General features: G+C 66.4%; 50 protein-coding genes and 1 tRNA gene (1 of these 51 only partly in view). 23 read left to right on the forward strand and 28 right to left on the reverse strand.

Going from position 1 to position 57,198, the window contains the following annotated elements:
- Positions 1–323 precede the first annotated feature (323 nt).
- Positions 324–1,322, forward strand: a complete 999-nt coding sequence (locus tag HNR60_RS18660; protein ID WP_184260709.1) for an esterase-like activity of phytase family protein — start codon at positions 324–326, stop codon at positions 1,320–1,322.
- Between the two features lie 27 nt (positions 1,323–1,349).
- Here the strand turns inward: HNR60_RS18660 and HNR60_RS18665 are convergent, their stop codons facing one another.
- The gene (locus HNR60_RS18665; RefSeq protein WP_184260545.1) at positions 1,350–4,508 is read right to left on the reverse strand and encodes a PAS domain S-box protein; all 3,159 of its coding nucleotides are present in this window, start codon (positions 4,506–4,508) and stop codon (positions 1,350–1,352) included.
- A 254-nt stretch (positions 4,509–4,762) separates the two neighbouring features.
- A complete protein-coding gene (rpmB, locus tag HNR60_RS18670) occupies positions 4,763–5,068 on the reverse strand; it encodes a 50S ribosomal protein L28 (RefSeq protein WP_184260549.1) in 306 nt (101 codons plus the stop codon).
- A gap of 340 nt (positions 5,069–5,408) precedes the next feature.
- Here rpmB and HNR60_RS18675 point away from each other — a divergent pair, with 340 nt between their 5' ends.
- From HNR60_RS18675 to fdxA, 4 genes are all read left to right on the forward strand, one after another.
- Positions 5,409–6,299, forward strand: a complete 891-nt coding sequence (locus HNR60_RS18675) for a DUF3108 domain-containing protein (protein WP_430694993.1) — start codon at positions 5,409–5,411, stop codon at positions 6,297–6,299.
- Between the two features lie 379 nt (positions 6,300–6,678).
- Positions 6,679–10,212 (forward strand): helicase-related protein, encoded by a 3,534-nt coding sequence (locus HNR60_RS18680; RefSeq protein ID WP_184260552.1) that lies wholly within the window; start codon positions 6,679–6,681, stop codon positions 10,210–10,212.
- A 62-nt stretch (positions 10,213–10,274) separates the two neighbouring features.
- Entirely contained in the window at positions 10,275–10,544 is a 270-nt protein-coding gene (locus HNR60_RS18685) for an RNA-binding S4 domain-containing protein (protein WP_184260555.1), read from the forward strand.
- A gap of 72 nt (positions 10,545–10,616) precedes the next feature.
- Entirely contained in the window at positions 10,617–10,955 is a 339-nt protein-coding gene (fdxA, locus tag HNR60_RS18690; protein ID WP_184260558.1) for a ferredoxin FdxA, read from the forward strand.
- Positions 10,956–11,144: 189 nt separating this feature from the next.
- Here the strand turns inward: fdxA and HNR60_RS24245 are convergent, their stop codons facing one another.
- Complete coding sequence (locus tag HNR60_RS24245; RefSeq protein WP_246433010.1) at positions 11,145–11,357, reverse strand: hypothetical protein; 213 nt, start codon at positions 11,355–11,357, stop codon at positions 11,145–11,147.
- Positions 11,358–11,412: 55 nt separating this feature from the next.
- On the opposite strand from HNR60_RS24245, the gene HNR60_RS18695 reads away from it, so the two are divergent.
- Together HNR60_RS18695 and HNR60_RS18700 are read left to right on the forward strand one after the other, a co-directional pair.
- Entirely contained in the window at positions 11,413–12,186 is a 774-nt protein-coding gene (locus HNR60_RS18695) for a CarD family transcriptional regulator (RefSeq protein WP_246433011.1), read from the forward strand.
- A gap of 216 nt (positions 12,187–12,402) precedes the next feature.
- The gene (locus tag HNR60_RS18700) at positions 12,403–13,017 is read left to right on the forward strand and encodes an NIPSNAP family protein (RefSeq protein ID WP_184260564.1); all 615 of its coding nucleotides are present in this window, start codon (positions 12,403–12,405) and stop codon (positions 13,015–13,017) included.
- 17 nt (positions 13,018–13,034) lie between these two features.
- Here the strand turns inward: HNR60_RS18700 and HNR60_RS18705 are convergent, their stop codons facing one another.
- From HNR60_RS18705 to HNR60_RS18715, 3 genes are all read right to left on the reverse strand, one after another.
- A complete protein-coding gene (locus HNR60_RS18705; RefSeq protein ID WP_210313680.1) occupies positions 13,035–14,492 on the reverse strand; it encodes a M48 family metalloprotease in 1,458 nt (485 codons plus the stop codon).
- A gap of 184 nt (positions 14,493–14,676) precedes the next feature.
- Complete coding sequence (locus tag HNR60_RS18710; RefSeq protein ID WP_246433012.1) at positions 14,677–15,531, reverse strand: thermonuclease family protein; 855 nt, start codon at positions 15,529–15,531, stop codon at positions 14,677–14,679.
- Positions 15,532–15,564: 33 nt separating this feature from the next.
- Positions 15,565–16,368, reverse strand: a complete 804-nt coding sequence (locus HNR60_RS18715) for an enoyl-CoA hydratase/isomerase family protein (RefSeq protein WP_184260572.1) — start codon at positions 16,366–16,368, stop codon at positions 15,565–15,567.
- A 10-nt stretch (positions 16,369–16,378) separates the two neighbouring features.
- On the opposite strand from HNR60_RS18715, the gene HNR60_RS23995 reads away from it, so the two are divergent.
- Together HNR60_RS23995 and HNR60_RS18725 are read left to right on the forward strand one after the other, a co-directional pair.
- Positions 16,379–16,582, forward strand: coding sequence for a hypothetical protein (locus HNR60_RS23995; RefSeq protein WP_210313681.1), 204 nt, complete (start codon positions 16,379–16,381; stop codon positions 16,580–16,582).
- 112 nt (positions 16,583–16,694) lie between these two features.
- Positions 16,695–17,477 (forward strand): SDR family NAD(P)-dependent oxidoreductase, encoded by a 783-nt coding sequence (locus tag HNR60_RS18725; protein WP_184260578.1) that lies wholly within the window; start codon positions 16,695–16,697, stop codon positions 17,475–17,477.
- A 317-nt stretch (positions 17,478–17,794) separates the two neighbouring features.
- Here HNR60_RS18725 and HNR60_RS18730 read toward each other — a convergent pair whose 3' ends face one another.
- From HNR60_RS18730 to HNR60_RS18740, 3 genes are all read right to left on the reverse strand, one after another.
- Positions 17,795–18,073, reverse strand: a complete 279-nt coding sequence (locus HNR60_RS18730) for a GlsB/YeaQ/YmgE family stress response membrane protein (RefSeq protein ID WP_184260581.1) — start codon at positions 18,071–18,073, stop codon at positions 17,795–17,797.
- A 114-nt stretch (positions 18,074–18,187) separates the two neighbouring features.
- Positions 18,188–18,766, reverse strand: a complete 579-nt coding sequence (locus HNR60_RS18735) for a YidB family protein (protein ID WP_184260584.1) — start codon at positions 18,764–18,766, stop codon at positions 18,188–18,190.
- Positions 18,767–18,927: 161 nt separating this feature from the next.
- Entirely contained in the window at positions 18,928–20,268 is a 1,341-nt protein-coding gene (locus HNR60_RS18740) for a pilus assembly protein TadG-related protein (protein ID WP_184260587.1), read from the reverse strand.
- 182 nt (positions 20,269–20,450) lie between these two features.
- On the opposite strand from HNR60_RS18740, the gene HNR60_RS18745 reads away from it, so the two are divergent.
- The 3 genes from HNR60_RS18745 to bchO all read left to right on the forward strand — a co-directional run bounded on the left by HNR60_RS18745 (position 20,451) and on the right by bchO (position 24,434).
- Positions 20,451–20,527, forward strand: a tRNA-Arg gene (locus HNR60_RS18745).
- Between the two features lie 921 nt (positions 20,528–21,448).
- A complete protein-coding gene (locus tag HNR60_RS18750; RefSeq protein ID WP_347339358.1) occupies positions 21,449–23,410 on the forward strand; it encodes a c-type cytochrome in 1,962 nt (653 codons plus the stop codon).
- Positions 23,411–23,474: 64 nt separating this feature from the next.
- Positions 23,475–24,434: an alpha/beta fold hydrolase BchO gene (bchO, locus tag HNR60_RS18755; RefSeq protein ID WP_184260593.1), complete on the forward strand. Its 960-nt coding sequence runs from the start codon at positions 23,475–23,477 to the stop codon at positions 24,432–24,434.
- Between the two features lie 190 nt (positions 24,435–24,624).
- Here bchO and HNR60_RS18760 read toward each other — a convergent pair whose 3' ends face one another.
- Positions 24,625–27,396: a PAS domain-containing hybrid sensor histidine kinase/response regulator gene (locus HNR60_RS18760; RefSeq protein ID WP_246433014.1), complete on the reverse strand. Its 2,772-nt coding sequence runs from the start codon at positions 27,394–27,396 to the stop codon at positions 24,625–24,627.
- 250 nt (positions 27,397–27,646) lie between these two features.
- Complete coding sequence (locus HNR60_RS18765; protein ID WP_184260596.1) at positions 27,647–28,597, reverse strand: ATP-grasp domain-containing protein; 951 nt, start codon at positions 28,595–28,597, stop codon at positions 27,647–27,649.
- Positions 28,598–29,103: 506 nt separating this feature from the next.
- On the opposite strand from HNR60_RS18765, the gene HNR60_RS18770 reads away from it, so the two are divergent.
- On the forward strand, positions 29,104–30,729 hold the full coding sequence (locus HNR60_RS18770) for an FMN-binding glutamate synthase family protein (protein ID WP_184260599.1): 1,626 nt from the start codon (positions 29,104–29,106) through the stop codon (positions 30,727–30,729).
- A 56-nt stretch (positions 30,730–30,785) separates the two neighbouring features.
- Here HNR60_RS18770 and HNR60_RS18775 read toward each other — a convergent pair whose 3' ends face one another.
- Positions 30,786–31,055, reverse strand: coding sequence for a hypothetical protein (locus HNR60_RS18775; protein ID WP_184260602.1), 270 nt, complete (start codon positions 31,053–31,055; stop codon positions 30,786–30,788).
- Between the two features lie 103 nt (positions 31,056–31,158).
- Positions 31,159–31,974 (reverse strand): creatininase family protein, encoded by an 816-nt coding sequence (locus HNR60_RS18780; RefSeq protein ID WP_184260606.1) that lies wholly within the window; start codon positions 31,972–31,974, stop codon positions 31,159–31,161.
- Positions 31,975–32,114: 140 nt separating this feature from the next.
- On the opposite strand from HNR60_RS18780, the gene HNR60_RS18785 reads away from it, so the two are divergent.
- From HNR60_RS18785 to HNR60_RS18805, 5 genes are read left to right on the forward strand one after another with little or no spacing between them, the layout of a single operon-like run.
- Positions 32,115–33,134 (forward strand): ABC transporter substrate-binding protein, encoded by a 1,020-nt coding sequence (locus tag HNR60_RS18785; RefSeq protein WP_184260609.1) that lies wholly within the window; start codon positions 32,115–32,117, stop codon positions 33,132–33,134.
- An 8-nt stretch (positions 33,135–33,142) separates the two neighbouring features.
- A complete protein-coding gene (locus HNR60_RS18790) occupies positions 33,143–33,961 on the forward strand; it encodes an ABC transporter ATP-binding protein (protein WP_184260611.1) in 819 nt (272 codons plus the stop codon).
- On the forward strand, positions 33,958–34,782 hold the full coding sequence (locus HNR60_RS18795; RefSeq protein WP_184260614.1) for an ABC transporter permease: 825 nt from the start codon (positions 33,958–33,960) through the stop codon (positions 34,780–34,782). Before HNR60_RS18790 ends, HNR60_RS18795 begins: the two co-directional genes overlap by 4 nt.
- A complete protein-coding gene (locus tag HNR60_RS18800; protein WP_184260617.1) occupies positions 34,782–35,762 on the forward strand; it encodes a 2-hydroxyacid dehydrogenase in 981 nt (326 codons plus the stop codon). Before HNR60_RS18795 ends, HNR60_RS18800 begins: the two co-directional genes overlap by 1 nt.
- Positions 35,763–35,764: 2 nt before the next feature.
- Entirely contained in the window at positions 35,765–36,481 is a 717-nt protein-coding gene (locus HNR60_RS18805; protein WP_184260620.1) for an AprI/Inh family metalloprotease inhibitor, read from the forward strand.
- A gap of 101 nt (positions 36,482–36,582) precedes the next feature.
- On the opposite strand, the gene radC is transcribed toward HNR60_RS18805, so the two are convergent.
- Together radC and HNR60_RS18815 are read right to left on the reverse strand one after the other, a co-directional pair.
- The gene (radC, locus tag HNR60_RS18810) at positions 36,583–37,311 is read right to left on the reverse strand and encodes a RadC family protein (protein ID WP_184260623.1); all 729 of its coding nucleotides are present in this window, start codon (positions 37,309–37,311) and stop codon (positions 36,583–36,585) included.
- Positions 37,312–37,619: 308 nt separating this feature from the next.
- Positions 37,620–37,850, reverse strand: coding sequence for a hypothetical protein (locus tag HNR60_RS18815; protein WP_184260627.1), 231 nt, complete (start codon positions 37,848–37,850; stop codon positions 37,620–37,622).
- A 137-nt stretch (positions 37,851–37,987) separates the two neighbouring features.
- Here HNR60_RS18815 and ku point away from each other — a divergent pair, with 137 nt between their 5' ends.
- On the forward strand, positions 37,988–39,031 hold the full coding sequence (gene ku, locus HNR60_RS18820) for a non-homologous end joining protein Ku (protein ID WP_184260642.1): 1,044 nt from the start codon (positions 37,988–37,990) through the stop codon (positions 39,029–39,031).
- A 325-nt stretch (positions 39,032–39,356) separates the two neighbouring features.
- On the opposite strand, the gene map is transcribed toward ku, so the two are convergent.
- Together map and HNR60_RS18830 are read right to left on the reverse strand one after the other, a co-directional pair.
- Positions 39,357–40,178 carry a type I methionyl aminopeptidase gene (gene map, locus HNR60_RS18825; protein ID WP_184260645.1) on the reverse strand — a complete coding sequence of 274 codons (822 nt, stop codon included), beginning with the start codon at positions 40,176–40,178 and terminating at the stop codon, positions 39,357–39,359.
- Between the two features lie 115 nt (positions 40,179–40,293).
- Positions 40,294–41,610, reverse strand: a complete 1,317-nt coding sequence (locus HNR60_RS18830) for a mechanosensitive ion channel family protein (RefSeq protein WP_184260720.1) — start codon at positions 41,608–41,610, stop codon at positions 40,294–40,296.
- Between the two features lie 227 nt (positions 41,611–41,837).
- Between HNR60_RS18830 and HNR60_RS18835 the strand changes: the two genes are divergently transcribed.
- The gene (locus HNR60_RS18835) at positions 41,838–43,634 is read left to right on the forward strand and encodes a potassium/proton antiporter (protein ID WP_184260647.1); all 1,797 of its coding nucleotides are present in this window, start codon (positions 41,838–41,840) and stop codon (positions 43,632–43,634) included.
- A 268-nt stretch (positions 43,635–43,902) separates the two neighbouring features.
- Here HNR60_RS18835 and mepA read toward each other — a convergent pair whose 3' ends face one another.
- Positions 43,903–44,841, reverse strand: a complete 939-nt coding sequence (gene mepA / locus HNR60_RS18840) for a penicillin-insensitive murein endopeptidase (RefSeq protein WP_184260650.1) — start codon at positions 44,839–44,841, stop codon at positions 43,903–43,905.
- A 377-nt stretch (positions 44,842–45,218) separates the two neighbouring features.
- Between mepA and HNR60_RS18845 the strand changes: the two genes are divergently transcribed.
- Positions 45,219–47,441, forward strand: coding sequence for a putative bifunctional diguanylate cyclase/phosphodiesterase (locus HNR60_RS18845; RefSeq protein WP_184260654.1), 2,223 nt, complete (start codon positions 45,219–45,221; stop codon positions 47,439–47,441).
- Positions 47,442–47,470: 29 nt separating this feature from the next.
- Here HNR60_RS18845 and HNR60_RS18850 read toward each other — a convergent pair whose 3' ends face one another.
- Positions 47,471–47,815, reverse strand: a complete 345-nt coding sequence (locus HNR60_RS18850) for a type II toxin-antitoxin system PemK/MazF family toxin (protein WP_184260658.1) — start codon at positions 47,813–47,815, stop codon at positions 47,471–47,473.
- Positions 47,797–48,033 carry an antitoxin MazE family protein gene (locus HNR60_RS18855; RefSeq protein WP_184260661.1) on the reverse strand — a complete coding sequence of 79 codons (237 nt, stop codon included), beginning with the start codon at positions 48,031–48,033 and terminating at the stop codon, positions 47,797–47,799. The genes HNR60_RS18850 and HNR60_RS18855 overlap by 19 nt, the downstream gene beginning before the upstream one ends.
- 223 nt (positions 48,034–48,256) lie before the next feature.
- Between HNR60_RS18855 and HNR60_RS18860 the strand changes: the two genes are divergently transcribed.
- Positions 48,257–49,498 (forward strand): alpha/beta hydrolase family protein, encoded by a 1,242-nt coding sequence (locus HNR60_RS18860; protein WP_184260664.1) that lies wholly within the window; start codon positions 48,257–48,259, stop codon positions 49,496–49,498.
- 7 nt (positions 49,499–49,505) lie between these two features.
- On the opposite strand, the gene HNR60_RS18865 is transcribed toward HNR60_RS18860, so the two are convergent.
- The 4 genes from HNR60_RS18865 to lepA all read right to left on the reverse strand — a co-directional run bounded on the left by HNR60_RS18865 (position 49,506) and on the right by lepA (position 53,059).
- Positions 49,506–50,369: an alpha/beta fold hydrolase gene (locus HNR60_RS18865; protein WP_184260667.1), complete on the reverse strand. Its 864-nt coding sequence runs from the start codon at positions 50,367–50,369 to the stop codon at positions 49,506–49,508.
- Positions 50,370–50,762: 393 nt separating this feature from the next.
- Entirely contained in the window at positions 50,763–50,957 is a 195-nt protein-coding gene (locus HNR60_RS18870; RefSeq protein ID WP_184260669.1) for a DUF2283 domain-containing protein, read from the reverse strand.
- On the reverse strand, positions 50,954–51,217 hold the full coding sequence (locus tag HNR60_RS24505; RefSeq protein WP_184260672.1) for a DUF4258 domain-containing protein: 264 nt from the start codon (positions 51,215–51,217) through the stop codon (positions 50,954–50,956). The genes HNR60_RS18870 and HNR60_RS24505 overlap by 4 nt, the downstream gene beginning before the upstream one ends.
- Positions 51,218–51,253: 36 nt before the next feature.
- Positions 51,254–53,059, reverse strand: a complete 1,806-nt coding sequence (gene lepA, locus HNR60_RS18880) for a translation elongation factor 4 (protein WP_184260674.1) — start codon at positions 53,057–53,059, stop codon at positions 51,254–51,256.
- 155 nt (positions 53,060–53,214) lie between these two features.
- Between lepA and HNR60_RS18885 the strand changes: the two genes are divergently transcribed.
- Positions 53,215–54,759, forward strand: a complete 1,545-nt coding sequence (locus HNR60_RS18885; protein ID WP_184260723.1) for a glycosyltransferase family 39 protein — start codon at positions 53,215–53,217, stop codon at positions 54,757–54,759.
- Between the two features lie 229 nt (positions 54,760–54,988).
- On the opposite strand, the gene HNR60_RS18890 is transcribed toward HNR60_RS18885, so the two are convergent.
- The 4 genes from HNR60_RS18890 to HNR60_RS18905 all read right to left on the reverse strand — a co-directional run.
- Positions 54,989–55,327, reverse strand: coding sequence for an HPr family phosphocarrier protein (locus HNR60_RS18890; RefSeq protein ID WP_184260677.1), 339 nt, complete (start codon positions 55,325–55,327; stop codon positions 54,989–54,991).
- Positions 55,324–55,725, reverse strand: coding sequence for a PTS sugar transporter subunit IIA (locus HNR60_RS18895; protein ID WP_011471077.1), 402 nt, complete (start codon positions 55,723–55,725; stop codon positions 55,324–55,326). The genes HNR60_RS18890 and HNR60_RS18895 overlap by 4 nt, the downstream gene beginning before the upstream one ends.
- 127 nt (positions 55,726–55,852) lie before the next feature.
- Entirely contained in the window at positions 55,853–56,377 is a 525-nt protein-coding gene (locus tag HNR60_RS18900; RefSeq protein WP_184260679.1) for an HPr kinase/phosphorylase, read from the reverse strand.
- Positions 56,374–57,198, reverse strand: the end of a protein-coding gene (locus HNR60_RS18905; protein ID WP_184260682.1) for a stimulus-sensing domain-containing protein. 993 nt of this gene lie beyond the right edge of the window; 825 of the gene's 1,818 nt are visible here — the last part of the coding sequence; its start codon lies beyond the right edge, outside the window; it ends in the stop codon at positions 56,374–56,376. The genes HNR60_RS18900 and HNR60_RS18905 overlap by 4 nt, the downstream gene beginning before the upstream one ends.

Below are 57,198 nucleotides of genomic sequence, written 5' to 3' on the forward strand. Positions count from 1 at the left end.
CGGGCGTCATCGCCGCGCGCGTTGGCCGGTGGCCACCGGCCAACGCGCTAAGCCGCTTCCATCGCACATTTTGCTCAATGGGCAGATACAAGGGGCGAGGCACGGCGCCCGCCGCGGGCATGCACGCCCGCCGGCCGGCAATAGCCCCTCACCCCACCCCTCTCCCCGCAAGAGCGGGGCGAGGGAGCGCTCTGCCGTTGCCGCGGCGCCCGACTCCCATGGCGGCTTAGGTGGGAAAGCTCTCGGATCGACATCCCGTCATCACCCGTCGCGATGTTCTGGAAGGCGTCGCAGCGGGTTTGTCGCTCGCCGCCATTCCGGCGATGGCTCGGGCGCAGCCAGTAACAACCACCTCCCCCAAGCAACGCCCCGCCGGCGACTATGCCGCCGACGCGCCGATCTCGATCGAGGTCAACGCCCGGCCGTTGGCGTCGTTCGACACCCGCGACCGCTCGCATGTGCGGTTCGGCGCGCTGGAGTTTCGCAGCGGGCTGATCCTCACCTCGCCGTTCCGCGGCTTCGGCGGCTTGTCGGCGCTGCGGCTCGACAAGGCCGGCGAGCGTTTCGTCGCGATCAGCGACAAGGCGACCTGGTTCACCGGGCGCATCGTCTATGACGGCCGGCAGATGGCGCGGCTCGCCGAGGTCGAGGCCGCGCCGATGCTCGGCGCCGACGGCCGGCCGATCACCGCACGCGGCTGGTACGACAGCGAGTCGCTGGCGCTCGATAACGGCATCGGCTATGTCGGCCTCGAGCGCGTGCATCAGATCCTGAAATTCGATTTTGGCCGCGATGGGCTCCGCGCCAAGGGCGAACTGCTGCCGACGCCGGCGGGCTTGCGCAAGCTACCGAGCAACAAGGGCGTGGAGTCCTTGGTCCTTGTCCCGAAGGGCCAGCCGCTCGCCGGCACGCTGATCGCGATTTCGGAGCGCGGGCTCGACGCCGACGGCCACATCATTGGCTTCTTGATCGGCGGCAAAACCCCCGGGACGTTCGCGGTGCGCCGCCGCGACGATTTCGACATCAGCGACGCGACGCTGCTGCCCTCCGGCGAATTGCTGCTGCTGGAGCGGAAGTTTTCGCTGCTGAACGGGGTCGGCATCCGCGTCCGGCGCGTCGATCTCACCGGGCTCGCGCCCGGCGCGGTGATCGATGGCCCGTCGATTTTCGACGCCGATCTCGGCCACGAGATCGACAATATGGAAGGGCTCGACCTGCATCGCGACGCCGCCGGCGATCTGGTGCTGACCATGGTGTCGGACGACAATTTCTCGATGATCCAACGCACGCTGCTGCTGCAGTTCACGCTGCTCGACGAATAGCCGTCGCCTCGCCGCCCACCGCTGACGTTACGCCTGCTTGCGGTCGAGCTCGGCGGTTGCGCTCAGCGCCAGCCGGACCATGCGGGCGAGCTCGGTGCGGCGATACGGCTTGGTGAGCAGCAGAATGTCCGGGTCGAGCCGGTTGTTGTGGATCACGGCATTTTCCGAATAGCCCGAGGTGTACAGCACCTTGAGCTGCGGATGCCGCTTCGCCATCTCGACCGCGAGCTGCACGCCGTTCATCTTGCCGGGCATCACGATGTCGGTGAACAAGAGATCGAACGACGCGCCCTCGGCGCTGAGCGCCAGCGCCGCCGCGGCGTTCGGCGCCGACAAGGTGGTGTAGCCGAGCCTCTTCAGTTGGGCGATCACGTAGTTGCGCACCATGGCGTCGTCTTCGACGATCAGGATGGTCTCGTCGCCGCCGAGCTCCTCGACGACGTCGACGGCCGGCGTCGCGACCTGCTGCGGCTCGGACTTGGCGCGCGGCAGGTAGATGCGGAACGTGGTGCCGTGGCCGACCTCGCTGTACAGCGTGATGTGGCCGCCGGACTGCTTGATGAAGCCGTACACCATGCTCAGCCCGAGGCCGGTGCCCTTGCCGACCTCCTTGGTGGTGAAGAACGGATCGAACACCCGGCCGCGAATCGTCTCCGGAATGCCGCAGCCGGAATCGCTCACCGTGATCATCACATAGGGCCCCGGCTCGCCCTCGGCGTAGCGCCGGACGTAGTCCTCGTCGAGCACCACATTGGTGGTCTCCAGCGTCAGGGTCCCGCCGTCCGGCATCGCGTCGCGGGCGTTGACCGCCAGATTGACCAGCGCTGCGTCGAGCTGGCCGCGATCGATGAAGATCGGCCACAGCCCCTCTTGCAGCACTTCGCGGATTTCGATCTGTTCGCCGAGCGTCGGCCGCAACAGGTTCTGCAACTCGGTGAGCAGCGCATTGGCGTCGGTTTCGCACGGCTGCAGCGGCTGCTTGCGCGCGAACGCCAGCAGATGCCGCGTCAGTTCCGCGCCGCGGTCGGCGGCCTCGGAGATCAGCTTGGTGATCGCCGCGCATTCCGGCCGGTCGGCGACCGCGGAGCTGAGAATGTCGATGGTGCCGGTGATCACCGTCAGCATGTTGTTGAAGTCGTGGGCGATGCCGCCGGTCAATTGACCGATCGACTCCATCTTCTGGGCCTGCCGCAGCTGCTGCTCGGCGATGGTTTTCTCGGTGAGGTCGCGCATGAAGGCGTTCACCACATAGCCCTTGTCGCGCAACAGCGCGGTCAGCGCCACTTCGATCTGGATCGCGGTGCCGTCGCGGCGGATCGCTTCGGTTTCGATCCGATAGCCGGTGCCGCCGAGGTCGACCGAGTCGATGAATTTCTGGTAGCTGTTCTTGTTTTCGCCGATCTGGTCCGGCGAGAAGATGAGCAAGCCGATATTGGTGCCGAGCGCTTCGTCCCGCGACCAGCCGAACAGCGTCTCGGCGTGCGGACTCCATTCCGTAATCGATCCGCCGGGATCGATCTGCACGAAGGCGTCGAGCGCGGTGTCGATGATGGCACGCGCCATCCGCTCGCTTTCGCGCAGTTCGTCCTGGGCCTTCTTGGTCAGCGTGACGTCGTGATAGACCATCACCGCCCCTTGCAGCACGCCGGTCTCGCTGCGGATCGGACGGCCGTTGGCCACCAGGTAGGATTTGCGCTCGGACGCCAACGGCCGCACCACGAACTCGAAGTTGTCGATGGTCTCGCCGCGAAACGCCCGCACCAGCGGCGATTGCTCCATCGGCAGCGGCGTGACGCCGTCGGAATAGAACCGCTCGAACGTCCGCACCGCGTTGACGTTGCCGACGTCGGTCGGGCTGCCGAACAGCTTGCGGGCGGCGAGGTTGGTGAGGATGACGTGGCCGTCGGCGCCGGCGATCAGCACCGGGTCCACCATGTTGTTGAGCGTGTTGTTGAGCACCTCGGCGATCCGGCTGCGCTCGGCCATCTGTTCGCTGAGCTCGGCGGTCTTGCGCTGCGATTCCGCCGTCATCCGCACGAAGGCGTCCGCCAGCACGCCGATCTCGCCGCTGCCGCTGTTCGGAGAGATCGCGATCATCTCGCCGCGGGAGAATCCTTCGACCGCCTTGGTGATCTGCACCAGTGGCTTGGTGAGCGAGCGCGCCACCGCCACCGCCAGCAGGATCGCGCAGAGGATCGCGGCGCCGCCGCCGATCAGCGTCGAATTGCTGACGGCGGTCTGCACGCTCATCAACGTGGCGTAGGGAAAGGTCTCGATCACGGCGACCCGCGGGCCGCCGGCGAGCTGCACCCATTGCCAGCCGACGCCGAAGCTTCCGCCGTTGCGGTCTTCCATCACCCGAGGTCGCGCGTCGGATTCGTGCAGCGCGGTTGCGAATTCCGGGAAATCGTCCTCGATCCGATAGCGCTTGCCGAGATCGAAGCCGAATTCCTTGGCGGGGTCGGGGTTCACCAGGTAGTCGCCGGTGTCGTTGACCATATAGACCAGACCCCTGGCGCCGCCGCTGGAGCGGATCTCGGCGATCGCCGGCCGCAGATCGACGTTGATGACGATGACGCCGAACAGCGTGCCGTCGGAATCATGCATCGGCGCCACCGCACGCAGCGTCGGGACCAGCGGAATCTCCAGGCCGCTGACCTTCTTGTTGAGTTCGACCCGCGAGATGTGAACCTGGTTCGGCGCCAGCTTGGTGCCTTCGATGAAGTAATCGCGATCGCCGCGCCGCGACAACTCGTTGGCCGGCACGTTGCGGATCGCCCCGTTGGGACCGGAGCGGTCGACGCGGACCACTTCCATGCCGCCGTCGGCGACGCCGATCAGGCGCATCTGGGCGTAGGCCGGCTTGCTGTTCATTTCCGTCGCGAAGCGGCCCGCGGTTCGTTCTTTCCATTCGCGCTCGAAAACCGCGGCGTCGTCGCCGGGCCGATTGCGCAGCTGCGCCCGGATCAGCGCGCCGGAGGTTTGCGCAATGGCGACGTCGGTCCGCGCGCTGCGCAGCGAGGCATCGAGCAACATCGCGGTGAGACGTGCGTGGGTCTGAATGCGGTCCAGCGCGCGCGGCAGGATCAGCGACATCACGCTGTGATAAGTCAGCACGCCGAGCGCAATGGTGGTGACGAGCACCAGCGCAACCATGGCCAGCGCCATGCGGGTGGACAATTTCATGGCTGCGCCCTGCGCGTTTTGTCCGAACACCGCCGACGCGCCTCGACCTCGGCAAACTACGCGATTCGTGGCGTGAATACGGCAAAGATGCTACCTCGTAGTAATACGAGGTCGTTCCCGCTGGTATCAGCCTCGCCTGGGTCGCGCCGCGCGGAAAGGTTATTGCAGGACAGCAAAACGGCCGGATCTCGCGATCCGGCCGTTGCACGTTGTTTGGCAGAAAAGGCGTCCGCCGGCGGTGCCGGCGCGGAGGCTTAGGCCTGAGCGGCGAGCTCGGCGGTCAGCTTCTTCTTTTCGATCTGGCGCTTGATGTCGACCGCCTTCGGCGACAGCTCGGCCTCCTTGGCCTTGAGCAGGAAGCCGTCGAGGCCGCCGCGATGGTCGACCGACTTCAGCGCGTTGGTCGAGACCCGCAGCCGCACCGCGCGGCCGAGCGAGTCGGAGAGGAAGGTCACGTTGACCAGGTTCGGCAGAAACCGACGCTTGGTCTTGATATTCGAGTGGCTGACCTTGTGGCCAACTTGCGCACCCTTAGCGGTCAGTTCGCAGCGCCGGGACATGGCGAAAATCCTCTGTCATCCCCGGATCGCCCACAGGCGCGGCGGGGGTTGAAAAAACACGTCCATTTCAGGAACCGCGGACGTATAGGGGGTGAGCCGTCCAGCGTCAAGCGCAGAAGGCCGATCGGGCGACGGCAATGACCCGGTTTCGGGTTCCCGCACGGCGCCGGGCGGCTTGAATTTTCCTCGCCGTTGCAATCATATAAACGACGTATTCGGTCCCGAATAAAGCTTTTCCGCACGCGCCGATTTCGGCGGCTGCGGGCGCCTTGACGTCGGCCGGCTCGGCGTTGGAGTTTTGGCCTATGGCGCATCATCTCGTCGCACAGGATCCCACTTAGTGACCGGTTCGGCCGTGAGTTTACCCGTCGCGCTCGCAACCGCGGTGGCCTCCGCTGCGCGAGGCGCCGGCCGCTGCGGGCTGTTGTTGCTCGGCGTGCTGGCGATCGCGCCGTCCGACCCGGCGCATGCGCAGGGCAGCCTCGATGCGCGCTACGAGGCGACGCTGGCGGGAATTCCGGTCGGCAAAGGCGTGTGGCGGATCGATATCGGCGACGATCAATATACCGCCTCGGCCAGCGGCGGCTCGTCGGGGCTTTTGAAGGCGTTTGCCGGCGGTGACGGCACCGGCGCGTCGCAGGGCCGGGTGGTCAATAGCCAGCTGCAGCCGACCAATTACAGCGCCAGCACGACGACGTCGCGGAAATCGGAGTCGATCCGGATGACGCTGGCCGGTGGCGCGATCAAGGAATTTTCGATTCTGCCCGAGCCGCCGGTCGACGCCGACCGTATCCCGGTCACCGAGGCGCATCGCCGCGGCGTGTTCGATCCGATGACCGGCTCGCTGGTGCGGGCCGCCGGCGCCGGCGATCCGCTCGCCGCGGACTCCTGCCGCACCACGACCGCGATCTTCGACGGCCGGATGCGCTACGACCTGCGCTTGGAGTTCAAGCGGCTCGATACGGTCAAGGCCGAAAAGGGCTATCGCGGGCCGGCGCTGGTCTGCGCGATCTATTTCTCGCCGATCTCCGGCTACATCGCCGATCGCGCGGCGATCAAATATCTGGTGGCGCAGCGCGACATGGAGGTCTGGCTGGTGCCGATCGCCGGCACACGGATCCTGGTGCCGTTTCGCCTGAAGATTCCGACCCCGCTCGGCAATGCGGTGCTCGAGGCCACGCAATTCGTCACGGCGGCGACCGCGCCGCGGGCGGCCTCCAAGACCCAATAGCAGGCCAGATCGGTCGATCCGCGGCGCCCCCGGTATGAGTTTTGATTGGGCGTGGCGTCGCGGCGATCCTGCGGCGCAGTTGCTATCCCTGAGGAGCACGGAATCATGTTGACTCCCGACGCAATGGCGAATTCCGCACGGTTAAGACTTCGGCCGCGAGCGCGGCCGCGGCATCGTCACCCGTCACCCGATCTGGTATCGTTGACCGGAGAAAAACCGAGATATTGAGAGCCAGCCCTCCGCAGCGACGCGAGTCACCGATTCGGGCGCGATTCGTTCCGGACTCGTTCCAAAGCTTAAAACTCGACCTGGCGGGCGTCGCATTGTGACACATCTTTGACGCGCCGCCCCCTCAATCACTCCGGAATCATCAATCCCCATGGCATTTTCGACCTCAGGATCAGCATTTGCGACCGACCACGCCCCCGGTGCCGGCGTCACCGCGGTGCTCGGTCCCACCAATACCGGCAAGACCCATCTGGCGATCGAGCGAATGCTGGCGCATTCCTCCGGCGTGATCGGCTTGCCGCTGCGGCTGTTGGCGCGCGAGGTCTACAACAAGATCGTCGACCGGGCGGGGCCGGACGCGGTGGCGCTGATCACCGGCGAGGAGAAGATCAAGCCGCCGAAGCCGCGCTACTGGGTCTCCACCGTCGAGGCGATGCCGCGCGATCTCGACGTGTCGTTTCTGGCGGTCGACGAGATCCAGATCGCCGCCGATCTGGAGCGCGGTCATGTCTTCACCGATCGTATTCTGCACCGCCGCGGCCGCGACGAAACCCTGCTGCTCGGCGCCGCGACGATGCGGCCGATCATCGAGCGGCTGCTGCCGGGCGCCAGCATCGTCACCCGGCCGCGGCTGTCGCAGCTGGAATTCGCCGGCGACCGCAAGATCACCCGGCAGCCCCGGCGCACCGCGATCGTGGCGTTCTCGGCCGATGAAGTTTACGCCATTGCCGAACTGATCCGCCGCCAGCACGGCGGCGCCGCGGTGGTGCTGGGGTCGCTGAGCCCGCGCACCCGCAACGCCCAGGTGGCGATGTATCAGTCCGGCGACGTCGACTATCTGGTGGCCACCGATGCGGTCGGCATGGGGCTCAACCTCGACGTCGACCACGTCGCCTTCGCCTCCGACCGCAAATATGATGGTTATCAATTCCGCCGGCTGAACCCCTCGGAATTTGCCCAGATCGCCGGCCGCGCCGGCCGGGCGACCCGCAACGGCACCTTCGGCACCACCGGCCGCTGTGCGCCATTCGAGCCGGAATTGGTCAATGCGCTGCAGAATCATACCTTTGACAGCGTAAAAACCCTGCAATGGCGCAATTCGAGGTTGGATTTTTCCTCGCTCGGCGCGCTGCAGGTCTCGCTGTCGCTGACCCCCGGCCACGATGCGCTGACCCGCGCGCCGATCGCCGAGGACCTGCGGGTGCTCGATCATGCCGCGCGCGACGGCGATGTTCGTGACATGGCCCATGGCGCTGCGGCCGTCGAACGTCTATGGGACGCCTGCCAGATTCCGGATTATCGGAAGATCGCGCCGGCGGCGCACGCCGAGCTCGTGACGACGCTGTTCGGCTACTTGATGCGGAAAGGCAGAATTCCGGATGCATGGTTTGCGACCCAGATCGCCCAGGCGGATCGAACCGATGGCGACATCGACACGTTGTCCGGACGGATCGCGCAGATCCGAACCTGGACCTTCGTGGCCAATCGTCCGGACTGGCTGGCAGACCCCGAGCACTGGCAGGGCATCTCGCGAGACCTCGAAAATAAATTGTCCGATGCGCTCCACGAACGTCTAACAGAACGTTTCGTTGATCGCCGTACCAGTGTATTGATGCGCCGCCTGCGGGAAAACACGATGTTGAACACCGAAATTGGAAAGACCGGCGAAGTGATCGTAGAGGGCCATGTGATTGGCCGTCTCGACGGATTCACCTTTGCGCCGGATGCCGCCGAGGCGGGCTCCGAGGCCAAGGCCTTGCAAGCCGCGGCGCTGAAGGCGCTGGCCGGCGAGATCGAACAGCGCGCCGAGAAGTTGGCCGCCGCGCCCGACGATCAGTTCGTGCTGGCCTCCGACGGCACCGTGCGCTGGACCGGCGACGCGGTCGCCAAGCTGGTGGCGGCCGACGACGCGCTGCATCCGCGGCTGCGCATCGTCGCCGACGATCGGCTGGCGGGCGCCGCCCGCGAGGCGGTGCAGACCCGGCTCGAGCTGTGGTTGAAGACCCATATCGAAAAACTGCTCGGCCCGTTGTTCGACCTCGCCAAGGCCGAGGACGTCACCGGCATCGCCCGCGGCATCGCATTCCAGCTGATCGAAGCGCTCGGCGTGCTGGAGCGCGCCAAGATCGCCGCCGAGATGAAGGACCTTGATCAGGCCTCGCGCGCGGTGCTGCGCAAATACGGCGTGCGGTTCGGCGCCTATCACATCTATCTGCCGTCGCTGCTGAAGCCCGCCGCGCGTTCGCTGGCGTCGCTGCTGTGGGCGCAGAAGCGCGACCACGTCGATCTGTCGGCGTTGTCCGGCGCGCAGCATCTGGCCGGAAGCGGTCGCACCTCGTTTCCGGTCGACAAGCAGCTCGACCGCGATGCCTATCGCACGCTGGGCTACCGGCAATGCGGCGAGCGCGCGGTGCGCGTCGACATTCTGGAGCGGCTCGCCGATCTGATCCGCCCGGCGCTGTCGTGGCGCGAGACCTCGCCCGGCGAAAAACCCGCCGGCGCCTTCGATGGCCGCGGCTTCATCGTGACGCAGGCGATGACCTCGCTGACCGGATCGGCCGGCGAAGACTTCGCCTCGATCCTGCGCGCGCTCGGCTACCGGATGGAAAAGAAGCCGCCGTTGCCGCCGGCACCGCCGAAGCCTGTCGCCGAGATCACGCCGGTTGAGGCGACCGTCGTCGAGGCGGTCGCGACCGAGAGCCCGGCGGCCGCAGAGTCGACTGCCCCGGAAACAACCGAAACCCACATCACCGCGGCCGATGCGGCGATCGCCGATCCGCTGCACGCCGAGGCTGCAGATATCGGCGCCGCCGTACAGGAGGCCGTCACCGAGGCGCCGCCGCTCGACGCCGCGCTGACCGAAGCGCCCGCCGAAACGCCTGCCATCGAACAACCCGCCGCTGCGCCGGTCGAGGCGGCAAGCCCGGCCGTCGAAACTCCGGCCGAGGCCGCTGTCGAACAGCCCGCCGGCGAAGCCGCGCCGGCGGTCGACGCTGCGTCGAGCGAAGCCGTTGTTAGCGAAGCCGTTGCCAGCGAGGCTCCCGCCGAGGAAGTCGTCGCCAGCGAACCGATTGCGAGCGGCGAAATGTCGGCTGCGACCGAGACCGATCCTGCGGTGGCGGCGGGCTCCGACCCCGCTCTGGCTGCCGATGCAGCGGTCGTCGTCCCGGAATTGGTCGAGGTTTGGCGGCCGGGTGGCCGTTCCGACGATCACCGGCCGCGGCACGATCGCAACCGCTATCGCAATCCGGATCGACAGGCCGGCCAGGCCGCCAGCACCGGCGAAGCCGGAGAGGCGGGCGAGCAGGGCAAGGGCGAGCGTCCGGGACGGGGACGCCGTGATCGCAAGCCGGACTTCCGTCCGCGCCGCGACGCCCCGGCCGAGGCGGCGACCGCTTCTGCGGCGCCGGCCGAGGGCGCTGCCGACGCAAGACCGGCGCAAGCGCCGCGTCCGCCGCGCGATCGCGAGCGCTTCCAAGGCAAGGGTGGCCGTGGCGGCAAGGACAAGTTCCAGGGCCCGAAGGGTGGCCGGGATGGCCGCGAGGGACGCGACTCCGGCGATCGCGGGCCACGGGTGTTCTCCTCCAGCGCGCCGCGCGAGCGCGAACGGGTCGCCGATCCGAATTCGCCGTTTGCCAAGCTCGCCGCTTTGAAAGAGCAGCTCGCCGCCAACCGCAAGGATTAAGCGGCGGCCGAGTTCAGGCAATCTCGCCGGACCGGCGCGGTCCGGTTCGGCAGCGGGGTCGATTGCAGCGCCAGCGTCTCGACAAATGGCTGTGGCATGCAAGGGTCGTCAAAGCCCGGAGCAGCGCCGCTGCGCTGGTCGAAGCCGGTCACGTTCGCGTCAACGGCGTCCGGCAAACCTCGCCGGGACATCCGATCAAGCCCGGCGATGTGCTCACCATCAGCCTCGACCGCACCGTCCGCCTGCTCAAGGTGGTTGCATTTGCGGAACGCCGCGGCGATGCGACGGCGGCCACTGGACTATATACCGACCTGCAAAAGCCCGAAGACTAGGCATCTTCTCTTGCAGCATCACGACACGTGCGGTAGGCCAACACTCAAAATTGGACTATTCCGGAGCGTTGGATGACTTACGTCGTCACTGAAGCCTGCATCAAATGCAAATACACCGACTGCGTCGAGGTTTGCCCCGTGGATTGCTTCTACGAGGGTGACAACATGCTGGTCATCCATCCTGACGAGTGCATCGACTGCGGCGTCTGCGAGCCCGAATGCCCCGCGGATGCGATCAAGCCGGACACCGAGCCGGGCTTGGAAAAGTGGCTCGAGGTCAACGCGGAATATTCCAAGACCTGGCCGAATATCACCCAGAAGAAGGACGCGCCGGGCGACGCCAAGGAATTCGAGAGCGTCGAAGGCAAGTTTGATAAATACTTCTCGGCTGAGCCCGGAACCGGCGATTAGCGCACATACGGCGCCGCTTCGGCGGTGCTGGCGAACCTTTATCGTCCGACGAACTTAACCCTGTTCAACGATCCCGCCATCGTGTTGGCGGGACGGTGTCATGATTTCGCATAAATCATTGATTTTTGCGAGAAATGTGCTATTTTAGGCACATTCATGAGCAGACCCCGATCACGCCTGCCTTGTGTATCAGGAGTCCTGCGCAACATCGAACAGGGGCGTGGCCGTCCACGCGCAGGCTGTGTCACAGAAAACACGTAAAAAGAGTGTTTCCAAGGGTGTGAAAAAAGCCGCTGCGGCCAGCCGTAGTGCGACGAAGACGCGTTCCCGGACTGCCGCCCGGGCCGCCGCCAAGGATTCGATCAAGGCTTCCGCCAAGGCTTCCAAGTCGTCGAGCTCCAAGTCCTCGGGCTCCAAGACCTCGGCAGCCAAGTCCCCCAAAAACAAAAGAAGTGCAATGCCGAAAACGACTGCGAAGACTTCCGTGAAGCCGGCCGCCGCGAAAACCGCCCCGAAGGCGGCCGCGAAGCCGGAAGCCGCCAAGCCGCCCGTCGCCGCCGCCAAGCCGGTGCCGGCCGCTGCTGCGAAACCGGCTGCCAAGCCGGCGGCGGCTGCTCCGCGCGCGGAGGAGGCCAAGAAGCCTTTGACGCAGCGTCAGGGCTTCAAGACCAACGAGTTCGTGGTCTATCCGGCGCACGGCGTCGGCCAGATTTTGGCGATCGAAGAGCAGGAAATCGCGGGCGCCAAGCTCGAGCTGTTCGTCATCAACTTCATGAAGGACAAGATGACGTTGCGGGTGCCCACCGCCAAGGTCGGCAATGTCGGCATGCGCAAGCTGTCGGAGCCGGCGCTGGTGAAGCGGGCTTTGGAAACCCTGAAGGGCCGCGCCCGGGTCAAGCGCACGATGTGGTCGCGCCGCGCGCAGGAATACGAAGCCAAGATCAATTCCGGCGATATCGTCGCCATTGCCGAGGTGGTGCGCGATCTATTCCGCTCCGACTCGCAGCCGGAGCAGTCCTACAGCGAACGCCAGCTCTATGAAGCGGCGCTCGACCGGCTGTCGCGCGAAATCGCGGTGGTGCAGCACGTCACCGAAACCGAAGCCGTCAAGGAAGTCGAAGGCCAGCTCGCCAAGAGCCCGCGCCGCGGCGCCAAGACCGAGGTCGAAAGCGACGCGGACGCCGAAGCCGAGACCGATGGCGACGACGTCGCCGCGGATGAGGCGGCCTAACCGCACGCTTCGGACGATCGGTTCAAATCAGCAAAGCCCGGCCGCAAGGTCGGGCTTTTGGCTGTTGGGGTTAAAGCAGCGATCTCCGTGCGGCTGTAGATGATAGGAAACACGACACGCTGTTCGCAGTCCGCGAGGCGGAGTCCAGCAGGCGTTGTCCCCCGATCTTGCGCCGCTCGCCGCCGAGCTTGGCTTTGGATGAAAGAGATGCATCCCATGTTCTATGAACTGACCACGCTATCCGGGCCGCTGTTGGAGCTCGCGTCGCTCTCGCAAGGCGCCCGCGCTTGGATGACCGATCCCGCCGCACGGGGCGAGGTGTTCGGCATCTGGCGCAGCGACATCGGCACGCTCGGGCAATTGCTGATCCTGCGCGGCTTTGCGGCCGAGGCCGAGCTTCGCCAGGAGCGCGACCGGGCCCTGTTCGACACCAACCCGTTCAATTGCGTCGGCACCGCGAGTGCGCTGAGCATGGATAGCTACGCTGGATTTGCGTTTCTGCCGCCGGTCCGGCAGCAGCAGCACGGCGGGGTCTTTGAATTCAGAACCTATCATCTGAAGCCCGGCGGGCTGCCGGCGACGCTTGCAGGGTGGGAGGCGGCGATCGATCCGGCGCACGACTACACCGCCCACCTCGTCATCAACATGTATGCGCTCGATGGTCCGCCGCGCATCACGCACATCTGGGGCTTCTCGGGTGTCGACCAGCGCATGAAGCTTCGTGCCGATGCCTACGCCGCCAGACTGTGGCCGCCGAAGGGCGGGCCTGAGCAGATCGCGCAGGCGTCATCAACCATCGCCATCGCCGAACCGGGCTTGCCGCTCGGCTGAGCGGGCCACGATCTCGCTCAATCCACCACGATCTTGACGCGGTCGCGGACCTTGACCTCGCCACGGGCGTCGAGGCCGTTGAGCACGCGAAATCGCTCCGCCGGCTTGTCGACGCCGGCCATCCGGTGTGACAGCGAGTCCACGGTGTCGCCCGGCTGCACGGTGATGATCTTGATGCGCAGCGGCCGCGCCGCCTGGATCTCCTCCAGCGTCAGCCGGCGGAACGAGCCCACGGTCTCGCGGGCGTTGCGTTCGCTCTCGGTGGTCTTCTGCTTCGCGGCGAAGATGAAGCGGTAGACGTCGCTGCCGAACCGCAGCGCATAGACGCGGAATTGCCACTGATCGCCATGCGCGATCGCCGCCGCCGCCGGCAGGCCATTGATGGTCATTTCCTCGGTGGAGGCCTTGTCGACGTTCTCCATCCAGCCGGAGTTGAGATATTCGGCGAGCGTCTGCTCGGAGGCGACCCGTACCACGTCGAACCGCATCGCCTGGTTGCCGCCCTCGCGCACGCCGATCACCGCCTGCGCGGTGTTATCCAGCGTGAAGGCTTCCGGCGCGGTGAAGGTGAAGCCGAGCTTGGGATGCAGGAAGCGGCGGCCGCGCACGAAACCTTCGCTGGGGTCCTCGCCATAGACCATGCCGTCGATGGTCGCCAGATAGCTCTCGCGGTCGCGCTCGCCGCCGTCCGGCGAGGAGTATTGCCGGGCATTGGCCTGCGCGTTCTGCACCCGCTCCGGCGTCGCCGGATGCGACGACAGAAAGTCCTGCGAGCGCGGATCGGCGGCGGCGCGGCTGGCCTTCAGCGCGGCGTTGCGCTCCATCGCGCTGAGAAACCGCGCGGCGCCGTAGGGATCGAACTGCGCCCGCGCCGAAATGCCGACGCCGATGCCGTCGGCCTCGAATTCCTGGGCGCGCGAAAAGCTCGCCATCGTCAGCTTGGTCTTGGCCAGCGCCAGCGCGGTGAGGTCGGGATCGTTGCCCATGTCGGTGACGACGCGGGTGACGATCGCAGCCTGCCGGGCCTGGTCCTCGCGGATCGAGGCGTGTTTGGCCAGCACATGCGCCATCTCGTGCGACAGCACCGACGACAATTCGGAGGTGTCGCTGGCCAGCGCGACCAGTCCGCGGGTGACGTAGAGCTGGCCGGTCGGCAGCGCGAAAGCGTTGACCGCGCCGGAATTCAGGATCGTCACCTTGTAGGACAGCTCCGGACGATCGGACGCCGCCACCAGCCGGTCGACGGTCTTGGTGATCAGCGCTTCCAGCTTCGGGTCGTCATAGGCGCCGCCATAGGACGACAGGATGCGCTCGTGCTCGCGCTCGGCGGCGGGATTCTGCTGCGGCGGGCGCGGCGGTTTGGCAGGGCTGATGCCGGTGGATGGCGTTGCGACCTGGAAACGGCCGGCATCGCCGCAGCCAGAGAGCAGCGCTGCGCACAGCAAAGCCGGCGCAGCCCAAAGGCCGCGGCTCAAACCTGTTTTGCGCCGTCGCACACCCGTCACGTCGTCTCTTTCTTCGGCAGCCGGCGTCCGCGACTGCAACGGCTCGTCTCCGCGCGAGCGGCGGATGAGGCGCACCCTAGCAAATCTGGCACGTTCAGTGCGGCCTTGCTCACGAGCAATCTCGCAGCCCCAACGCGGGCAAGACCGCCCGCCCCTAATCGTCGTCGCGTCGCTGAATCTGCCCCGCAGCCGTGATCTCGATCCGCGGACCGCTCCGCTTCTCGACCCAGCCGCGAACCAAAACCTGTCGTCCTTCGAGCGACTTAGGCGATGTCCCCAACGCCTCTAAGGCGGACCCCGTTCGCCTTGAAATAGTCACGGCAAAGTCGCGTGTCCAGCGCCGGCCGAAATTCAGATAGATCGTTGCCCCTGCCTCGCGGACCGACAGCACGCGGCCTTCGACCAGCACGAACCGCCCCAGCTGAGCCAAGATATCGCCCGGATTTTCCGGGTTTTTTATGGCGGCGGGTTCCGCCCAGAATCCGCGGCGGGCACGGCGTGCCTGGGTTTCGGCGAGCTTGAGCTCGCGCTGGCAATCCGGATCGGCGGTGTCGCCGGCGTTCACCGCGACGCCGGCGGCGAGCAATTGTGCCTGCAGCGACAGCGAGTCTTCAACGACAAAGACCAAGGCCGGCTGCCGGCCGTAACGGTCGGGCGCGTCGCTGTCGCCGTGCAGGGTGACTTCGCGGCCGGCGATCAGCGCCGTCAGCGCGGCCACGGCTGAAGCGCGACGCTCCGGAAACACCTCGATGCCGGATAGCCGAACCTCGCGGCCGTCCTCGAGGCGAAAGCTACGCGCGTCGACGATTTCGACGACGCGGCCCGCGCCCTGCGGCGCCAATCGGCAGCCCGCGGCCGACGCAACATCGGCCGCAAAAATCATGTGGCAAACCAGAGGCAGCACGCAGCCGATGTGACGCGCAGCGCGCATGCGGCGATCTTGGCGCTCCAGCGGTGCCAAAACACCGTTTTCACGACGAATCCCGGCGCGGACTCCGCCGGGCGCCATCGCTCTATGCACCGCGCCCACGTCGCTGCGTCGTCAGCGCCCCTTGAAGTGCGCCAGCCGCCGCTCCTCGGAGGCGCGGACGCCTTCGCGGAAATCCTCGGTGGCGCGCAACCTTGTCTGCTCGGCGAGTTCGTGTTGCGTCGCCGCCAGCACGCGTTCGGCGAGGCCGGCGCGCATCGTCGCCCTCGTCGACAACAGCCCGAGCGGCGAGCATTCGGCGATTTCCCGCGCCAGCTTCAGCGCCGCGCCGCGCAACTCGTCATGCGGCACCAGCACGTTGGCGAGCCCCATCGCGTAGGCCTCTTCGCCGGTGACGCGGCGGCTGGTGTAGAACATCAGCTCGGCGTTGTTGCGGCCGATCAGCTCAGGCAGCGTCACCGTCAATCCGAACCCGGGATGAAAGCCGAGCTTGGTGAAGTTCGCCGAGAACCGCGCCTCCGGACAGGTGACGCGGAAATCCGCCGCCAGCGCCAAGCCGAGACCGCCGCCGATCGCCGCGGCGTGCACCGCGGCGACGATCGGCTTCTTGTTGCGGAAGATCCGCACCGCCTCGATGTAGAGATGGCCGATCTTGCCGAGCCCGGAGGCCGGATCGGATTGTTCGCTGGCGTCGATCGGGGTGCGCGACGGATCGCCGAAATTCGCGCCGGCGCAGAACGCCTTGCCCTGCGCCGCCAGCACCACGGCGCGGGCCTCCGGATCGTTGTCGATCTCGGAGAGCGCGTCGGCGATCTGGTCGATCAACGAGATATCGAAGTAGTTCAGCGGCGGCCGCTGCAGCTCGATGGTGGTGACGTGGCCGGTCTTTTCGACGCCGATATCTGCATAGCTGGTCATGATGTCCTCGATGGCAATGATCTCGAATCAACGCAGGCAGCTCGAACGATTAGCGCAGTTGTGGTTTCTTCGCGATGATGGCGCGGGCCTTCCGATGCGGCGTCGGCTTCAGGATCAGTTTGGTCGGCAAAGCACGGCCTTCGTCAAGCAGGCTCGGTTCAAGATAGCGGCACCGCCGGGAGAAAATGAAGATGATCAGGTCACCGGGCGATGACACTCCGGCTATTTCCGCGGCGCGGAGTTTCGCAAACTTGCTCGCGCGATGACGAACGGTATGGTGGGGCGCAACGGCGACGAGCCAAGCGCAGCAGGGCGGGGGAGTGCAGATGGCGGATGGGATGAATGTGATCGTGACCGGCTCGGCGTCGGGGCTTGGGGCTGCGACGGCGATCATTCTGGCGAAGGCCGGGGCGCGTCTCGTCATCAACTACGCGTCGAGCGCGAGCGATGCCGAAGCCACCGCGCAGGCCTGTCGCGACGCCGGCGCCGCCGAGGTCGTGGTGGTGCAGGGCGACGTCGCGCAGGACGAGGATTGCCGCAAGATCGTCGCCGCGGCGACGCACTGGGGCCGGCTCGACGCGCTGATCAACAATGCCGGCACCACCAAGCACGTGGCGCACGACAATCTCGACGGCCTGTCGGCGGAGGATTTCCAGCGGCTCTACGGCGTCAACACCATCGGGCCGTTCCAGATGGTCCGCGCGGCGCGGGCGCTGCTGGAAGCCGGGGCGAAAGAGTCCGGCCGCGCCGCCGCGGTGGTCAACGTGTCGTCGGTAGCGGGGCTGACCGGGATCGGCTCATCGCTCGCCTACGTCGCCAGCAAGGGCGCGCTGAACGCGATGACGCTGTCGCTGGCCCGCGCGCTGGCGCCGCTGATCCGCGTCAACGCGGTGTGTCCGGGCTATATCGATACGCCGTGGTTCACCAAGGGCCGCGGCGCCGCCGCCGCGCAACAAGTGCGCGATACGGTCAAGGCCAAGGTGCCGCTCAAGGTGGCGTCGACGGCGGAGGAGGTCGCGGCGCTGGTGTGCTTCCTCGCCACGCCGCAATCTTGCAACATGACCGGCGAATTAGTCCGGATGGACGCAGGATTGCATCTGGTGAACTAACGTTGTCGGTTGGGTTGCAGCATCCAACCCAGATAAAGTCGTCATTCCGGATTGCGAGTTCGAAGAACGAGCAAGTCCGGAATCCATAACCCCTGCAGGGAGTATGGATTCCGGGCTCACTCGCCGCTCACGCGGCTCGTGCCCCGGAATGACGGCCTTAGAGTCTGGCTGAAAATGTCCGCAACGAAATCAGCGCCTAAGTTCGTCATTGCGAGGAGCTCTTGCGACGAAGCAATCCAGGGCCAAGTAAGTGGCCCCTGGATTGCTTTGCTTTCGGCCGGCGCGTAGCGCCGGCCTCGGCTCGCAATGACTGAGAGTCAACGCCGGCCCTGATCGGAGATCATCCGGCGCGCCACCAGCCGGTTCCAGATGAACAGCACGATCAGCGCGCCGAGCGTCGCGGTGATGAAGCCGGCGCCCTGGTTCGGGCCGTAATGCCCGATCGCCTGGCCGATGAAGGTGGCGACGAAGGCGCCGCCGATGCCCAGCACGGTGGTCAGCAAAAAGCCGCTCGGGTTGTTCGGACCGGGCGACACCAGCCGCGCGATGATGCCGGCGACGAAGCCGACCAACACGATGTAGAGAATGCCGCTCATGGCAGCCGTCCTTTCCTGAACACGACGATCGCGCTGACCTTCGAGGTCAAATGGCAATGACCTTCAGGTCAAATGGCAATGACCTTCGCGGTCGATGAACTTGCCGCGCGGCGATTAAATCCAGCGCGAGGCTTCCTCATCGGTCGGCAACCGGCCGTCCGGCGTCAACTGATCGACCACCTGCGGCAGATGCTGGCTGAGGCCGGACAACAGGTCGTCCCGCGACATGCCGGTCTGCGCTGCCAACGAATCGATCTGATCAGCTCCGAGCGCGGTCGCCAGATCGTTCGGCGCGATCTGCCGGTTGGGTCCCGGGCTGACCCAGGAGTTGGCGGTGTCGCCATGGCCGCTCTGCTGGAATTGCCGCAACAGATCACCGAGCCCGCCGGAGAGAATGCTCCCCGCCGCGCCGCCGGCGAGCAGGCCGCCGAGGCCGCCCTTCAGCAGATCGCCGAGTCCGCCGCCGCTGCCGGGAAGGCCGGCATTCACGGTATTGCCCGTGGGGGGCACCGAGGTCCTTGTGTTGGCGGGAGCAGGGGCGGGCTGGCTGTTGCCGCCGATATGTTTCACCGCCTTGTAGGCGAGCAGCGCCAGGATCGCCATGGTGATCGGCGACATGCCGCCCTTGGCTTGCGGATCGGCCGGCCCGCGCGGGCCATTCTGCATTCCGTTGAGGACGTCGAGCAAACCCATCGCGATCTCCTTGTCAGCATCCGCGCCGACATCGCACATAGCGACGAGGTATGACGTTTACAAGGCGAACGCTGCCGCCGGCGCGACGCCGAATTTGTGCGGACGCGTTATTGCCATGCAGCACAAGGTCGCAGCCGAACCCGGCGCCGTGACCTCGCGGATCAGCTGGTGATCCGCGCGTCGGCGACGGCCTTCTTGAAGATCGCATTCATGGCGTCGGCGATGCCGTCGGTCGGGCTGACTTCGAAGTAGAATCCCGGCGACGCGCAGGCCTTCATGTTGTTGGCGATCTCGCTGTTCGGCGACGGGCCGTAGGGACCCTTGTTAAAGGGGTCAATCCAGGTCGCGTACCAGGACGGGGTGCCGTCCACTTGCTTCAATGGCAACGCCAGATACGTCGTGTACAGCACCGCCACCTTGACGCCGCGGTCGGTGATCGCCTTACACAAGGCCGGATTGATCGGCGATTGGCAGCGATTGCCGTTGCGCTTCTTCAGGCAGCTCGGGTTGTATTCGTCGGCGACGCCGTCGGACACAAACAGCAGGTATTTCTGCGGTGAATCCGAGGTTCCGGGCCCCGGAGCGGCGATCAGCTTGTCGATCGCCGGAAGCAAGGTGGAATAGCTGGTGTCTTGGTCGTTATTGTCATTCTGGTTGCTGACCTTCATCAGATCGATGTCGCCGGCCGCGGTCTTGGCGCTGCTCAGGCTCGACGACAGCGAGAACAGGCTGCGCAGGCTCGCGGTCTGCGCCGATGCGCCGAAGTCGTAGATCGCCATGCGGAATTGGTTCGGATAGACCGCGGTGTCGGCCGCGGTGACCATCAATTTCTCCGTCGCGTCGCGCAGCACGTCGATCCGGGTCGTGACTTTGAGTTTCTTCGCAAGCTTGTAGTAATTGTTCTCGTCCTTGACGTCGTGGCAGGCGAAGGCGCACTTGTCCGGGGTATTTTTGACCATCAAGTCGACATCGGCCGGCGTGGCGCCGACGCCCATCGAGGGCGAGTTGTCGAGCAGCAGATAGAAGTCGATGTACACCGGCATGCTCGAGGTCGACACCGAGGTGCCGCCGATGGCGAGCGTGCGGTGGCCGATGATATTCATGAAGGTGGTCGCCACCTGGGCGGAGAACGTCACCGTCGAGGTCAAGATCGCGCCCGACTTGCTGACGGTGGCGTTGACGGCGTTCAGCGTGTAGCCGGACTGCCCGGCCATGTTGCCGTTGAAGATGTTGGTCGCATCGGTGCCGCCGACCGCGATCGGTCCATCCGTCGTCATCGCGCCCGCGGCGACGAACGCCGGCGAGGCCTTCGACACCGAGCCGACGCTGGCGGCATCGGCTGCGGATTGCATCTTGCTGCGGATCTGCGCTGCGCGGCCGTAATCGACGGCGCAGCCGATCGCCAGCAACACCGGCAGCAGCGCAAGCGCAAAGATGATGGCGATGTTGCCGCGGCTGTCGCGGCGAAATCTGCCGGACAGCTCCGAAAAAGGGTGTGCCATGCCCCGAGCCCGCATCATTCAAATGCAGGCAGGATAGCGCGCGCCGGCTAAATAAACCTTAAGCCAAATCCCGCCCCGAACGGGGTTCGGCGGGAGCCGGCGGTTGGCGGCGGCGCACGGTCGGGGTGGCGATCCCCGAGCGGCTCTGATATGAGATTTTCAGCCCGGCGCGCCGGGCGTGCGGTCCCGTAGCTCAGCCGGATAGAGCGGCGGTTTCCTAAACCGTAGGTCGGATGTTCGAGTCATCCCGGGATCGCCAACTCTGCTCGGCATGTTTTGCGGCCAGTCTGTGCGGCCAGGCTTCGCGGCCAGTCTGTGCGGCAGGGCCGCCGCCGCAGGCCACCGTCCCCACCGCAATTTGCCGCGCAGTTCAGCTCAATCCAATTCAGCTCAATCCAGTTCAGCTCAATCGGGGCGGGCGTCGCGGCCGCGCAAGCCACGCCGCACCGCGCTCGCGACCTCCTGCGCCGCGCCGCCGACCAGGATGATCAGGAAGTTGGCAAAGTGGGACATTTTCATAGCGGCTTCTCCGTTCGTCATCGCTGCAGAGCGGCGGCTGGCGACGATCATCATAGGCACCAAAGATCAGCGACATTGCTTTTTTCGCAGCGACCTAGGATTCGTCCTGGCCCGCTGAAGCGGCAAGGTGAGCTAATCTCGCTCCGACGTTCTGGTGATTCGAACACCATGACAAGCATTCCGTTCCGGGCCTGGTGATTAGTTAGTGCGCGCTGCGCGGTGTCTCGCATTTCTGACACGCGATGTGTCAAGCGCGGCGGTCATTCGATCGCGAAATGTCAGCTTTCGCGTGCAACTACGCGTCGCGATGTGTCCATTTTCGCGATGCGTTGCGTTCGTCACTATCAGTTGATTTGGCGAAGCCTGACGATGGTCGTTTTTGGACGTGCGCCGGTTTCTCGACGCTTCCTATAAACCAATACCGGCGGCGAGAAGAATCAGTTTTCGGCGGTGCTGCGGCGGGAACTCTGCTGCCTCAGCGACATTTGCAAGCCGTGATCAGTTCGCGTCGTCGCATCCGACGATGAGCGAAACGACACGCGACAATCGAGGAGGCGGGACGAACACGATGACGACTGCAAAGCGCCTCCCGTCGCCGAGTGTTCGCGTCGCGGGATGGATGCCGCGGTCGTTGCTGTGGTGGAGCGTAGCTGCCTTGGCTGTGTATGTGGTGCTCGATGTGTCCCGCTCGCTGATCGCGCATTACGGCTACGATGCGCCGGCGTCGACCTGGCAGCCGGAGCCTTCGCAATACAGCGACGTCGAATGGCCGCCGACCGCGATGGTGCCGCCCGGCGCCGCCAACGGTCAGCGCGTCTATCTGGAGAATTGCGCGATCTGCCACGGCCCCGACGGCCGCGGCAACGGCGCCGCGGCGCCGTCGATGAGCCCGCGGCCGCGCGATCTCACCACCGCCGCGTTTAAGTACAAGAGCACGCCGCACGACGCCGCGCCGACCACGGCCGATGTGCGCAAGGTGGTGGCCGATGGATTGGCGGCGAGCGCGATGCCGTTCTTTCGCGACGTGCTGACGCCGACCGAGATCGACGACGTGGTCGGCTATGTCGAAGCGTTGCGCACGACGCCGGCGCCGCAAGCCGCGCCCGTCGTGGTGCCGGAGCGGCCGCCGGTGACCGCCGCCAACGTCGCGCATGGCGAGCAGCTCTATCGCGAGCAGGGCTGCGGCAATTGCCACGGCGCCGATCTGCGCGGCGGCGCCACCATGACCGACGCGCTCGGCCAGCCGGTGAACAGCCGCGATCTCACCGCGCCCTGGACGTTCCGCGGCGGCGCGCGGCCGCAGGATGTATTTCTGCGGCTGACCACCGGGCTCGGGACCTCGCCGATGCCGTCATTCGCCGATCTGCCGGCGAGCGATCGCTGGGATCTCGTCGCGTTCCTGGACTCGCGGCGCCGCGCCGCGCCGGGCGACGCCGGCGGCGTGCTGGCCGGGCCGGGGCAGTCGGAGGATGCGCTGACCCGCGGCCGCTATCTGGTACGCGCCGGGATGTGCGGGCTGTGCCACACCGAGGTCAGCGCCAAGGGGATCTATCGCGACGAGCACTATCTCGCCGGCGGCACCCGGGTCGGCGCGCATCCGCAAGGCGTGTTCGTCAGCCGCAACCTGACCTCCGATTCGGAGACCGGGTTAGGGCGCTGGAGCGAGCAACAGATCGTGCGGGCGATCCGCGACGGCCGCACCGACGACGGCCGGCTGCTCAACGTGTTCAGCATGCCGTGGATCTTTCTGCACAACATCTCGCAGTCCGACGCGATGGCGATCGCGCGCTACCTGAAGACGCTGCCGGCGGTGCACAATCAGATTCCACCGCCGCTGCATTTCGGCGCGATCGAAACGTTTTTCAGCAAGCTGTGGTCGAGCGACCTGTTTCTCGGCCGGCCGCCGTCGATCACTTACGCCACCGGCAGCTACGCCAATCTGAAGGGCGCCGATCTCGCCCGCATCCAGGGCACGCTGGTGGCGGCGCAGTGGATGGTGCTGGCGCTGTGGGTGGCGCTACTCTCTTGGCTGATTCCGCTGCAGGGCTGGGCGCCGCTCGGACGGCGCAGCTGGACCGGGGTGCTCGGCTGCAGCTTCGGGCTGGTGATCTACTCGACGCCGATCCTCGGCGTGCTGCCGGCGGAGATGCTGTCGCAGCAGGCGCTCGGCGCGGTGCCGCGGCCCGACGTCTCGGCGCTGCCGGCCGAGCGCGCCGCCTTGGTCGAGCGCGGGCGCTATCTGTTCACCAATGCCTCGTGCGTGTTCTGCCATCAGCCGAACGGCGGCGGCGGCCTGAAACTCAGCGGGCTGCCCGGCACGCTGTTCACCGCCAACATCTCGTCGGATCCGGGCGCCGGGATCGGCGCGTGGTCGGACGCCGAGATCGGCCGCGCGATCCGCAGCGGCGTCAGCCGCAACGGCCGGCCGCTGTATTGGCAGGGTATGCCCTGGGACCACTTCTCCAATCTCGACGAGGAGGACGTGATGGCGCTCACCGCCTATCTGCGGCTGCTGCCGCCGGTGCCGGACAAAGTCCAGGCGTATCGACCGCCCTCGAAAGACGACTGCGCGGTCTACACCGCCTGGACCAGCCCCGACAACGCCAGCGAGGGCTGCCGATGAGTGCTCAGCAGCCGCCACGCGATTCGAATTCTTGTCCGCAGTTAGTCCGCAGGAGAACGATGTGATGCGCCTCAGCCCGACCGAGCCGCGCGCGGCCACGCCGCGCCGCGCCGAGCCTCACCGCAAGCCGCACTGGGACCGCGAGGGGCAGGATTGGCCGAACCGCGAGTCGAGCCGCTTCGTGCACGCCGCGGGGCTGCGCTGGCACGTGCAGCAGATGGGCCGCGGCCCGGTGCTGCTGTTGGTGCACGGCACCGGCGCCGCGACGCATTCGTGGCGAGCCTTGGCGCCGCTGTTGGCACAGCATTTCACCGTGGTGGCGCCCGACCTGCCGGGCCATGGCTTCACCGAGACGCCGCACGCCAAAAGGCTCAGCCTCGACGGCATGGCGGAGGATCTGGCCGGGCTATTGCGCGTGCTCGATCACGCGCCGGCGCTAGTGGCGGGGCATTCCGCCGGCGCCGCGGTGCTGGCGCGGATGTGTCTCGACGGCAGCATCGCGCCGGGCGGCCTGGTCGGCCTCAACGGCGCCATGCTGCCGATCGGCGGCATGGCCGGCCGGTTGATGACGCCGTTCGCACAATTGCTGGCGGGCAGCCGTCTGGTGCCGCGGCTGTTCGCGCGGTTTGCCACCAGCGACAAATTCATCGAGCGGATGATCGCCGATACCGGATCGGTGCTCGACCCCGCCGGCATCGAGTTCTATCGCCGGCTGACCTGCAGCCCGGGCCACGTCGCCTCCGCGCTGCGCATGATGGGAAACTGGAAGCTGCGGCCGCTCGCCGAGCAATTGCCGCGGCTGTTGACACAGTTGCTGCTGGTCACCGGCGGCAACGACAAGACCATCGCGCCCAACGACGCCGCGCGGGTGCACGCGCTGGTGCCGGGCTCGAGCGTGATCATCATGCCCGGCCTCGGCCATCTCGCCCATGAGGAGCGGCCCTACGAGGTCAGCGAATTGATGATCGAATTCGCCCGCCGCGCCGGTCTGCTGCCGCCGCTGCTGGCGGGCGCGGCGGAGTAAATTGCTCGATGTCATTCCGGGCGCGAGTTCGTCAGAACGAGCGATCCCGGAATCTCGCTCCGCTCGCAGCAGCAGGAAATGTGGCGAGATTCCGGGTTCTCTCGCAGCTGGCGCTGCTCGAGCCCCGGAATGACGGCTCAATTCGGGTTGGATGCTTCGATACCAACTGAAAATGCGTTAAGTCACCACGTCACGCCATCGTGGTGCGGCGGTCGGCGATGGCGCGGCGCAGCGTGCGGGACAGCACCTCGACCGAATACGGCTTCTGAATCAGCTCGAAGCCGTGATGGGCGTTTTCCGCCAGCACGGTGCTGTAGCCGCTGGTCAGCACCACCGGCAGCCCCGGGTAGCGCTCGCGGATCAGCGTCGCCAGCTCGACGCCGTTCATGCCGGGCATGATGACGTCGGAGAACACCAGATCGTAGGCGAACTCGTCCTCGGCGATCGCCGCCAGCGCGTCCGCGGCGTTGCCGACCCAGCTGATCGCGTAGCCGAGGTCTTCCAGCAATTCGGTGGAGAAGCGGCCGACGTCTTCGTTGTCTTCCACCACCAGCACGCGGTGGCCGCGGCCGCTCGCCGTCACCTCGGTCGCGACCGCAACGACGTCGGCCTGGTCGGCGGGGATCTCGGCCTGCGGCAGATAGATGGTGAAGGTCGACCCCGCGCCGAGCGCACTGACCACCTCGATTTCGCCGCCGGACTGCTTGGCGAAGCCGAACGCCTGGCTGAGGCCGAGGCCGGTGCCCTTGCCGACCTCTTTGGTGGTGTAGAACGGCTCGAAGATCGCCTCGAGCCGGTCTGGCGCAATGCCCGACCCGGTATCCGTCACCGCCACCGCGACGAAGCTGCCGCTGCGCCCGGGATGGCTGCGCATCGCCGGAATAGCATCAGCCTTGACGACGTCGAAGGTGAGGCAGCCTTCGTCGTTCATCGCGTCGCGGCCGTTGACGGCGAGATTGACCAAGGCGGTTTCGAACTGCGCCACGTCGGCCAACGCAAAGCAGTCCGGACAGCCGAGATTGACCGCGATCTGGATCCGGCTGCCGACCAAGGGACGGATCAGTTGCGCGATGCTCTCGACCTGCGAGCCGACGTTGAACACCTGCGGCGTCAGCGGTTGCCGCCGCGCGAACGCCAACAGCTGCCCGGTGAGCGTCGAGGCGCGGTCGACGGTCTCGGAGATCGCGTCGATGTAGCGCCGCCGCCGCTCCTCGGGCAGGTCGCGCCGCCGCAGGAAGTCGGTGGCGGAGCGGATGATGGTCAACAGGTTGTTGAAGTCGTGCGCCACGCCGCCGGTGAGCTGGCCGACGGCTTCCATCTTCTGCGACTGCCGCAACGCCTCCTCGCTGTGGCGGCGCTCGGTGATGTCGACCGCCTCGGGCAACACTGACGTCACCCGGCCGTGCTCATCGCGGATCGGCCGCATCGCGAAATCGAAGAAGCGGTCGCCGATCGGCAGATGCAGCAGCATCTCGGTCCGCACGGTGTCGCCCTTCTTCGCGGCCACGAACGCGCCCCGCACGCAGTCGCGCATCCCCTCGGTGGCGGCGAACCACGGCGAATCCCAGAACCGGGTGCCGAGCACGTCGCCGACGCTGGCGCGGATGCCGGCCAGCGCGGTGGCGTTGGCGTGGACGATGTTGCCGTTCAGATCGAGCAGGCCCTGATATTGGTTGGTGGTCTCGAACATCGCGCGCATCTGCGCTGCGTTGGCCTGCAGCTGCGCGGTGCGCTGCCTGATGCGCTGCTCCAGCGTTTCGTTGAGCCGCCGCAGCTCGGTCTCGGCCTCCTTCGAGGCGGTGATGTCGTGCGCCACGCCGATGAAGCCGATGTGCTTGCCGGCTGCGTCCCAGCGCGGCTGCGATTCCGAGCGCATCCAGCGCCACGGCCCGTCGGCGCGGCGATAGCGCGCCTCCAGCACGAACGGCTGCAGCGAAGACTCGCCGGCGATCTGCTCCTTAAGGATCCGCGGCAGATCGTCGGGATGCAGCACGTTGCGCCAGTCGAACGCCAGCGCCGCCTCGTAGTCGAGGCCGAGAAAATCCAGATAGGCGCGGTTGGCGAAGGCGCGCTTGCCGTCGAGCCGGCTGACCCACATCGGCACCGGGGCGCTGTCGGCGATCAGCCGGAACCGCTGCTCGCTTTCCCGCAACGTCTCCTTGGCGAGCGTGCGATCGGTGATGTCGATATGGACGCCGACCAGCCGCTCGGCGCGGCCGTCCGGGGCCAGCTCGATCTGCGCTTCGGCGGCGATCCAGCGGATCTGTCCGTCGCTCGGCCGAATGATGCGATACTCCGAGGAATAGTGGCCGGCGGTGCCGGAGATTGCATCGAGAAAGGTGCGCAGCGCGTGGTCGCGATCGTCTGGATGCAGCCGGGCGATCCAATCCTCGTGGCTGTCGTCCGCGTCGGGCGCCAGCCCATGGATGGCGCGATATTCCGGCGAGCGTCGCTCGTTGCGAAAGCCGTGACGCAGATCGACCACCACGCCGCCGATCTTGGCGATGGTCTGGACCCGGCCCAATTCGTGTTCGCGCTCGCGCAACGCGCTGGCGGCGCTGGCGCGCGCGATCACCAGCGCGACGGTGCGGGCGAGCAGCGCGGCCAATTCCAGCTCGTCCTCGCCGGGGGGCTGCTCGGCGCGATGGCGGATCACCAGCGATCCGATCGCGGTGCCGTCCTCGCCGACGATCGCGGTCGACCAGAACGCCGGGGCCTGCCCGGCGCTTTCGCCGGGCGCCGGCGCCAGCGGACAGATATCCGGGGCCAGGCCGATCAGCAGCAGGCTGGTCACCGGATCGGCGAGGCCGAGGCTGCAACACACCTCGGGGCCGAACAGCGGTTCGACACCGCGCAACAGCTCACGCAACGCGGTGTGCAGCGGATGTCCGGCCGCGAGACCGGCCAGCACGCCGCGTTCGATGTCCAGAAAGGCGAGGATCTTACTGTCCGATGGCGCCATTCAGGTCTGGTCCTCTCGGGAAGCGGACCCGCACGGTAGCACAGATCGCCCACGCCAACAGGCCGCAACCCCGGCCGCCGGTCAACGCCCGTCGCCGCCCGCGCGCGCCGCGAGGGCGCCTAACGCCACGGATGGTTGAGGCCGGATGAAGGCGGACCGAGGAAATGCGCAGCTTCTCGGCCCGCGCCCGCGCGCGGCGCCGTGTCCCGGACGCGACGGAGCGCTCCTGCGGCGCGTCGCGCGACAAACGTCAGCGCGCGGGGCGCTGCACCAGCCTGTCCAACGACTGGGTATAGACCCGATGTGCGATGTCGGGATGCCGATGGCCGAGCGATTCGATCATCACGCCGGAATTGATTTCGAGGATTTGCGGCGCCTCGTTGTTCCAGATGACGTCGACCGACCCGAAGGCGAGGCCGATCGCCTCGGCCGCGCGAGCGGCGATGTCGACGCTGGCTTGCCACACCGGGCCGTCCTGCAGCAATTGCGGCTCCGCGCCGAGATCCAGATTGTGCCGCCAGTTCAGGAAGAACGGCTGCCCCGCCGGCACTACAGCATCCAGCGATGCAGGATTTCCGGGCAAGTTCGCCAGCGTCGCTGCCAGCAGCGCCGCCGGCACCTTGTCGAGGATGAGCTCGACGGCCGAGCGCACGCCATCGCCGACGATCGACGGGCGCTGCTTTTCGTAGACGACGAGGGCTTGCCGATCGAGCAGCACCACGCGAACCTCGCGCTCGATAGCAAGATAGGGCGCGACCGCGAGATTCTGGTTGACCGCGAAGATCGCGGCTGCAGCCTGCTCCATTTCGAGCTCGCTGCCGACCTTGAAAACCAGGTTGCCGCAGGTGCCCTCGTTCGGCTTCAGCACCAGCCCCTCGGGGTGTTCGCCGAGCATCTGCAGCATGCGCGCCCAGTGCCCGCCCGTCGGCACGTATTTGAACTGGTTGTGGTTCATGAACAGCGCGTGCGGAACGCAGTCGATTGCGCAGGATGCCAGAATCTCGGCCGTCGCAGATTTATCGTTGGCGATGCGATGGACGACGGAGCTGTTCAGGCCGATATCGTATCCGTAGATGCGGTGTTTGATCCGACCCGTGTCGATCACGATCAGCCAGCCGTCCAAACCGAATGCGACGTCGAAGCCGTGCTGTTTGCAGTAGGTCTCGACGACCGTTGCGATGACTCGGTTGGCGTATTGCATGGTGTGTCTCTCAACGTGGACGCGCAGCTTGAAGTCGGACGCCCCGATCGCGATCGCGCGGGGCGGCCGCGGGCTTGAACCAAACGCGGGAATGCATCGGAGCGCTCTTCTCGGAAAGCTCGCTTCGCACTATCCGAAATTTTGCGCGCGGGCGCCACAGAGCGCGGCGAGCAAAACGACTGACGGGAAAAGCTGCAACGTGATCGACAGGGCTGGATGTTCGGCTAAGCGCCGGTTGCGCCCGGCTGCAGGAGGCCGGGCATCTGAAAAAAAGCAACTGCCACAGCGGCTTGCATCACGGCGGGGCCGCGCTATCGGGTTGCCGGTTCGCAGGCCGCACTGTGACGCAGCCGCCAACGGGATGGTGAGTACCCGCATCCTGCGAATTGTTGTATGGCTGTCGCCGCGCCGGCCAAGGTGAGCCACACGTCGATTCAACGGATCGACCTCCGTCATGCCGCGAGGCCGCGCCTCAAGTCGGGGCGGATCGCCGCCAAGGATTCTGCATGGACACTTTGCTGTTGCCGTTTTCGCCGCGGTTCATCGCGCTGACGATCTGCGCCGCCGCCACGCTGGTGCTGCTCGGCATCGGCATCGCCGATCCCAAGGTGTTCGATCTGGTGCTCGTGCCGCTGCTCTTGTTCGGCGCGCTGACGCTGCTGGGGATTCGCGACCTGATCCAGCGCAGCCACGCGGTGCTGCGCAACTATCCGATCTCGGCGCATCTGCGGTTCCTGCTGGAAGAGATCCGCCCGGAGATGCGGCAGTATTTCTTCGAGAGCGAAAAGGACGGCATGCCGTTCAGCCGCGACACCCGCGCAGTGATCTACCAGCGCGCCAAGATGGTGCTGGACAAGCGGCCGTTCGGCACCCAGGAGGACGTCTATCGGGAGGGCTACGAGTGGATGCACCATTCGGTGGCGCCGCGGCCGAATGCCGAACAGCCGTTCCGGCTGATGATCGGCGGGCCGGACTGCGCCAAGCCCTATTGCGCCTCGGTGTTCAATATTTCGGCGATGAGTTTCGGCGCGCTCAGCCCGAACGCGATCCGGGCGCTGAACGGCGGCGCCAAGAAGGGCGGCTTCGCCCACGACACCGGCGAAGGCGGCGTCAGCCCGTATCACCGCGAGAACGGCGGCGATCTGATCTGGCAGATCGGCTCCGGTTATTTCGGCTGCCGCAACCATGACGGCTCGTTCAACCCGGAGGAGTTTTCCCGGGTGGCGCGCCAGGACCAGATCAAGATGGTCGAGCTCAAGGTCAGCCAGGGCGCCAAGCCCGGCCATGGCGGCGTGCTGCCGGCGGCGAAAGTCTCGGAGGAAATTTCCAAGATCCGCGGCGTCGGCATGGGCGAGGACTGCGTCTCGCCGGCCTATCACAAGGCGTTCTCGACGCCGCTCGACATGATGGCGTTCCTCGACGAGATGCGGCGATTGTCCGGCGGCAAGCCGACCGGCTTCAAGCTGTGCATCGGCCACCCCTGGGAGTTTCTGGCGATCTGCAAGGCGATGCTGCAATCCGGCATCTATCCGGACTTCATCGTGCTGGATGGCACCGAGGGCGGCACCGGCGCGGCACCCTTGGAGTTCATGGATCACCTCGGCATGCCGATGCGCGAGGGCGTCAACTTCGTGCACAACGCGCTGATCGGCATCAATGCCCGCGACCGCATCAAGATCGGCGCCGCCGGCAAGATCGCCACCGCCTTCGACATGGCGCGTGCGATGGCGATCGGCGCCGACTGGTGCAATTCCGCGCGAGGCTTCATGTTTGCGCTCGGCTGCATCCAGTCGCTGAGCTGCCACACCGACCGCTGCCCGACCGGCGTCACCACCCAGGACCCCAGCCGCAACCGGGCTTTGGTGGTGCCGCACAAGATCGAGCGGGTGAATAATTATCACAACGCCATGCTGCTGGCATTGTCCGAACTGATCGCCGCCGCCGGGCTCGATCACCCGCAGGATCTGCGGCCGGTGCATTTCTCGCAGCGCACTTCGACCACCGAAGTGCGCTCGTTCGCGCGGCTCTATCCGTCGCTTCGCCGCGGCGAACTGATCGACGGCACCGGCGACGTCCGCTTCCGCGAGGCCTGGAACATGGCGCGCGCCGACTCGTTCGCGGCGGCGCTGTAGTCCGCGGCCGACGACCCGTCCGGACGGATGTGGTCGGACGGGTCGGCACGACGCGATCAGTACTCGCAGGTCCGGACCCGGCCGACATAGTTGCCGAACACGTCGTACTGGCGCACCCAGCCGCAGCGGCGATAACCGTAATCGCTGTAGTAATAGCCGGAATTGTTGGCGATCGCGCTGCCGACCACGGCGGCGCCGAGCAGTCCGGCGCCGACCGCGAAGGCGGGGCCGGGGCCCTTGGCTTCAGCCTGGGTGGCCGACGCGATGCCGCCGATCACCACGACGGCTGCGAGGGCGACGGCGGCAGATTTGGTCTTGAGCGACATCTGAGGTCTCCATCTGTGCAAGGCGGCCGGATTGGTCCGCATACCCCTTCGTCGGAGTCGCTCGCAAAACGGTTCGACGCTGCAGGATGCTAGCTGCGCTGGATCACGGCTTTGGGAGATGCCCGAAATGAGCGAGGTCGAAGCGGTCGACGTCGTCGAGCAGCTCGCAGAACGCGCGGGCGCCGTGCTCGATCAGCTGCCGCCCGGCCGCGGCGGAAGCCTTCGTCGCGTCGCCGATCGCGCCGCTGCGATGCAGGTCTTCGGCCTGCCACGCCAGCGGCGCCGGCCGCTGCGTCGATAGCCTTTGAAACTGCTGCTCGAGCGCGATGCTGGCCGGCGCGAAGTTTGCGATCTTGTCGGCGCGGACCAGCTCGGGGGCATGCGCCAGCATGATCGAGGTCTCGACGGCGCCGCCATGGATGCCATGGCGCAATTCTTCCGCGTCGAACAATCCGTCCGGCACGCCGAATCGCGACCACGAGGTGGTCACCGCCAGCATTCCGTGGCGGGCGCGCAGCTCTTGCGCCACCAGCGCCATAGCGGCGCTGTTGCCGCCGTGACTGGTGACGATCACCAGCTTGCGCAGCCCCGCGCGCGCCACGCTGTCGCCGATCGCGGTCCAGGCGGCGATCGCGGTCTCGGCCGGCAGCGTCAGGGTGCCCGGGAAGGCCAGGTGCTCGGTGGAGATGCCGACCGGCTGCAGCGGCAGAAACGTCGCCGGCACCGAGGCCGGCAGCAGCGCGCGGACCCGCGCCAGATACGCCTCGGCGATGAACATATCGGTGCCGAGCGGCAGATGCGGGCCGTGCTGCTCGGTGGCGGCGAGCGGCAGCACCGCGATCCAGCGCGCGGCTTGCGGTTTGGTGAAATCCGGCCAGCGAAGTGCCGTCCAGTCGCGCGGAGGAACGGGGGCTGTCATCGGTCGAGAGGTTTCTCCACGGGCGTTTGCCGAGCGGCGCGCCGGTCCTTACACTGTTTGCCGCGATGTTCGAAAAAACGTCACGTTCAAACAACGATCCAGAGCGCATCATGCGGCAAAACCACCGACGGAGTCCAATCATGAGCCGGGGTCTTTGCCGACGCGCGTTCACCGCCGGCGTCGTGCTGCTGGCGCTGGCGGCGACGGGCCACGCCGAGGACACGCTCGACAAGGTGTCGTTCGGCACCAATTGGGTCGCCGAGGCCGAGCACGGCGGCTTCTTCCAGGCGGTCGCCGACGGCACCTACAAGGCCTACGGGCTCGACGTCGCCATCGTGCCGGGCGGCCCCAACATCAACAACCGCGCGCTGCTGATCGCCGGCAAGCTCGACTTCTTCATGAGCGCCAACACGCTGCAATCGTTCGACGCGGTCGCCAACAAGGTGCCGGTGGTCGCGGTGGCGGCGATGTTCCAGAAGGATCCGCAGGTGTTCTTGGCGCATCCGGAAGCCAAGGTGACCAAGCTCGAAGACCTCAAGCCGCTGACGCTGTTCGTCTCCAAGGAAGGCGTCGCCAGCTACTTCCAATGGCTGAAATCCGAATATGGTTTCAGCGCCGCCAAGGTGAAGCCCTACACCTTCAACCCGCAGCCGTTCCTGTTCGACCGCAGCAGCGCGATGCAGGGCTACGTCACCTCGGAGCCCTATGTGATCGAGAAGCAGGCGGCCTTCAAGCCGACCGTGCTGCTGCTCGCCGATTACGGCTTCAGCAGCTATTCGACGCTGATCGAGACCCGTCGCGACCTCGTCGACAAGAAGCCGGACCTGGTGCAGCGCTTCGTCGACGCCTCGATCATCGGCTGGTACAACTATCTGTACGGCGACAACGCCCCCGGCAACGCCATGATCAAGACGCTCAACCCGGAGATGACCGACGAGATGCTGGCCTATTCGGTGGCGACGATGAAGCAATTCGGCATCGTCGATTCCGGCGATGCTTTGACCGACGGCATCGGCGCGATGTCGGACGCCCGGATCGCGGATTTTTTCGGCAAGATGGTGCGCGCCGGCGTGGTGCCGCGCGATCTGGATTTCCGCAAATCCTACACGCTGCAATTCGCCAACAAGGGCGTCGGCATCGACCTGCGGACCAAGCGCTGAGGCCGCCGATGGTCGACATCGCCGCGCAGACCGCGATCGATCCCGCGCCGCCGGGCGGCGCCGTCGCGGTGCGGCTGCGCGGCGTCACCAAGTGCTATCGCCAAGGGGTGCGGGCGCTGGGGCCGCTCGATCTCGACGTCGCCGCCGGCGAATTCGTCGCGCTGCTGGGGCCGTCGGGCTGCGGCAAATCCACCGCGCTGCGGCTGATCGCGGGGCTGGCTAAGCCGAGCAGCGGCACGGTCGAGCTCAATGCGCATCCGGCGGCGCGGCGCGGCGAACACGCCATCGGCTTCGTGTTTCAGGAGCCGACCTTGATGCCGTGGGCGAGCGTGCGCGGCAACGTCGCGCTGCCGCTGCGGCTCGCGAAAGCGCCTCGCGCGGAAATCGCCGCGAGGGTCGACGATGCGTTGACCCGGGTCGGCCTGCGCGACGCCGCCGAGGCGCTGCCGCGCGAACTGTCCGGCGGCATGAAGATGCGGGTGTCGCTGGCGCGTGCGCTGGTCACCGATCCGGACATTCTGCTGATGGACGAGCCGTTCGCAGCGCTCGACGAGATCACCAGGTTTCGGCTCAACAACGACCTGCTGACGCTGTGGCGCGAGCTGCGCAAGACCGTGATCTTCGTCACCCATTCGGTGTTCGAGTCGGTGTATCTGTCGCAGCGGGTGATCGTGATGACGCCGAAGCCGGGACGGATCGCGGCGGAATTCCACGTCGCCAGCGACGAGCCGCGCGACGAGGCGTTTCGCACCTCGGTGGGCTACGCCGCGCAATGTCGCGAGGTGTCGGCGGCGCTGGCCCGGGCCAGCAGCACGGAGGCGGCATGAGCGTCGCGCGCGACCCACAGACCGAGGCGCGCGCCGCCGCCGCAACGCGGCTGCTGCGGATCGCGTTGCCGGTTGCTGTGCTGGTGGCCGTGGTCGTGGTTTGGCATTTTGTGGTGAAGCTCAACGACATTCCGCCTTATCTGCTGCCGGGTCCGGGGGTGGTGCTACGCACGTTGATCGCGGATTGGCCGGTGCTCGGCGCCTCGCTGGTCACAACGCTGTGGACCACGCTGCAGGGTTTTCTCGCCGCGGCAGCGGGCGGCATCGCGCTGGCGATCCTGTTCAACCAGTCGCGCTATCTGGAATATTCGCTATTGCCCTATGCGATCATCCTGCAGGTCACGCCGGTGATCGCGATCGCGCCGCTGCTGTTGATCTATCTGCCGCAGGACACCGCGGTGATCGCCTGCGCCTTCATCGTCGCGTTCTTCCCGGTGCTCGCCAACACCACGCTGGGGCTGAACTCGGTCGACCGCAATCTCGCCGGGCTGTTCCAGCTCTATGGCGCGTCGCGCGCGCAGACGCTGCTGCGGCTGAAGCTGCCGGCGGCATTGCCGTATATGCTGGGCGGCCTGCGCATCGCCGGCGGTCTGTCGCTGATCGGCGCGGTGGTCGCCGAAATCGCCGCGGGCTCCGCCGGCGCCGGCTCCGGGCTCGCCTACCGCATCGCCGAGTCGAGCTACCGGCTCAACATTCCGCGGATGTTCGCGGCATTGCTGTTGCTCTCGCTGGCGGGGATTGTCATTTATGGGCTGCTGGCGCTGGTCTCGCATCTTGCGTTGCGGCGCTGGCACGAGAGCGCGCTGGGAAAGGACACTTGATGCCGAACGAGACCTCGCAGACCGTCGATCTGTTGATCTACGGCCCTGACAAGCCGCTGATCAACGAAGGTTTTGCGGAGCGTTTCAAGCTGCATAAGGCGCAGCAGCTGGCCGACCTCGAGCGGCTTGCCCCCGGCATCGCCGAAACCATTCGCGGCATCGCGGTGACCGGCCTGGTGCCGGCCTCCGGCGCGGTGCTGGCGCGGTTTCCCAAGTTGGAAATCGTCGCGTCGTTCGGCGTCGGCTACGATCACGTCGACGCGGCCTATGCGCGCGAGCACGGCGTCATCGTCACCAACACCCCGGACGTGCTGACCGAAGAAGTCGCCGATGTCGCGCTCGGGCTGCTGATTGCCACGCTGCGCGAGTTCATCGCCGCCGATCGCCATGTGCGGACGGGCGCGTGGTCGACGCAGAATTTTCCGCTCAGCAAGGGCTCGTTGCGCGACCGCAGCGTCGGCATCGTCGGCATGGGCCGGATCGGCCAGGCGATCGGCCGCAGGCTGGAGGCGTCACAGGTGCCGGTGGTGTATCATTCGCGGCATCCCGCGGCCTCTGTCAGCTATCAGCACTATCCGAACCTGATCGAGATGGCGAAGGCGGTCGATACGCTGATCGTGATCATTCCGGGCGGCGCCGCCACCGCCAAGCTGATCGACGCCGAGGTGCTGGCGGCGCTGGGGCCGCGCGGCGTCGTCGTCAACGTGGCGCGCGGCTCGGTGATCGACGAGCCGGCGCTGATCGCGGCGTTGCAGGCAGGCACGATCCAGGCCGCCGGGCTCGACGTGTTCGCCGACGAGCCGAACGTGCCTGAAGCCTTGCGCGCGCTGCCCAACGTGGTGCTGCTGCCGCATGTCGGCTCGGCCTCGGTGGTGACCCGCAACGCGATGGATCAGCTGGTGGTCGACAATCTCAAAGCCTGGTTCGACGGCCAACCGCCGCTGACGCCGATTCCCGAAACCCCGGTGAAGGATCGCTGACCATGTCGGAGCGCCGTTGTCTGGTGTGGCAAGCCCGCGCCACGGTCGTCGCGGCGGTTGCGGCGTTGGTGATCGGCGCTCCGCCGGTGCGGGCGCAGGAGTCCGGCGCGCTGAAAAAGCGGATGACCGGGCAGTGGGAGCTCTCCACCGCCGAGCGCAGCAAGACCTGCGTGGTCACGCTGAAGGGCGATGCGACGGCGCAGGGTTTCCGGCTCGAGCTGGAGCCGACTTGCGCGGCGGCGCTGCCGTTCACCAAGGACGTCGCCGCCTGGAGCATCAAGGGGCTCGACATCGTGCGGCTGCAGGACGCCACGGGGCAGCCGGTGATCGACCTCACCGAGGTGGAAAGCGGCATTTTCGAAGGGCTGCGCTCCGGCGAAGGCATCTACATCCTGCAGAATCTGATCGCGGCGCGCTCGCTGGCCAAATCGATGGACCAGATGATCGGCGACTGGTCGATGGTGCGCGGCAACGGCCAATCGATCTGCGGCCTGACGCTGACCAACAACGAAGCCACGCCGGACAATTTCCAGGTGTTTTTGAAGCCGCGCTGCGATCCGGCGGTGGCCGGCTTCGCGCCGACGATGTGGCGGCTGGAGCGCGGCGCCTTGTTGCTGATGTCGGTGAAGGGCGAGGTCTGGCGTTTCGAGGCCGACGACAACGCGCAGTGGCGCCGCACCCCAGACACCGTCGATCCGTTGATTTTGCTGCGGCAGTAATCGTCTGGGGCACTTCAAGTCTGTCATTCCGGGCTCGCTCGCAGCTTCGCTGCTCGCGCCCCGGAATGACAGCGAGATAGTTCGACGTCTATCAGCAAGCCTCAAATCAGTTTCAGCCCTTTCAGGCTGGCGTGGCCGTTCTTGCCGACGATGATGTGGTCGTGCACCGCGATGCCGAGCGGCCCCGCGATGTCGATGATCTGTTTGGTCATGGTGATGTCGGATGACGACGGCGTCGGATCGCCCGAGGGGTGGTTGTGCACCATGATGATCGCGGTGGCGGATAATTCCAGCGCGCGCTTGACGATCTCGCGCGGATACACCGGGGTGTGGTCGATGGTGCCGACCTGCTGCAATTCGTCGGCGATCAGCTGATTGCGCTTGTCGAGAAACAGGATGCGGAATTGCTCCTTGTCGGCGAACGCCATCGCGGTGCGGCAATAGTCGATCACGCTCGACCATGACGACAGCACCGCGCGCTGCTTGAGCTCGCCCTTGGCGACGCGGCTCGCCGCCGCGGCGATCAGCTTGATCTCGGTGATCGCGGCTTCGCCGAGCCCGCCGATCTCGCGCAGCCGTGCCTCGGAGGCGTGCACGGTTTCGGCGAACGAGCCGAAGGTGCCGATCAGCGCTTTCGCCAGCGGCTTGACGTCGCGCCGCGGCAGCGCGCGAAACAGCACCAGCTCCATCAGCTCGTAGTCCGACAAGGCGGCGGCGCCGGCGCTGCGGAAGCGCTCGCGCAGCCGCTCGCGATGGCCGTGATAATGCGGCGCCTCGGCGAAAAAGCCCGGCTCGGTGCGGTGGTCGGGGTCGGCGGAATCGGCGGACATGGCGCGACGCTGCGAAGTTGAACGGCGCAAGCTTGCCGCGCCGGCTGAGTTTTGCAACCGGGATTTGTGTTTTGGCCACGGGCGCAGACTTCACCTCTCCCCGCGTGCGGGGAGAGGTCGACCCGGCGTAGCGTGAGCGAAGCCGGGTCGGGTGAGGGGGCGTCGCGACGGATCACGGCCTCATCAACCCCCTCACCCCAACCCTCTCCCCGCAAGCGGGGCGAGGGAGCGCGCTGCCGATGTTGCGAGATTCCGGGTTCGCTCGCAGCTCCGCTGCTCGCGCCCCGGAATGACGGCTCAATTACAGCTCAATCCGCGCTGGGCAGCCGCTTCAGGGTGAATTCGATGCGGTCGCCGGGCAGTTCGCGCCAGCTTTCCACGCCGCTCATATAGGCGGCCTTGGGAAAGCTCGCGAAAAACGCTCGCGCCGCCGCGCGGGCTTCGTCACGCGGCAGCGTCAGGGTCTGGCGCAGAAAACCGTCGGCGGGCGCGCGGCGCCGTGCCATCCGGTCCGCCAGATCGCGCGGGCGATCGGCCATGTCGAGAACTCCATACTGGTGAGCGCCCCTCGGGCCGCTCGCACGACCGGCTCAATATAAGACAGCCCGGGAACGAATCCGAGGGCATCCACTTGAATCCCGGTTCTGTTGCGTTCCTGAGTTTCGGAGGTTGCGTCATGGCCCCGCGCGCCAACTGGAAGGGCTTTTTGCGCCTTTCGCTCGTGACCTGCCCGGTGGCGCTGTACCCGGCGACCTCGGATTCCGAAAAAATCAGCTTCAACCAGATCAACCGCGCCACCGGCAACAGGATCAAATACCTCAAGGTCGACGCCGAGACCGGCGAGGAAGTGACGCCCGACGAGATCATGAAGGGCTACAAGGTCGATAGCGACAGCTACATCGAAGTCACCAAGGATGAGCTCGACTCCATCGCGCTGGAATCCACCCGCACCATCGATATCGACCAGTTCGTGCCGAAGTCGGAGATCGACGAATTGTATCTGGTGCGGCCGTATTTCATCGTGCCGGACGGCAAGGTCGGCCACGACGCCTATGCGGTGATCCGCGAGACCATCCGCTCGCTCGACAAGGTGGCGCTGGCCCGCGTGGTGCTGACCAACCGCGAGCACGTCATCGCGCTGGAGGCCCGCGACAACGGGCTGATGGGCATGCTGCTGCGCTATCCGTACGAGGTGCGCGACGCCGCGGAGTATTTCGACGACATCCAGGACGTCAAGATAACCCGCGACATGCTGGATCTCGCCAAGCACATCGTCGCGCAGAAATCCGGGCATTTTGCGCCCGAGGCGTTCGAGGATCACTACGAGGCGGCGCTCACCGAACTGATCAACCAGAAGCGCAACGGCACGCCTATTGCCGCCAAGGCGCGGCCGAAGGGCGACAATGTGGTCGACCTGATGGAGGCGCTGCGCCGCAGTATCGCGGGCGATGGCAAGGCGAAGGCGGCGGAGGGCGGGCGGTCCGAGGGCCGTGCGGCGGCGCCCGCAGCGGCATCGGCGAAATCATCGGGTGGTCCCGGGGCCAAGCCGCCCAAGGGCAAGAAGCCGCGCAAGGCGGCGGCCGGGCAAAAGGAAATGCTGCTGCCGATCAGCGGCAGCCGCGCCGCCAAGGAGGCCGCGAAGGAGGTTACGAAGGACGACGCCGGCAAGGCCCGCAAGCCGGCCCCGCGCGCGGCGGCCAAGACCCGCAAGGCGGGGTAGTTTGGCGTCGATCGTAGGGTGGGCAAAGCGAAGCGTGCCCACCGTCTGGTGATAGCGACGGTGTCGCAAGCCAGGTGGGCACGGCGCAAGTGCGCCTTTGCCCACCCTACGCGCCGGTGAGAAACGGCTACGCGCCCGTGAGAGCGGCTCTACAGAAAACGCCCCACTACAAACTGTCATTCCGGGGCGCGAGGGCGATAGCCCGAGCGAACCCGGAATCCAGTATCCCAGGGCGGTGATTACTGGATCCCGGGTTCACTCGCAGCTTCGCGGCTCGCGCCCCGGGATGACATTTGGTGTTGGAAGTGCGCTCTAAACCCGCCGCTCACCCGTTGATCGGCGGCTTGTCCAGATTCTTCGGCGACAGCGTGAAGATCTCGGCGCCGGTGGGTGTGACGCCGATCGAATGCTCGAACTGCGCCGACAGCGAGCGGTCGCGGGTCACCGCGGTCCAGCCGTCGGACAGCACCTTCACATAGGGTTTGCCGAGGTTGATCATCGGCTCGATGGTGAAGAACATGCCGGGCTTCAAAGCCACGCCCTGGCCGGGGCTGCCGACGTGGATGATGTTGGGCTCGTCGTGGAACATGCGGCCCAGGCCATGGCCGCAGAAATCCCGCACCACGCCCATGTCGGGCTCGACATAGCTCTGGATCGCATGGCCGATGTCGCCGGTGGTGGCGCCGGGCTTCACCGCGGCGATGCCGCGCAACAGCGATTCGTAGGTCACCTCGATCAGCCGCTCGGCCTTGCGCGAGATCGCACCGACCGGATACATCCGGCTGGAATCGCCGTACCAGCCGTCGACGATATAGGTGACGTCGATATTGACGATGTCGCCCTCTTTCAGCGGCCGGTCGCCGGGCATGCCGTGGCAGACCACATGGTTGATCGAGGTGCAGGTGGAAAAGCGGTAGCCGCGATACATCAGCGTGGCGGGATAGGCGCCGTGGCTGAAGGCGAATTCGCGGACGAAATCGTCGATCCTGGAGGTCGGCACCCCGGGCTTGACGATGTCGACCAGTTCGTCGAGGCAGCGCGCGACCAATTGGCCGGCCTTGCGCATGCCGGCAAAGCCGCTCGGGCCATGCAGCTTGATCTGCCCCGTCTTACGCACGGAGGTCTCGGAGGCGTCGACATAGCTCATCGGTCGGTCTTGCTTCAAAAAGGGTGATTTCAATCTCCAATCTAGTGATCGCAGCGGTTCGCGCAAGCCAAAGCGGCCCGGTCTGGAGTCATGCCAGTCAGGCGCAGACCAACGGTCACGGCGCCATTTCGACCACGGTTTCGACCGGCAGGGCGCCGCCGCGGATGCGGATTTCCCGCACCGGGTAGGGAACCCGGATGCCTTCGCGCTTGAAGGCCTCCCACAGGCTCAGCATGACGTCGCTGCGCACCCCGTCCATGCCGTCCGGATCGGCGATCCAGAAGGTCAGGGAGAATTTCATTCCCGCCTCGGTGAATTCGGTCAACAGGCAATTCGGAGTCTTCTGCTTGATGGCCCGCGGCGCCGCCGCGGCCACGGTGGCGGCCAGTTTGCACACCAGCCGCGGGTCGGCGTCGTAATTGGTGCCGAAATTGACCTTCACCATGGTGTTCTTGTCGGTATAGGTCCAGTTCACCACCTTCTGCGTCACCAGATCCTCGTTGGGGATCAGGAATTCGCGGCCGTCGCCCGCCGACACCGAGATATAGCGGGTGTTCATCGCGCTGATCCGGCCGAAGCTGTCGCCGACGCTGACCAGGTCGCCGGGCTTCACCGACTTGTCGGCGAGCAGGATCACCCCTGAGATGAAATTGGCGACGATCTTCTGCAAGCCGAAACCGATACCGACGCCGGCGGCGCCGGAGAAGATCGCCAGCGCCGAGAGATTAATGCCGACCGCGCTCATCACCACGGTGACGGCGAAGATCATCAGCGCGACCCGCACCAGCTTGATCAACAGCACCTGGATCGACGGGGTGAGGTCGCGCGACTGCGCGATGCGGCCCTCCAAAAACTTGCTGGCGACGTTGGTCAGCCACAGCGCCACCGCCAGCAGCACCGTCAGCTTGATCAGCAACAGCGGCGTCAGCCGCAGCCCGCCGACCACCACCGACACCGAATCCAGCGCCTCGATGGTCTGTTCGAGCTGGCCCAGAATGCTCAGCGCGGCGACGCACCAGGCCGACAGCGACACCAGCCGGACGATGAATTCGTTGCGGATCACGCTGGTGACCAGCCGGATCACCAGCCAGGCCAGCGCCAGCTTGGCGCAGACCGCCAAGAGGTAACTGCGGCTCGGCCAGGTCCAGGCCAGCATGCCGCCGCGCGCCGCCATCATCACCACCGCGAACGCCGCGGTCGAGGCGCTGCCGACCATCACCCGGCCGAGCAGCCGCAGCGGCGCCGGCCATCCCATCGAGATCGTGCTCAAATCGACCCGGGCGCGCACCGCCGCGCCGATCGCAAAGGCGAGGCCGGCGCCGGCCAGAATCAGGCCGAGTTGGAAATAGAACCAGGGCGACGTAATCTCTGCGCCGATCGAGCGGGTCGCGGACAGCAGCATCTCGTAGATTTCGTTGAGGTCGAATTCCATCATCACCAATCTCTGGTCGAATGCGGGTTCCCGCCGTGCCATATCCAATGACGGCAACTTAGGCCAGATTGCCAGCGTCGCGTCGTGGCCATCGATCCGACACCGGATCACGACCAGATCGGCCAAATCGGGTGGAGACGGGCGGTCGCGGACCGCAACAGCGGGTTGGCGGTGAACTATGGCGACGATAAGGATCAGCGCCGCTCGCGCGGCGACTTTGGAGGACCATGGCGTCTCTTGATGCAGTCAGCATAGCCATTCTGCTCGGCGCCTTTCTGGTGATGGTCGGGATCCTGTCCAGCCTGCTGGCGCTGCGGTTCGGCGCGCCGCTGCTGCTGGTGTTCCTGTTCATCGGCATGGCGGCGGGGGAATCCGGGCCGGGCGGGCTGCGGTTCGACGATCTGCAGACCACCTATCTGGTCGGATCGGTGGCGCTGGCGCTGATCCTGTTCGACGGCGGGCTGAAAACAAGGCTGCAAAGCATCCAGACCGTGCTGGCGCCGTCGGTGATGCTGGCGACCGTCGGCGTGCTGTTGACCGCGCTGATCACCGCGCCGGTGGCGCATTACGTGCTCGAGCTGAACTGGGCCGAGGCGCTCTTGATCGGCGCGGTGGTGGCCTCCACCGACGCCGCCGCGGTGTTCTTGCTGGTGCACGCCCAGGGGCTGCGGCTGCGGCCGCGGGTCGGCGCCACGCTGGAGGTGGAATCCGGCACCAACGATCCGTTCGCGGTGTTCCTCACCTTGATGCTGGTGGAGCTGATCACCGTCGGCGAGAGCTCGGCCTGGCATGTCATCGCGCTGTTTCTGCGCGACGCGCTGCTCGGCGCGGTGGTCGGTTTCGTCGGCGGCCGGCTGGTGGTGCTGGCGCTGAACCGCGTCGCCTTGCCGCAGGGGCTGCACGCGCCGTTCGTCGCCACCGCGGCGCTGGTGATCTTCGGCGCGGCGCAAAGCTCGCACGCCTCCGGCTTTCTCGCGGTCTATCTCGCCGGCATCATCATCGGCAACCGGCCGACCCGGGCGCATAATTCGGTGGTGACGTTTCTCGATGCCGCCACCTGGCTGGCGCAGATCGTGATGTTCGTGCTGCTCGGCCTACTGGTGTCGCCGCAGCGGCTGTTGGTCAGCATCGGGCCGGCGATCCTGATCGCGCTGGCGCTGATGCTGGTGGCGCGGCCGGTGGCGGTGTTCCTGTGCCTGGCGCCGTTCCGGTTCAATTGGCGGGAGAAGCTGTTCGTCGCCTGGGTCGGGCTGCGCGGCGCGGTGGCGATCTTCCTGGCCTCGATCCCGATGCTGGTCGGGTTGAACAACGCCTATCTGTATTTCGACATCGCCTTCGTGGTGGTGCTGATTTCGCTGCTGCTGCAGGGCTGGACGCTGGGCTTTGCGGCGCGGAAACTTCACGTCGCGTTGCCACGCGCCGACCGCGGGCCGCGCCGGGTCGAGCTCGATCTGCCGGGCCAGCTCGAGCAGCAGCTGGTCGGCTACGCGGTGCGGCCGAAAAGCCTGTATCTGAAGCGCGGGCTGATCCCGTCCTGGTCGAAGCCGACGCTGGTGATCCGCGACCAGCGGATTCTGTCGCCGGCCGAGGCCGACCCGGTCACGGCAGGCGACTACGTCTATCTGCTGGCGCCGCCGGAAAAGGCCGAGGCGCTGGATCGTTTCTTCGTCGACATGGCGCCCTCGAGCGCGCCGGACCCGCATCTGCTCGGCGATTTCATGGTGGCCGGCGAGGTTACGCTTGGCGACCTCGCCGGAATCTACGGCGTCAACGTCGCGCCCGACGAGGCGGAGCTGACGCTGGCGGACTATTTCGACGTCCATCTCGACCGCGCGCCGAAGCTCGGCGCCACGCTGCCGCTGGACTCCATCGTGCTGGTGGCGCGCAGCCTCGGCGGCGGTCGGGTCAATGTGATCGGGCTGAGACTCCCGGAAGACGAAGAGGCGCCGCGGCCGCCGCCGACCCGCCGTCAGACGCTGAAGCGCAAGCTCAAGGCGATCTGGGCTTCGGTGGCGGGGATTTGACTGAGCCGATGGAGGCGTGCGCCGGACGAAAGCCGCAATGCGCCGCGAGCAGGGCGTCATCCTGAGAGCCTGAGCGAAGCGAGGGCCCGATGTCGGGCACTTCGCTCGCCACGTCATGGCCGCGCTCGTCGCGGCCATCCACGCCCACAAGCAATGCCGTCGATGTTTCCGTGGATGGCCGGGACAAGCCCGGCCATGACGCGGAGAGGGCGATGATGATCGAGGGCGACCGCTGCGTGGAATGCGTTACGACCGCTGCGTGGATGCCTTACGGCGCCGCGACGACGTCGCGGCACGCCGGCGGCAGGTCGGCCAAGGTCAGCGGCGGCTTCGGCTTCGGCGGCGTCACCGGCGGCTTCGGATGCAGCACCGCGTCGCTGAACCAATAGGCCAGATCGCCTGCACGACACGCCTCGCCCTCGGTGACCGGCGGCTGCGATTCGCACTCGGTGCTGCCCGCCGGGCATTTGATGCGGACGTGGAAGTGATAGTCGTGGCCGTACATCGGCCGCACCTTGGACAGCCAGGAGCGGTCGCCCTTGGCCTCGCGGCACAGCGCCTTCTTGATCGCCGCATTGACGAAGATCCGCTCGACCTGCGGCTCCTGCGCGGCGGCGCGGATCACCGGCAGATGGCTCGGCTTCCAGACCCGCGGATCGATGTCGAGCCGGTCCGGCCGCACCATCATCACCGCCGACATCTCCTCGCGCTCGTTGCGCGACAGCATGCGGTTCGGCATCGGTGTCAGCCAGATGTCGGCATCGAGCCCGACCTGATGGCTGGCGTGGCCGGTGATCATCGGCCCGCCGCGCGGCTGCGACATGTCGCCGATCAGAAGCCCGGGCCAGCCGGCGGCCTGCTGGGCCTTGGCCGCGACGCGCTTTAACAGCGCGACCATCGCCGGATGCGCGTAGTAGCGGTTGCGCGACAGCCGCATCACCTGCCAGGCGTCGCCGTTGATCGGCAGCACTTCGCCGCCGGCGAGGCAGCCCTTGGCGTAGAAGCCGATCGGCTGCGCCGGCCGCGCCGCGACCGGCGTCGCCTTGCGGCCGAACAATTCCTTGGCGGCGAGCGACGGATCGTTGGGATTGCCGAGCGGCGGCAGCGGCTTCGGATCGACGCTGCCCTTGTCCTGGGTGTGCGCGGCAGTCGCCGCGAAAGCAGCGACCGCCAGCGTCACGAGCAGGGGAATCAGCCGGATGATCATTGCCCGGACTATAGCGCAACTCGGCGCGCCGCGCGCCGCCCAGTCGCGGCCCGTGATCGCGCGTACACCGGGGATAACCGTCGGGCCGTTAACGCATCAGCAACCTTGTCGGCGATTGCCGCAAATTCGTGCGGTCGCTGCTGCGATCAGCGCCGGCATGTCGGGCAACCGACCAAACTCAACTCACAATTGCGGATTTGGCGGGGTCCGCCAGCAGCAAATCTCTCCTTGGTTGTAGTTGGATCGCCGAGGGAACAGGCAGCGGCGCCCGGCCGGGGCGCCGGCCGCGCGGTGGCGGGCTCCCGACAGTTGCCAGTGATACAGTTTTTTCAGACACTTAGGCGAGAACAAGGCGTTAGCGTGCGAGTGGGGCGACAATGCCGACAATCCGGCCAAAGAAAAAACAGCTGCAGCAAGCCGCGCGCCGTAGCGCGCGGTCGCGCGACGCGGTCAAGCCGGTGCCGAAACCGGCGGCGAAGGATCGGCGGGTCGCCGTCGAAATCGGCGAAGTGGTGCGCAAGCGCGCCGCCGCGGACGCCGCGATCGCAGAGGCCCGAAAATCCCACGCGCGGCTGCGCGAGGCGATCGACATCCTGCCGCAAGGCATCGTGTTTCTCGACGCCGAAGGCCGCTACATCCTCTGGAACAAGAAATACGCTGAGATCTACAACCGCACCGCCGATCTGTTTCGGCCCGGCGCCCGGATGGCCGACACGCTGCGCATCGGCGTGGCGCGCGGCGACTACCCGGAGGCGCTCGGTCGTGAAGAGGAGTGGATGGCCGAGCGGATGGCCAAGCTGTTCCAGCCCGGCGAGAGCCACGAGCAGCTGATCTCCGACGGCCGCTGCATCCAGATCGAAGAGCGGATGACCGCCGACGGCGGCATCATCGGCCTGCGCATCGACATCACCGAGCTGAAGCAGCGCGAGGCCTCGTTCCGGCTGCTGTTCGACAGCAATCCGGTGCCGATGATCGTCTGCGCGCTCGAGGACGAGCGCATTCTCGGCGTCAACGACGCCGCGATCGAACATTACGGCTATTCCGCCGCCGAGTTCAGCACCCTGACCATCCGCAATCTGCAGGCCTTCGAAGCCGAGCGGCCGTGGGCCGGCGACCAGGACACCGACGAGCGCGCCGCGCGGACCTGGAAGCACGTCAAGGCCGACGGCTCGCTGATCGATCTGGCGGTGTATTCCCGGCAGCTTGTGTATGGCGGCGAGCCCGCGGTGCTGCTGGCGCTGATGGACATCACCGAGCGCAAGCGCGCCGAAATGCGGCTGGCCTTCATGGCGCAGCACGACGGCCTGACCGGGCTGCCGAACCGCAACTCGCTGCGCAAGCGGCTCGACGAGATGCTGGTGCACACCCGCCGCGGCACCGAAAAGGTCGCGGTGCACTTCCTCGGCATCGACAATTTCAAGGGCGTCAACGACAGCCTCGGCCATGCGGTCGGCGACAAGCTGCTGCGCGGCATCGCGCGGCGGCTGCGCTCGACATTGCGCGAAGAGGACGTGATCGGCCGGCTGAATTCCGACGAATTCGCCATCCTGCAAAGCGGCGTCACCCGCCCCGAGGACGTCGTGCTGCTGGCGAAGCGGCTGCTGAATGCGGTCGGCGAGCCGTTCCTGCTCGACGGCAATTCGGTGGTGATCGGCGCCTCGATCGGCATCGCGATGGCGCCCGGCGACGGCGACGGGTCGGAGAAGCTCTTGATGAGCGCCGACATGGCGCTGGCGCGCGCCAAGAGCGAGACCCGCGGCACCTTCAGCTTCTTCGAGCCCGGGATGGACGCCCGCGCCCAGACCCGCCGCAAGATCGAGATCGAGCTGCGCGGCGCGATCCAGAACGAGGTGCTGCGGCCGCATTATCAGCCGCTGATCGGGCTCTCCAACGGGCGGATCACCGGCTGCGAGGCCTTGGTGCGCTGGCCGCATCCGGAGCGCGGCATGGTGTCGCCGGCGGATTTCATCCCGGTGGCGGAAGACACCGGGCTGATCAACGCGCTCGGCGCCCAGGTGCTGAAACGCGCTTGCCAGGACGCCGCGGCCTGGCCGGACGACGTCCGCGTCGCGGTCAATCTGTCGCCGCTGCAATTCCGCGCCGGCAATCTGTTGTCGGTGGTGATGGATGTTCTGAAGCAGACCGGGCTGCCGCCGAAGCGGCTTGAACTGGAAATTACCGAGACGCTGCTGTTGGAAAAGAGCAGCCAGGTGATCGCCACCTTGCACGCGCTGCGCGCGCTCGGCGTGCGGATCTCGATGGACGATTTCGGCACCGGCTATTCGAGCCTGAGCTATCTGCGCAGCTTTCCGTTCGACAAGATCAAGATCGATCAGTCGTTCGTCCGCGGATTGTGCTCGAACCGCGAATTGCAGGCGATCGTGCGTTCGATCATCAGCCTCGGCATGGGGCTCGGCGTCACCATCACCGCCGAGGGCGTCGAGACCGAAACCGAGCTGAGCTGGCTGCGCGCCGAGGGCTGTCACGAGGCGCAGGGCTTCCTGTTCAGCGCGGCGCGGCCGAACCCGGAAATCATCGACCTGCTCAGCGTGCAGAGCGGCGCCGGCAAGACCGGCGGCAGCGCGGTTCAGGTGGCGTGAGGCGGGCGTGGTTGCGGCTGGTGACGCGCTCAGCGCGCCAGGCCGAGCACCACCAGCAGCGCGCGGTCGAGGTGCTCGGCGGTGTCGGCGTCGACGTGGCCAATGACGCCCCGAATCCGGTCGCGGCGTAACGCCACCATCTTGTCGGTCATGATCTGCGAGGTGAGCCGCAGTCCGTTGTCGGGTGTCACCTCGATAATCGGTCGGAGTGGCAGCTGGTCTTGAAGGTCCGACGTTAAAGGGCAAATGAAGATGGTCGACAGGTCGTCGTTGAACGCGTCAGCCTGAACGACGATTCCGGGGCGCGGCCGACCGAGGTCGCTGGGTCCGACCATCAGCACCACGTCGCCGCGTCTCACTTCCAGGCGTCCCAATCATAGACCTGCTCGATCCAGTCATCGATCGCGTCGTTTTCGGGATGCTGCGCCATCAGCTTGGCCTGCCGTCGCAGATCCGCCAGCACCTTGGGGTCGCGCAGATCCGGCACCCAATGCTGCACCGGCCGCAGCCCCTGCGCGCGCAGCCGCCGCCGCCGCGTCGCGATGCGCTCGCGCGGGGTTTTGGCCGGGGGCTTCTTCGGGGTCGTGGGCATGGGGGAAACTAACATATTGCGATATGACGTCAAAGTGCGGCGCTGCCTGGGGCGCGTCCCCGGCAAGCCCCGAACTGATCGCGCATCGACCAACCAACGCGGCCCCGTCACTTCGCTGTTGCAGCCGGAGCGTCACTTGGGCACGGACATCGGCGCGGCAACTTCACCCGGCGTCAATCAATTTCCGGCCATGTTCGTCGAACTCCCAACGAGGTGAACCTCCATGGCCTTGCTACGCAAGTTCGTCGTCGCGCTGGTCGGCGTTGCCGCGGCGTTGGTCGTCGCTCCGGTCGGCGCGGCGCCGATCCCGATCGGGCCGGCGGGCGATGCGTTTTACATGCCGCCAAAACCTCTGCCGCCGGGGCAACGCGGCGCGGTGATCTGGGTCCGCCCGCTCGAGGGCACCATGGCGCTGCCGAGCGCCGCCACCAACAGCCTGGTTCTGTACCTGTCGACCGGCGCCGCCGGCGGCAGCGTGGCGGTGTCGGGCACGCTGTCGATTCCGCCGGGCGAGCCGCCGCGCGGCGGCTGGCCGGTGATCGTCTGGACCCACGGCACCACCGGGCTGGCGCCGATCTGCGCGCCCTCGCGCGACACCGACAGCGGACCGGAACACGGCTACATTGCGGTGATCCGCACGCTGCTCGACGGCTTCGTGAAGAACGGCTACGCCGTCGTCGCCACCGACTATGAAGGCCTCGGCGTGCCCGGCGACCAGCCGTTCCTGCAGGGCGTGCCGACCGGCCGCAACGCGCTCGACCTGCTGCGCGCCGGGCGCGCCATCGAGCCGAAGCTCGGCCGCGACTACGCGGTGGTCGGCCATTCGCAGGGCGGTCAGGTCGATCTGTTCGCGGCGGCGCTGGGGCCGTCCTACGTTCCCGAATTCAAGCTGCGCGGCAACGTGGCGTTTGCGCCGGGCTCGCAGATCATGGACCGGCTGAAGCTGGTGATGACCTCGGGCAACAACGAGCTGTCGCTGCCCTATGTGCTCTACACGCTGCAATCCTACGCCCGCAGCAATCCGAACATCGACCTTACGCGGATCCTGACGCCGACCGCGCTGTCGCATCTGCCGGATCTGATGCAGGGCTGCATGACCGCGGCACTGACCACCGGCTACTGGTCGACCGCGATCGCCAAGGATCAATTCGTCGCCAAACCGGAGCTGCGTGCGTTCCGGACCATGGCGCGGCGGAACGAGCCGGGCCTGTTGCGCATCAAGGCGCCGACCATGATCGTGCAGGGCCGGGACGACGTCACGGTGATGCCGCAGGCCACCGACGACGCGGCGCGGCAATTGTGCGCGCGCGGCAATCAGCTCGACTACCTCGCCGTGCCGGGCGCCGACCATGACGGCTCGATGAGCAAGGGCGGCGCCGACGCGCTCGCCTTCATCAACGCGCGTTTCCGCGGCGTCACCGCCGCCAGCAATTGCAAGGCGCTGCCGAAGGCCGCAACGAAGTAAGGCGCTCCTAGGGTCGCGCGGCGGCGGCGGCTGGCGGCGCCACCGATGCATCGGGCCGTGCGGCTTTCACGGTGACGCTCTCCTCGGTGTCGAAGAAGGTGCGGGCGACCGCGGCGAAGCCGGCCGGTGCCTCGTACATCAGATGATGGGTGCCGCCCTTGAATTGCACCAGCCAGGCGCCGGGAATCGCCGCGGCCAGCGTCTTCGAACTGTCGTCGCCGACCACATCGTCGGCGGTGCCGACCACCAGCATCACCTGGTTGCGGATCGCGGGCAACTGCTGCAGCGGGGTCTTCCAATGCGTGGTGGCCTCGACCTGCCGCGCCACGATCGGATCGGCCGGCACCCGGCCGTGCAGCGCCTTGGCGACGTTGCTGCCGTCGGTCGAGGTGGCGTGGATCAGCGCCTTGTTGAAGCGCTCCGGATATTGCAGCAGCAATTGTTGGGTGATCGTCGAGCCCATCGAATAGCCCAGCACATGGCTCTGCTTGACGCCGAGCGCATCGAGCAGGCCGATCACGTCGGCGGCGAACAGCGGATAGCTGAACGCGGTGGCATTGGCGCTGGAGTGGCCCATGCCGCGATTGTCCGGCAGGATCAGCTGATAGCGTTGCGCCAGCGCGTCGATGATCTGCGGCTGCCAATTCTCCGCGGTGCCGCCGAGCCCCATGATCAGCACCATCGGCGCGCCCGAGCCGATCAGCTTGTAGCCGATCGAGATGCCATTGGCGTCGACCTGATAGATCGCGTTGCCCCGCGCATCCTGCCCGATCGGCTTACCGGCGGGTGCGATCGGCTCGGCTGTGGCGGCAGAGAACGCTGACGCAGTCAGAAACAGCGTCGCAATCCAGACGGCAGCGGCTTTTTTCATCTCGGATCTCAACTGATTGGCTTTGACTGATGATCGATCACCAGCATGCAGTTGTCGATCCGCCTATCGGCTACTGCTACTTGCTATTCCGGACGGATGGGCCGCAGGCTTGTTGCCGCCATCCTTCGAGACACCGCGCGAAGACGCGCGGTTCCTCAGAGTTTGTGAATCTAATCGAATTTCAGCGTCTTTGCGGCAGCTAAGTGCTTGATTTGACTCAACTCGAAAAACGCAAAATCTAATAGATTCACAGGCTCTCAGGATGACGGCGAAACGGTGCGGCGCTTGGTCAATGAAATTCGTAGCCCGAATGAGCAAAGCGATATTCGGGACGGTACTGCGATATGAGAATCCCGGATGTCGCTATGCTCATCCCGGCGATTTCTTGCTTGCTCAAGCGGCACTCGACAACAATTCGGCCGACAATTGCGCCCTGGCGTCCAGCAGTTCGATTCCGACGATGCGGCCCTCGGCGTCGTAGTCGAAGATGACGTTCGGCGCGACCTCGGCACTTTCAAGCACGGGGCCGCTGGACAACCGGATATAGGCGGCGTTGTCCTCGGCCTGATATTTGACGATCGGACTCATGTCGGGGCTCGTGCATCTCGATCGAAGAATACCGTCAAGATACGCACTTCATCGGCATTTTCCAAGCATGCCACGCGGAGAATACGGCCACCGAACTCGGGAATCGCGCGAAATCGGCGTTCGACACCCGGCCTGCTCGGATCGGGGTGGGACCATGTCGGCTCCCAAACGGTCTTCTCAATCCAGTCTAGATCGAGCGTTCGCTCAAGGACAGCGTCGCGGGCGTGCTTGGTGAAGGTCAAAGGTTTGCGCGCGACCAATGTGACCTCCGCAAAGCGTCCGGCGTCAGTTCGTCCTCAACTATCCACCTTCAGCGCCGCAATGAACGCCTCCTGCGGGATGTCGACCTTGCCGAACTGCCGCATCTTCTTCTTGCCTTCCTTCTGCTTCTCCAGAAGTTTGCGCTTTCTCGTGATGTCGCCGCCGTAGCATTTGGCGGTGACGTCCTTGCGCAGCGCGCGGACGGTTTCGCGGGCGATGATCTTGCCGCCGATCGCCGCCTGGATCGGAATCACGAACATGTGCGGCGGGATCAGTTCCTTCATCTTCTCGACCATGGCGCGGCCGCGGCCTTCGGCGCGGGTCCGGTGCACCAGCATCGACAGCGCGTCGACCGGCTCGGCATTGACCAGGATCTGCATCTTGACGAGATCGGCCGGCTTGTAGTCGGTGAGGTGATAGTCGAACGAGGCGTAGCCCTTCGACACGCTCTTCAAGCGGTCGTAAAAATCGAACACCACTTCGTTGAGCGGCAGGTCGTATTTCACCATGGCGCGGGAGCCGACGTAGGTGAGTTCCTTCTGGTTACCACGGCGGTCCTGGCACAGCTTCAAAACCGAGCCGAGATATTCGTCGGGCGTGAGGATGGTGGCTTCGATCCACGGCTCCTGGATCTCGGCGATCTTCACCACGTCCGGCATGTCGATCGGGTTGTGGATCTCGAGCTCGGTGCCGTCGGTGAGGTGCATCTTGTAGATCACGCTTGGCGCGGTCGCGATCAGGTTGAGGTCGAACTCGCGGCTCAAGCGCTCCTGGATGATCTCCAGATGCAGCAAGCCTAAGAAGCCGCAGCGGAAGCCGAAGCCGAGCGCGGCGGAGGTTTCCATTTCGAAGGAGAAGCTGGCGTCGTTGAGCCGCAGCTTGCCCATCGCGGCGCGCAGGGTTTCGAAGTCGTCGGCGTCGACCGGGAACAGGCCGCAGAACACCACCGGCACGGCGGGCTTGAAGCCCGGCAGCATGTCGGTGATCGGCTTTCTGTCGTCGGTGATGGTGTCGCCGACGCGGGTGTCGGCGACTTCCTTGATGCCGGCGGTGATGAAGCCGATCTCGCCGGGGCCGAGTTCGTCGACTTGCGTCATCTTCGGGGTGAAGAAGCCGACCCGCTCCAGATCATAGGCGGCATTGGTGCCCATCATCCGGATCCGCTGGCCCTTCTTCATCACGCCGTCGACGACGCGGACCAGCACCACCACGCCGAGATAGACGTCGTACCAGCTGTCGACCAAGAGCGCCTTCAGCGGCGCGTCATGGTCGCCTTGCGGCGGCGGCAGCCGGTGCACGATGGCTTCCAGCACCAGGTCGATGCCGAGCCCGGTTTTCGCCGAAATCATCACCGCGTCGGAGGCGTCGATGCCGATCACGTCCTCGATCTGCTGGCGCACCTGTTCGGGTTCCGCGGCCGGCAGGTCGACCTTGTTCAGCACCGGGACGATCTCGTGGCCGGCGTCAAGCGCGTGATAGACGTTGGCGAGCGTCTGCGCCTCGACGCCTTGGCTGGCGTCGACCACCAAGAGCGAGCCCTCGCAGGCCGCCAGCGAGCGGGACACCTCATAGGCGAAGTCGACGTGGCCGGGGGTGTCCATCAGGTTGAAGATGTAGTCGCGGCCGTCCTTCGCGTGATAGTTCAGCCGGACGGTCTGCGCCTTGATGGTGATGCCGCGCTCGCGCTCGATATCCATCGAATCGAGCACCTGCTCCTTCATCTCGCGCGCCTGCAGCCCGCCGGTGGTCTGGATCAGCCGGTCGGCCAGCGTCGACTTGCCATGGTCGATATGGGCGACGATGGAGAAGTTGCGGATGTTCGAAATCGGGACAGTTGTCATGGGCGCGGGATAGCATTCGGGCCCTGAAGCGGCAAGACAATCGGAGCCGCCGCGGCCCCGGGGAGGCCCGGAAACGGCGGCGCTTGACGGCCGAACCTCAACGATATCATCTCCGCCGGCTCTCCCGCCGAAAGTTCAGTGTGACAATGAGCCCGATGTTCTCCCGCTTCCTGGTCGCGCCGTTCGGGCGCTGGATCGACGCGCTGCTTGATTCGCGCCGGCAAAACCGCGCGGTGATCTGGACGCTCGCCGCCTATGCGGCGATCTGGACCGGCTACCGGGCGCTGGCCACGATGCCGCGCGACCTGCATGCCGACGTCACCGAGCTGTATGGCTGGTCGCGCGACCTGGCGTTTGGTTTCGACAAGCATCCGCCGTTCAGCGCCGCGGTGGCGAAGGCGTGGCTGTCGGTGTTTCCGGCCACCGACCTCAGCTTTCACCTGCTGGCGACGGTCAATATTGCTCTGACGCTGTACATCGCGTTCCGCACCATGCGGCGCTATCTGCCCGCGGAAAAGACCGTGTTCGGGCTGGCGCTGTTGATGCTGATCCCGTTCTTCAATTTCATCGCGCTGAAATACAACGCCAACGCCGTGCTGCTGCCGCTGTGGGCTATGACCATCCATTGTTTCCTGCGCGCCAATGAGCGGCGCAACGCGCTGTGGGCGGCGCTGGCGGGACTGGCCGCCGGCTTGTCGATGCTCGGCAAATACTGGTCGGTCGTGCTGGTGGCGGGGCTTGGGCTGGCCGCGCTGATCGATTCCCGCCGGGTGTCGTTCTTCCGCTCCAAAGCGCCGTGGATCATGGCCGGCGTCGGGCTCGTGGTGATCGCCCCGCATCTGGCCTGGCTGGTGCAGCATCACTTCCCGACGTTTGCTTATGCGGCGGCGCATAGCGCGCCGAGCTTCTCGGATAACCTCGCGGCGACCGCCGGCTATCTCGCCGGCTGCGTCGGCTATGTCGCAGTGCCGCTGATCGCCGCGATCCTGCTGCTGCGGCCTTCGACGCCAGCTTTGCTTGATGTCATCGCGCCAAAAGATCCCAGCCGCCGGCTGCTCCTGGTGATCCAGCTGTTGCTGATCGTGGTGCCGGCGCCTTTTGCATTGCTGATGGGGCTGCGCATCGTGCCGCTGTGGACCATGCCGGCCTGGACGCTGCTGCCGATCGTGGTGCTGGGCTCGCCCTTGATCGCGGTCGGGCGGCTGGCGCTGGAGCGGCTGGTCGCCGGCACCGTGATCGGTACGCTGGCGATGCTGGCGCTGGCGCCGGTGGTGGCGCTCTCGATCCATCTCAACAGCCCGCCGGGCTCGTTCGAATACGCCTCGCTGCTGGCCGAGAAGATCGAGCAGCAGTGGCGGCAACGCACCGCGCTGCCGATCCCGCTGGTGGCGGGCACCACCGTGCTGCCGGCCAACACCGCGTACTATCTGCAGACCCGCGCCCGGTCGTTCGAAAACGCCGATGTCGCGACGTTGAAGGCCGCGGCGCAGGCCCACGGCGCCGTGCTGGTGTGCCCGGCGGAGGACGCCGGCTGCCTCGCGGTCGCCGAGCAGATCGTCGCGGGGCAGAGCGAGATTTCGCGCAGCGAGGTGCGGCTGTCGCGGCCGCTGTTCGGCTTTGCCGGCGGCACCGTGCGCGACGTGTTCATGATGGTGTGGCCGCCGGTCCCGCCGCCGGCGCTGCCGGTCGGGGGGAATTAGGCGGGATCGAACCTCGGTGGATGGGATCCAGCCAAAACAGAGTTGTCATTCCGGGGCGAGAGGCCGAAGGCCGAGCGAACCCGGAATCCAGTATTCCAGGGCGGTGAGTACTGGGTCCCGGGTTCACTCGCAGCTTCGCTGCTCGTGCCCCGGGATGACGGTTTTTGATGTGGGGCGCGCATTGCGCCCAGGCAGAAGGCGATGATTAAATTGGGCGGAAGCGCCGAGCCTAGTCTTCTTCGCCGAACTTGCTGGCGAGCAGGCCGGCCAGCGCGTTGACCGCCTCTTTGGCCTGCGGGCCGACCGCCGACACCGTGACGCTGGTGCCGATCCCGGCCGACAGCATCATCAGCCCCATGATCGAGGTGCCGCCGACGGTCTCGCCGTTGCGGGTGACCCAGACCTCGGCGTTGAAGCGCTCGACCATCTGGACGAATTTCGCCGAGGCTCGCGCGTGCAGGCCGCGCTTGTTGACGATCGGAATTTCGATCGACACCGGCTCGTTGGAGGCGCCCGGGGCCGGATTCGCCGCGCCGGTCGATGGAGCGTTGTCGGCGTCTGCGGTCATTTGCCGGCGAGGACGCGGCTGGCGATGGTGACGTATTTGCGGCCGGCTTCCTGGGCCAGCGCGATGGCGTCCGGCAACGGTCGCTCTTCGCGGACCTTGGCGAGCTTGACCAGCATCGGCAGATTGATCCCGGCCAGCACCTCGACCTTGGGGCGGCTCATGCAGGAAATCGCCAGGTTGGACGGGGTGCCGCCGAACATATCGGTCAGAATCGCAACGCCGTCGCCACTATCGACGCGATTCACCGCCTCGATAATGTCGCTTCGACACAGATCGGCGTCGTCTTCGGCGCCGATCGTGACGGCTTCAATTTGCTTTTGTGGCCCCATCACGTGTTCCAGCGCCGCCTTGAACTCGTCGGCAAGGCGCCCATGGGTCACAAGTACCAGACCAATCATCGGAAACTCCTCGCGGGTGCCTTTGGCGCACCGCGCGAACGGGTCACTTTGACCATCCAGAGCCCCCTTGCAAGGGGGTCTGCGCCATTTCTCCCTCAAATTAGCTTTGAAGCGGGAGCGGCATCGGTCATTTGGTGACGATAGTGGGGATTATATGGTTATCAAAGTGCCCACAACAATCTCCGTCTACCGTTGTGCCCCCTGAACCTTCGGATGTGGTGAACGTCGCCACCACCAGAAGTAGCGGAGCGTAGCCTTCGCCAACCGGGATCCGCGGCAATTCGACGCCGTCGATGATGGTCCGCAACGCCTCGGGCTGCGGCAGCCGCGCGCCGTCCGGCGCGGCGAGATCGACCACCAGGCCGACCACGGCGTCGGCGACATTGTCGCAGCGTCGCACGCCGAGCCCGCGGATTTCGATCAGCCCGGCGATCGCCGGTGCGGCGCGCACCACCAGATCGCCACCGACGCGCTGCAGATGCACGCGGTCGTCGCCGATCAAGGTGGCGGCGGGGATCAGTCCGGTGCGTCCGGCCAGGATCAGGTCGAAGGCGAGCCGCGATTTGCCGGCGCCGGACGGGCCGCGGATCAGCACCGCGCGGTCGCCGACCTTCACCGCGGAGGCATGAACGCTGCGAGCTTCTTCGGTCATATCGCCGGCAACCTCACCACGAAACGCGCGCCGGCAAAGCTCGGCTCGCCATCGGCGTCGACCGGGCCAGCGGGGCCGGGGCGGTTCTCCGCCCAGATCTTGCCGCCATGGGCCTCGACGATCTGCTTGGAGATCGACAGGCCCAATCCTGAATTCTGTCCGAAGCCCTGATGCGGCCGGTCGGTGTAAAAACGCTCGAAGATCCGCTCCAGCGCGTCGTCGCGGATCCCCGGGCCGTCGTCGTCGACCACGATCTCGATCTCGGTCTTGCGGCGGCGGCAGACGATCCGCACCTTGCCGCCCGGCTCGGAGAACGACTGCGCGTTGACCAGCAGGTTGGAAATCACCTGGCCGAGCCGGGAATCGTGCCCCGGCACCGAGAAGGCGTCGGCGCTGCCGCCTTCGAAGCGCACCTCGACGCCGACATTGGTGCCGAGCTTGGTCTCGTTGGCGACCGAGGTGAGGGTGGCGAGCAGCCGCCGCAGATCGACCGGCGCGACATCCTGACGCTGCAGCTCGGCGTCGAGCCGGCTGGCGTCGGAGATGTCGGAAATCAGCCGGTCCAGCCGCTTGACGTCGTGCTCGATCACCTCGAGCAGCCGCGCGCGGCTCTTCTCGTTCTTGGCCAGCGGCAGCGTCTCCACCGCCGAGCGCAGCGAGGTCAACGGGTTCTTCAGTTCGTGCGAGACGTCGGCGGCGAAGCGCTCGATCGCCTCGATGCGGTTGTACAGCGCGTCGGTCATGTCGCGCAGCGCGCCGGACAGATGCCCGATCTCGTCGCGCCGCCCGGTGAAATCCGGGATCTCGACCCGGGTGCGAAT

It is taken from the genome of Rhodopseudomonas rhenobacensis (assembly GCF_014203125.1).
Taxonomy (GTDB): domain Bacteria; phylum Pseudomonadota; class Alphaproteobacteria; order Rhizobiales; family Xanthobacteraceae; genus Rhodopseudomonas_A; species Rhodopseudomonas_A rhenobacensis.

Coding starts and splice junctions, on each gene's coding strand:
- HNR60_RS18860 (WP_184260664.1), top strand. CDS start 48,257: ATGGCCTTGCTACGCAAGTTCGTCGTCGCGCTGGTCGGCGTTGCCGCG.
- HNR60_RS18900 (WP_184260679.1), bottom strand. CDS start 56,377: ATGACCGAAGAAGCTCGCAGCGTTCATGCCTCCGCGGTGAAGGTCGGC.
- HNR60_RS18680 (WP_184260552.1), top strand. CDS start 6,679: ATGGCATTTTCGACCTCAGGATCAGCATTTGCGACCGACCACGCCCCC.
- HNR60_RS18730 (WP_184260581.1), bottom strand. CDS start 18,073: ATGAGCGGCATTCTCTACATCGTGTTGGTCGGCTTCGTCGCCGGCATC.
- HNR60_RS18765 (WP_184260596.1), bottom strand. CDS start 28,597: ATGCAATACGCCAACCGAGTCATCGCAACGGTCGTCGAGACCTACTGC.
- HNR60_RS18780 (WP_184260606.1), bottom strand. CDS start 31,974: ATGACAGCCCCCGTTCCTCCGCGCGACTGGACGGCACTTCGCTGGCCG.
- HNR60_RS18715 (WP_184260572.1), bottom strand. CDS start 16,368: ATGACCAGCTATGCAGATATCGGCGTCGAAAAGACCGGCCACGTCACC.
- rpmB (WP_184260549.1), bottom strand. CDS start 5,068: ATGTCCCGGCGCTGCGAACTGACCGCTAAGGGTGCGCAAGTTGGCCAC.
- HNR60_RS18695 (WP_246433011.1), top strand. CDS start 11,413: ATGCCGAAAACGACTGCGAAGACTTCCGTGAAGCCGGCCGCCGCGAAA.
- HNR60_RS18775 (WP_184260602.1), bottom strand. CDS start 31,055: ATGTCGCTCAAGACCAAATCTGCCGCCGTCGCCCTCGCAGCCGTCGTG.
- fdxA (WP_184260558.1), top strand. CDS start 10,617: ATGACTTACGTCGTCACTGAAGCCTGCATCAAATGCAAATACACCGAC.
- HNR60_RS18700 (WP_184260564.1), top strand. CDS start 12,403: ATGTTCTATGAACTGACCACGCTATCCGGGCCGCTGTTGGAGCTCGCG.
- mepA (WP_184260650.1), bottom strand. CDS start 44,841: ATGATCATCCGGCTGATTCCCCTGCTCGTGACGCTGGCGGTCGCTGCT.
- HNR60_RS18725 (WP_184260578.1), top strand. CDS start 16,695: ATGGCGGATGGGATGAATGTGATCGTGACCGGCTCGGCGTCGGGGCTT.
- HNR60_RS18785 (WP_184260609.1), top strand. CDS start 32,115: ATGAGCCGGGGTCTTTGCCGACGCGCGTTCACCGCCGGCGTCGTGCTG.
- radC (WP_184260623.1), bottom strand. CDS start 37,311: ATGTCCGCCGATTCCGCCGACCCCGACCACCGCACCGAGCCGGGCTTT.
- HNR60_RS18805 (WP_184260620.1), top strand. CDS start 35,765: ATGTCGGAGCGCCGTTGTCTGGTGTGGCAAGCCCGCGCCACGGTCGTC.
- HNR60_RS18800 (WP_184260617.1), top strand. CDS start 34,782: ATGCCGAACGAGACCTCGCAGACCGTCGATCTGTTGATCTACGGCCCT.
- HNR60_RS18710 (WP_246433012.1), bottom strand. CDS start 15,531: ATGGCGCCCGGCGGAGTCCGCGCCGGGATTCGTCGTGAAAACGGTGTT.
- HNR60_RS18740 (WP_184260587.1), bottom strand. CDS start 20,268: ATGGCACACCCTTTTTCGGAGCTGTCCGGCAGATTTCGCCGCGACAGC.
- HNR60_RS18890 (WP_184260677.1), bottom strand. CDS start 55,327: ATGACCGCAGACGCCGACAACGCTCCATCGACCGGCGCGGCGAATCCG.
- HNR60_RS18815 (WP_184260627.1), bottom strand. CDS start 37,850: ATGGCCGATCGCCCGCGCGATCTGGCGGACCGGATGGCACGGCGCCGC.
- bchO (WP_184260593.1), top strand. CDS start 23,475: ATGCGCCTCAGCCCGACCGAGCCGCGCGCGGCCACGCCGCGCCGCGCC.
- lepA (WP_184260674.1), bottom strand. CDS start 53,059: ATGACAACTGTCCCGATTTCGAACATCCGCAACTTCTCCATCGTCGCC.
- HNR60_RS18885 (WP_184260723.1), top strand. CDS start 53,215: ATGTTCTCCCGCTTCCTGGTCGCGCCGTTCGGGCGCTGGATCGACGCG.
- HNR60_RS18795 (WP_184260614.1), top strand. CDS start 33,958: ATGAGCGTCGCGCGCGACCCACAGACCGAGGCGCGCGCCGCCGCCGCA.
- HNR60_RS18855 (WP_184260661.1), bottom strand. CDS start 48,033: ATGCCCACGACCCCGAAGAAGCCCCCGGCCAAAACCCCGCGCGAGCGC.
- HNR60_RS18835 (WP_184260647.1), top strand. CDS start 41,838: ATGGCGTCTCTTGATGCAGTCAGCATAGCCATTCTGCTCGGCGCCTTT.
- HNR60_RS18790 (WP_184260611.1), top strand. CDS start 33,143: ATGGTCGACATCGCCGCGCAGACCGCGATCGATCCCGCGCCGCCGGGC.
- HNR60_RS18760 (WP_246433014.1), bottom strand. CDS start 27,396: ATGGCGCCATCGGACAGTAAGATCCTCGCCTTTCTGGACATCGAACGC.
- HNR60_RS18830 (WP_184260720.1), bottom strand. CDS start 41,610: ATGGAATTCGACCTCAACGAAATCTACGAGATGCTGCTGTCCGCGACC.
- HNR60_RS18870 (WP_184260669.1), bottom strand. CDS start 50,957: ATGAGTCCGATCGTCAAATATCAGGCCGAGGACAACGCCGCCTATATC.
- ku (WP_184260642.1), top strand. CDS start 37,988: ATGGCCCCGCGCGCCAACTGGAAGGGCTTTTTGCGCCTTTCGCTCGTG.
- HNR60_RS18865 (WP_184260667.1), bottom strand. CDS start 50,369: ATGAAAAAAGCCGCTGCCGTCTGGATTGCGACGCTGTTTCTGACTGCG.
- HNR60_RS18845 (WP_184260654.1), top strand. CDS start 45,219: ATGCCGACAATCCGGCCAAAGAAAAAACAGCTGCAGCAAGCCGCGCGC.
- HNR60_RS18770 (WP_184260599.1), top strand. CDS start 29,104: ATGGACACTTTGCTGTTGCCGTTTTCGCCGCGGTTCATCGCGCTGACG.
- HNR60_RS18665 (WP_184260545.1), bottom strand. CDS start 4,508: ATGAAATTGTCCACCCGCATGGCGCTGGCCATGGTTGCGCTGGTGCTC.
- HNR60_RS18660 (WP_184260709.1), top strand. CDS start 324: ATGGCTCGGGCGCAGCCAGTAACAACCACCTCCCCCAAGCAACGCCCC.
- HNR60_RS18895 (WP_011471077.1), bottom strand. CDS start 55,725: ATGATTGGTCTGGTACTTGTGACCCATGGGCGCCTTGCCGACGAGTTC.
- HNR60_RS18735 (WP_184260584.1), bottom strand. CDS start 18,766: ATGGGTTTGCTCGACGTCCTCAACGGAATGCAGAATGGCCCGCGCGGG.
- map (WP_184260645.1), bottom strand. CDS start 40,178: ATGAGCTATGTCGACGCCTCCGAGACCTCCGTGCGTAAGACGGGGCAG.
- HNR60_RS23995 (WP_210313681.1), top strand. CDS start 16,379: ATGGCAATGATCTCGAATCAACGCAGGCAGCTCGAACGATTAGCGCAG.